The following is a 57,223-nucleotide window of genomic DNA, read 5'->3' as shown; positions in this document are numbered from 1 at the left end:
CGCGGCCTTTAGGGCCATTGTCCGAGTCTTGCAAGCCACGTTGGAGGCATTTTTCGTAGAACCCCGGGGTAGGCCAGGGTAGTTTGGTCGCGCTCACGCGAAAGTTGCCGCCCACCCTTGAACATGTTAGGCGCGCGCCTTTCATATGGGGCTGTTCGTCGCAGACCTATCCATCGAAGACAGGTATTTCCGTCCATGCTCATCACACCCGCTTACGCCCAGGCCGCTGGCAGCGCCGCATCCGGCGGAGGCGCCGCGTTCTTCATGCAGATCGCGCCGCTGCTCCTGATCTTCGTGATCTTCTGGTTCCTGCTGATCCGCCCGCAACAGAAGCGGATGAAGGAGCATCAGGCCAAGATCAACGCGGTGGCCAAGAACGACCAGGTCGTCACCGGTGGCGGGCTCGTCGGCAAGGTCACCAAGGTCGACGAGCAGTTCGTCGATGTCGAGATCGCCAGCGGCGTCAAGGTTAAGGTCGTGAAGTCCACGCTGTCCGACGTCACCCCCGCGGCCGGCTCGCGCCCCGCTAACGACTGAGTCCACACATGCTCGATTTCCCGCGCTGGAAGGTCTGGCTCGTCTGGATCACGCTGATCGTCTGCGTCGCCTATTCGATTCCGAGCTTCTTTCCCAAGGAGCAGGTGGCCAGATGGCCGGCCTTTGCGCAGGCCCGGTTCAACCTGGGCCTCGACCTTGCGGGCGGCAGCCATATCCTGCTTGAAGCCGAAACCACCGATGTCGCCAAGCAGCGGCTCGAACAGATGGTCGAGACCGTCCGTACCGAGATGCGCCGCAACCAGCCGCGCATCGATATCGGCGACATCTCGCTTCAGGGCGGGCAGGTTTCGTTCATGGTCCGCGACACCAGCCAGGTCGACGCCGCGGTCGAGCGCCTGAGGGCGCAGACGCAGGGTGCGGGGATGACCGGCCAGCGCGACTGGGACGTGAGCGTGGTCGATTCGACGCGGATCGTGCTGAAGCCCACCCAGGCGGGCCTGGTTCGCGCGGTCGACGATGCGCTCGCGGTTGCGCGCGATGTCGTCGCCCGCCGCATCGACCCTGACGGCACCAAGGAAGTGACCGTCATCCGCCAGGGTTCGAACCGCATCGTCGTGCAGGTGCCGGGTCTGGAAGATCCCGAGGCGTTGAAGACGCTGCTCGGCAAGACCGCGAAGCTCGAGTTCAAGCTCGTCGACCTGAACGCCGACCCCGCGGCGGTGGCGCAGGGCCGCGCGCCCGTGGGCAGCGAAGTGCTGCGCATGGCCGACGGGACGGGCGCGATCGCGGTCAAGCGGCAGGCGATCATCAGCGGCGATCAACTCGTCGATGCGACGCAGGGCTATGACCAGCGCGACAATACGCCTGTCGTCAACATCCGCTTCGACGGGCAGGGCAGCCGCCGTTTCGCACGCGTGACGCAGGAGAATACGGGCAAGCCCTTTGCGATCATCCTCGACAATCAGGTGCTCTCCGCGCCCAACATCAACGAGCCGATCCTGGGTGGCCAGGCGCAGATCTCGGGCGGTTTCACCGTCGAGAGCGCCAACCAGCTCGCGGTCCAGCTCCGCTCGGGCAAGCTGCCCGTGGCGCTCAAGGTGGTGCAGGAAAGCACGGTCGGCCCCGATCTTGGCGCCGATTCGATCCAGAAGGGAATCATCGCGGGCATCGTCGCGACGCTCGCGGTGATCCTGTTCATGGTCATCACCTATATGCGCTTCGGCGTCTACACGACGCTCGCGCTGATCGTGAACGCGTTCATGATCCTGGGCATCATGGCGATCTTCAACGCGACGCTGACGCTTCCGGGCATTGCGGGCTTCGTGCTCACCATCGGCGCTGCGGTCGACGCCAACGTGCTGATCAACGAGCGTATCCGCGAAGAACAGCGGCGTGGGCGCGGAACGCTTCAGGCGGTCGAATTCGGCTATAAGGAAGCCAGCCGCGCGATCTTCGACGCCAACATCACCAACGTGATTTCGGCCGCGATCATGTTCACCTTCGGCTCGGGCCCCGTGCGCGGCTTTGCGGTGGTGCTCGCGATCGGGATCATCACCTCGGTGTTCACGGGCGTGACCTTCACGCGTCTGCTGGTTGCGGACTATCTCAAGCGCAACCGTCCCAAAGAAATCGTGATTTAAGGACCGATCGAAATGCGTCCGCTCAAGCTCGTCCCCGACAACACCAACATCCCCTTCCTCAAATATCGCACCTGGGCGATGGGGTTCTCGATCCTGCTGATCGTCGCCTCGCTCGCGCTGGTTGCGGTGAGGGGCTTCAACCTGGGCGTCGATTTCGTCGGCGGCCAGATGATCCGCGTGACCTTCGAAAAGCCCGTTCAGCTGGACGATTTGCGGCAGACGATCGACGGCCTCAATCTCGGCGAACCGACCATCCAGCACATGGGATCCTCGAACGAGGTCTCGATCCGGATGCCGTTGCCTGAGGGCGGCGAGGACAGCGCCAACCGCGCCGCGACCGAGATTCGTCGCGCCGTCACCGCCGAACATCCCGATGCGAAGTTCACCGCGGTCGAGACCGTCTCGGGCAAGGTGTCGGAGGAGCTGTTCAGCGCGGGCGCATGGGCGCTAGGGCTCGCGATGCTCGCCATCGCGCTCTATATATGGTTCCGCTTCGAATGGCAGTTCGGCGTGGGCGCGCTGTTCGCGCTGTTCCACGACGTTGCGCTGACGCTCGGCTTCTTTGCGCTGACCCAGCTCGAATTCGACCTCAATGTCGTCGCGGCGATCCTGACGATCATCGGCTATTCATTGAACGATACGATCGTCGTCTATGACCGTATCCGCGAGAATATGCGCAAATACCGCAAGATGGACATTGCGGCGCAGCTCGACCTGTCGGTCAACGAGACGCTGTCGCGTACCGTCGTCACCTCGCTGTCGCTGATCATCGCGCTCACCATCCTGCTCGTGCTCGGACCCGATGTGATCTTCGGCTTCACCGCGGCGATGCTGCTTGGCATCGGCATCGGCACCTTCTCGTCGGTCTATGTGTCGGCGGCGATCCTTCTGTGGCTCAACGTCAAGCCCGACAGCTTCCTGCCCCAGGGCGAAGCCAAGGGTGGCAAGGCCGAACGCGTCGTCAAAGACGACGGCGCGGTGGTCTGATGCCGCCCAGCCTCGTCTCCGAGGCGAAGGGGCCGGGGCCGCAGATCGCGGGCTTTGCCGAGGGCGGTTTCAGGATCGACGGTGATGTTTATCGCTCAGCGCTGCTGACGCCCATCGGCGTGGCGCAGTGGGACGCGCCCGTCCTCGCTGCACTGGTCGAGGCGGATGTCGCGGCGCTGCTCGCGATCGATCCGCAGCCCGAATTCCTGCTGCTCGGCACCGGTGGCGAGGTGGCGCGGCCTTCGCGCGCCTTTGTCGACGCGCTCGAGGCGCGCGGGATCGGCGTCGAGGTGATGGACAGCCGCGCGGCGGCGCGGGCCTGGGGCGTGCTCAGGGCCGAGCAGCGCTGGATCGTGGCGGCGCTGCTACCGCTTCAGCGCTGAGAGGTGCGCGAACAGCGCGTCGCTGTTCGCCTCCCATGTAAAGCGTTCCGCGGTCTTGCGGACCTGCGCCGCGTCGGGGGGATTTGAGAGCGTTTCGGCGATAGCGGAAGCGATTTCGCCGGACTCGCGTGCCACGATCCGGCCCGCTTCGGGGCGATCGAGCAATTCGCGTGCGCCGCCGCAATCGCTGATGACGATCGGCGTGCCACAGGCGAGCGCTTCCACCCAGGCATTGGCGAGCCCTTCGGATGAGGAGGGCAGCGCCATCACGTCGGCGGCCGCCAGCCAGCCCGGCAGCGCCTCATGCGCGATGCTGCCGAGGAAACGGACGCGCTCGCTCACTCCGAGCCGCGCCGCCTGTGCTTCGAGCTTAGCGCGGTCGGAACCTTCGCCTGCGAGCGCGAGCGTGACGCCCGGGAGCAGCGTGAGTGCATCTATGAGCAGCGCTTGTCCCTTGCGCGGTATCAGCGCGCCGACGCTGATGACCAGCGGGCCTTGAATGTCGCGTTCGGCCTTGAGCGCCCCGCGGTCGCCCGGGCGGAAGCGATCGAGATCGACGCCGGTATAATGGACGCGCGTCCTATTCGATGGGATTCCGAGCGTGGCCATGTCGTCGCGCAGCGCGGCGCTGACCGCGAGCAGGCCGTCGGCGCTGCCCCCGGCGTCACGGATCGCTTTGCGACTGCCGCGCTGCCTGCCCCAATAGTGGATGTCGGCGCCGCGCGCCTTGATCGAGAAGGGAAGGTCGAGCGCGCGGGCGATGCGCCGGGCGGCGGGGCCGTCGGGGAAGAAGAATTGTGCGTCGATCAGGTCAAAGCGGTGTTGGGCATGAAGCCTGCGTGCGACGGGGAGCACTGCGCGCGCCATCAGCGCGGCCGACGCGAAGCCGTTTCCACCCGGAATGACGGGAAAGCGCGGCCGATGGACCGCGAGTCCTTTCCAGTGCTCGCGTTCGGGAACGACATCGAAACCGCGATAGCGCGCATGACGCGACAGCGGCCAGGGTGGGACGCCGATCGGGGCGATCACCTCAAGCGCGATGTCGCAGCGTGCTGCGAGGCTCAGTGTCTGCCTTTCGACGAAGACGCCGAAATTGGGACGGGTCGCGTCCGGAAACAGCGAGGACAGGGTGAGCACGCGGAGCATCGCGTGATGCTAGGGCGTTCTCGTTAAGGAAATTGCTGTCAGCCCCCGATAATCGTGTTGAGCCGCCTGGGTGTCGGATAGGCGAACAGGATATCGCTACCCGCTTCGGCGGTGAGTTGGACGCTGTCCTCGACCAGCCAGGTTTCACCCGCCTTCCAGCCGGCACCGTCGATCGTGCCAGCGCCCGTCACGGGCACGAACCAGCCGGGCACGCCTTGTGGCAGCATGATCGTGCGCGCGTCGTCGGGCCGCCAGCGTTCTAGCACGAATTTGGGACCTTCGGCGAGGATCGAACGGCCGGGTGCTAAGTCCTGCGGCGTGAAATTGGGCACAAAGGGCCGCGCGTCGGAGACGGTGACCCCCTCGTCCAGATGCAGCTCGCGGGGGCGGCCATAATCGTAGAGGCGGTAGGTGAGGTCGACATTCTGCTGAACCTCGACCAGCGTGATCCCCGCGCCGATCGCATGCACCGTGCCCGCGGGCGAATAGAAGACGTCGCCTGCCTTGACCGGCTTCCAGTCGACGAGCTGCTCGATGCTGCCGCCAAGCGCTGCGGCGCGCAGTGTTTCATGATCGACGGGTTCCTTCGTACCGATGGCGATCGTCGATTGCGGCTCGGCGGCAAGGATCACCCATGCCTCGTCCTTGCCTCGCGCATGGCCTGATGCGCGTGCGGCCGCATCGTCGGGATGGACCTGGATCGAGAGCTTCTCGGCGGTGAAGAGATATTTGACGAGCAGTTCGGGGCTGTCGTCGGATTCGTCCTGGAACCAGATCTCGCCCACCGGCTCGCTGCCGGGCGCGGGATCGGGGAATCCCGGCCACAGATGATGGCGGCCCCAGGGCTTTTCCACACGATGGGTCTTCAGGCGTTTCGCGCTCATTACCGGCTCCTCGCCCCCGGTTAGGACCAATGCCCGAGGCCGTGCAAGCGTTCCCGCGCAAGGCTCGGAAATTCGCGCCGGATAAGGGCACATCTCGGCGCTTGGCGAAGCCCGATTGCTTCGCTAGAACCCCGCCTCATGCGTAACTCTGCCCTGAAGCCGATCGCCCTTCTCATCGGCGTCGCCCTGATCGCCCCGCTCGCCGGTTGTGCCCGTACATCGGCCAGCACCAAGGCCGACACCAACTATGTGGCGAGCGACGTCAACACGCTCTACACCGCGGCGAAGGACCGGCTCGACCGTGGGCAGTACAAGCTTGCGGCGGCGCTCTTCGACGAGGTGGAGCGCCAGCATCCCTATTCGCCCTGGGCGCGCCGCGCGCAGCTCATGAGCGCCTTCAGCTATTATGCCGCCAAGCAGTACAACGAATCGATCCAGTCGGCGCAGCGCTTCCTGGCGATACATCCGGGCAACAAGGACGCGCCCTACGCCTATTATCTGATCGCGCTCGATTATTACGAACAGATCGCGGATGTGACGCGCGATCAGAAGATCACGCAACAGGCGCTCAGTTCGCTGGGTGAGCTGATCCGCCGCTATCCCGACACACGCTACGCCGCCGATGCGCGGTTGAAGATCGATCTCGTCAACGATCACCTGGCGGGCAAGGAAATGGAGATCGGGCGCTTCTATCAGCGGCGTTCGCAATGGCTCGCCTCGGTCGTGCGTTTCCGCAGCGTGGTCGACGAATATGAGACCACCACCCACGCACCCGAAGCGCTGATGCGCCTGACCGAAAGCTATCTGGCGCTCGGCATGCGCGATGAGGCCAAAAAATCGGCGGCAGTGCTTGGGACCAACTATCCGGGCACCAAATGGTACGAACGCGCCTATGAGCTGATGGAGCGCAATCCCGCCTGACGGATATGGGCGTGGCACTCTTCCATACCCCGCCCACACTGTTCTACTAACGCTGCATGCTGTCTGCGCTCGCCATACGTGACGTCGTGCTCATCGAAGCGCTCGACCTCGAGTTCGGGCGCGGGCTGGGCGTGCTGACCGGCGAAACCGGTGCAGGCAAATCGATCCTGCTCGATGCGCTGGGGCTTGCGCTGGGCGCGCGTGCGGACAGCGGCCTTGTCCGCCATGGACAGGCGCAGGCGAGCGTTACCGCGAGCTTCGACCTCAACGGCCACGATCATCCTGCGTTCGCGATGCTCGCCGAGAACGGGCTCGATGCGGATGAGGGCGAGCCGTTGATCGTGCGTCGCGTGGTCAAGGCCGATGGCGGCAGCCGCGCCTTCATCAACGACCAGCCGGTTTCGGCGGGATTGCTGCGCGAGCTCGGCGCGATACTTGTCGAGATTCACGGCCAGCATGACGATCGCGGGCTGCTCAATCCGAGGGGACATCGTGCGCTGCTCGACAGTTTCGCGCGCGCCGAGACCGCCGCGGTCGAGACGGCGCATGGTGCGTGGCGTGCCGCCGAGGCCGCGCTCGAACAGGCACGGATGGACATCGCGACCGCCAAGCAGGATCGCGAATGGCTCGAACATGCGATCGATGAGCTTCGGCGCTTCGACCCCCGGGACGGCGAGGAGGAAAATCTCGCCGCCGAACGCGCCGACATGCAGAAGGGCGCGCGCATTTCAGACGATCTGATCGCGGTGATGGCGGCCTTTGACGGATCGGAGGGCGGGCTGGCCCAGCTGCGTCAGGCGGCACGGCGTCTCGACCGGATGGCGGGCGAACACGCGTTGCTCGCGGAGGCGCTGGCGGCGCTCGACCGCGCGGTGATCGAAGCCTGCGAAGCCGAGGAGAAGCTCGAGGCCGCTTCCGAGGCGCTGCGTCACGACCCCGAGAGCCTCGAGGCGATCGAGACGCGGCTGTTCGAACTGCGCGCACTCGCGCGCAAGCACCGCGTCGGACACGACGAGCTTTCTGCCTTGCTCCGCGAGCTTGAGGAAAGACTGTCGCGGATCGAGGCGGGGACGGAAGGGTTGGCCAGGCTCGAAGCCGACTGCGCCGCGAAAGGGGCGCTTTACCGCGAAACAGCCGATGTGCTGAGCGAAGCGCGCCGCGCCGCCGCCGCGCGGCTCGACGCGGCGGTGAAGGCCGAACTCGCGCCGCTGAAGCTCGATGCCGCGCGCTTTCGCACCGCGGTCGAGTCGCTGCCCGAGAGCCAGTGGGGACCGCACGGCAAGGACCGCGTCGAGTTCGAGATCTCGACCAATCCCGGCGCGCCCTTCGCTCCATTGATCAAGATCGCGAGCGGCGGCGAGCTTTCGCGCTTCATCCTCGCGCTCAAGGTTTCCCTCGCTGAAGAGGCCGGGGCCGCGACGATGATCTTCGACGAGATCGACCGCGGCGTCGGCGGCGCGGTGGCCAGCGCGATCGGGGAAAGGCTCGCGCGGCTGGCGGGCAAGACACAGTTGCTCGTCGTCACGCACAGCCCGCAGGTGGCGGCGCGCGGCGCGGCGCATATGCTGATCGCCAAGAGCCATGACGGCGTCGTGACTCGCACCGGCGTCATGCGACTGGCGGATGGCGAGCGCCGCGAGGAAATCGCGCGAATGCTCTCGGGCGCGAGCGTTACCGATGAGGCGCGCGCCCAGGCGTTGAGGCTGCTGGAGGCAGCTTAGCGCCGGATCGTTTGAGATGGCGGCCCTTTGCGCTTCCGCCGAAGCGTGAATCAGGGTCTATTCAATGCCTTCTCCAACGAAGCGCGGTGCCACGACCATGAAATTGTCGTCCATCCGATCCCGGGTCGGTCGCGCCGTGAGCACGGCGATGCTGAGCAGTGTCGCGCGATCGGTACGGCGCGACCACCTGACCTATCTTTCGCCCGTCAAGCTGCTTCGGATCGAGCGCGCGCTCGACACCGCGCTCCGCGCCGATGTGCCGGGCGACATTGTCGAATTCGGCGTCGCGCTCGGTGGTTCGTCGATCCTGCTTGCGCGGCGGGCGGTCTCGCCACGTCGCTTTTTCGGGCTCGACGTCTTTGCAATGATCCCCCCGCCGACATCCGACAAGGACGATAACCGGTCGAAGGCGCGCTATCAGGACATAGTGGAGGGCAGTTCGACGGGCATAGGCGGCGACCTCTATTATGGCTATCGCGACGATCTGTATGAGTATGTCGGTCGCCAGCTGGACCGCTATGGTTCGCCGGTGGACGGCTCGCGCGTCAACCTCGTCAAGGGATTGTTCGAGGAAAGCTGGCCGAGGCTCGGGATATCATCGCTGGCCTTCGCGCATATCGACTGCGACTGGTACGATCCGGTCAAATATTGCCTCGCCGAAGCGTCACGGGTCCTCAGCCGGGGCGGGCTGATCGTGATCGACGATTATCACGACTATGCGGGATGCAAGGCGGCGGTCGACGAATTCCTGATGGCCAACCCGGGCTTTGAAATGCTCGACGGCGTAAATCCGCTTCTGCGCCATCGGCGCTCTTGATCGCAGCGGCACTCTTCCCGTACCCGTCGACCATGTCTGTGCCACTGCCCCGTAATGACCAGGATGCCGCCGCCGAACTTGAGCGCCTCGCCGCCGAGATCGCCTATCACAACAGGCTGTATCACACCGACGATGCGCCCGAGATTTCGGACGCCGCCTATGATGCGCTCGTGCAGCGCAATGCCGCGATCGAGGCGGCGTTTCCGCATCTGATCCGCGCGGATTCGCCGAGCCGTCAGGTGGGTGCCGCACCGGCCGAGCATCTCGGCAAGGTCCCGCATGCGCGGCAGATGTTCAGCCTCGACAATGCGTTCGCGGAGTCGGATGTGCTCGAATTCGTCGTGCGCATACGGCGTTTCCTTGCGCTGGGCGCAGAGGACCGTGTCGCCTTTACCGCGGAACCCAAGATCGACGGGCTCTCCTGTTCGCTGCGCTATGAAAAGGGCGTGCTGGTGCTCGCGGCGACGCGTGGCGACGGTCAGGTGGGCGAGGACGTGACCGCCAATGTGCGGACGATCGCCGATATCCCGGAGCGACTGACGGGCGACGTTCCGCAAGTGTTCGAGGTGCGCGGCGAGGTCTATATGGCCAAGGACGATTTTGCCGCGCTCAATGCGCGGCTGCTTGCCGAGGCCGACGATCCCGCCAGGGCGCGGCAGTTCGCCAATCCGCGCAACGCTGCCGCCGGCTCGCTGCGCCAGAAGGATCCGACGGTCACCGCCTCGCGCCCGCTGCGTTTCTGGGCGCATGGCTGGGGCGAGACCTCGGCGCTGCCTGCCGACACGCAGCTTGGCGTCATGAAGGCAATCGAAAGCTGGGGCCTGCCCGTCAGCGACCTGCTGGTCCGTTGCGACCTGATCGAAGGGGCACTCGCGCATTACCACAAGATCGAAGGGCTGCGCGCTGAACTGCCCTATGACATCGACGGCGTCGTCTACAAGGTCGATCGGCTCGACTGGCAGCAGCGCCTTGGTTTCGTCGCCAAGGCGCCGCGCTGGGGGCTCGCGCACAAATTCCCCGCCGAACGGGCGCAGACGATCCTGCGCGCGATCGACATCCAGGTCGGGCGTACGGGCAAGCTGACTCCGGTGGCACGGCTCGAGCCCGTGGGCGTCGGCGGTGTGATCGTCACCAACGCCACGCTGCACAATGCCGACGAGATCGAGCGGCTGGGCGCGCGGCCGGGCGACCGCGTCGTCGTCCAGCGTGCGGGGGACGTGATCCCGCAGATTGTGGAGGTGCTGACGAAGGGCGAGGAACGCCCCGCCTTCGTCTTTCCCGACATCTGCCCCGAATGCGGTTCGGACGCCGTGCGCGAGGAGGGCGAGGTCGATATCCGCTGCACCGGCGGACTGATCTGTCCCGCGCAGCGCGTCGAAAGGCTCAGGCATTTCGTCAGCCGCCAGGCGCTCGACATCGAGGGGCTGGGAGAGACGAGCATCGTCGCCTTTTTCCAGGACGGGCTGATCGAATCGCCCGCGGACATCTTTCGTCTGCACCTGAAGCGCGAAGACCTGATCGGACGCGAACGCTGGGCGGTGACCTCGGTCGACAATCTGATCGCCGCGATCGACCTGAAGCGCGCCTCGCCGCTCGACCGCGTCCTGTTCGCGCTCGGTATCCGCCATGTCGGGCAGGTGACCGCGCGCGATCTTGCGCGGCGCTATTCGACGATGTCGGCGCTGCAGGCGATGATCGACGCCGCCCTCGCGCGACGCGCCGAACTTGTTCCTGCGGTGGGCGAGAGCGACGACAAGTTCCGCCAGCGCGTCGGCAAGGAAATGGCGGCGATCGTCGAGACGCCGGGGGTCGGGCCCGAAGTGGCGATGGCGCTCACCGATTTCTTTGCCGAGGAGCATAACCGGCAGGTTCTCGCCGACCTGCTCGAGCAGATGGACATCCAGGCCGTGATCCATGAGACGCGCGCATCCGAGGTCAGCGGCAAGACGGTCGTGTTCACGGGCAGCCTCGAGACCATGAGCCGCGACGAGGCCAAGGCGCAGGCCGAATCGCTTGGCGCCAAGGTGTCGGGCTCGGTGTCGGCGAAGACCGATTTGGTGGTCGCGGGGCCGGGTGCGGGATCCAAGCTCAAAAAGGCGAGCGAACTGGGCGTCCGCGTGATTGACGAGGCGGGCTGGGCCGGGATCGTGAAGGCCGCCGCAGAATAGCCGGACTATCCTTCACGCCATTTTAACTGCCGCACGGCATGGTCGTTATGTGGGGACGAACGCTGTGATGCCGGGGGCGCATGGCGATCGGTTGTTCATTTCGGGTAAGGGACGGCCACAAACCCATGCGTAACGTAGACATTCTGGGCGAATCCGCGAACAACGAAAATGCCGCCGATCGGCGCGGCGCGCAGCGTTTCATGACGATCCTGCGTGTCGGCAAGCTGGTGACGGGCAAGACGCAGGAGCTCTGCCTGATCCGCAACATTTCGACGGGCGGGTTGATGGCGCATGTCTATGCGCAGCATCAGATGGGCGACCGGGTCGAGATCGAACTCAAATCCGACGAGCGGCTTTCGGGGGAGGTCGTCTGGGTCGAAGAGGGGCGCGTCGGCGTGCGCTTCGAGGGCGAAGTCGAGGTTAGCGACATCCTGACGCATCGCACGGCGCCCGATGGCCGCAAGTCGCGCCCTCCGCGCATCGAGGTGGAAGGGCGCGCGCGGATCAAGGTGGGTGACGTGCGTCATGAGGTCGCGGTGCGCGATCTCTCGCAGGGCGGCATCAAGGTCGAGCTCGACGAGCCTTTGAAGGTCGGCGAGGATGCCGTGATCACGATCGAGGGGATGCACCCCGTCAAGGGTATCGTGCGCTGGTCGCAGGGCGGCATGGCCGGGCTTTCGTTCATCAAGCCGATCGCGTTCGACGAACTGATCCGCTGGCTTGAGGCGCAGGGCGTCGAGGACGATCAGCTATAGGCGATCAACCGGCCCGCTGAGGCGATCCCGAGCCAGAGCATGAGCGAGGCAAGCGCCATCGCCCGCGCTGCTTGGGGCGCTGGCACGGTATCCCAGGCGCTCGCCGCACGATTCCATAGCAGCCGGAAGGCCAGCGCGTTGATGAGCGCGATGAGGATCAGCATGAGCTTCCATCGCAGCAACGGCGACCTTGCGAGCGATTCTGCGTCGGCTGCAAAGAGCACCGCGCCGCTCGCCATCATCAGCGCCAGCCCCGCCAAGGCGAGCGGGAGGACGGCCCGAGACAGCGCGGCGACGGGCAATGCGCGGAAAATCCCGATGATGCGCAGGTCGAGCAGTGCGGTGCCGCCGAGGATCAGGACAAGGCCGAGCAGATGGATGAGGTTCGCGGCGGGATAGGCCCATGCCGAACCGCGCGCCCAGCCGCCGAAATCCGATTGCTGGAGCCCGGTCGCCAGCTGGACGAGCGCTTCCACGGCGTCAGCGCAGCTCGACCGTCTTTCCGCCAGCCGTGATCCGTTCGATCCGCATCTCGGCCGTGCCGTCGCTGCGCGGATAGCCCTCGAGCGTCACCTTCTTGTTCGGAGCCAGCATCTCCTTGGTAAGGCCGCGCGCCTCCATGCGCGAAACCGGAGCGAGGATCACGTCCCAGGTGCGCTTCTGGTAGACCACCTTTGCGCTGCCATGCGGATTGCCCCAGTTGAGAGACTGCAGCGGTGCGGTGATCTTGATGACCTTCTTGTCGTCATAGGAACTCCAGCCATGATGCGCGAGCGCGGCGGCGGGAAGGGCGATGACGAAAGCGGCGGCGAGCAGCGGACGAAGCATCGGCAATCTCCTTGATCGCGCGATTATACGCGCCATCCCGCGCAAATATCCACCAACGCGCACAGCGATTTCGCCCTCGCGGCGCGCTGTGCTATTTTGTTGCAATGGAAACCGAATCTCATGTGCTCGAGCGGCCACCCGAAGGGGCCGGTGCCGATTGGACGATCCCGCAGGACTGGCAGGCCTATAGCGCCGCGGAACATGGCGTGTGGGACACGCTGTTTGCGCGACAGGCGAAACAATTGCCGGGGCGTGCATCGGAAGCGTGGTTGCGCGGGATTGACGTATTGCGACTGTCGAAGCCGGGCATCCCCGATTTCGAGGAACTGTCCGAACGGCTGATGAAGCTGACGGGCTGGCAGGTGGTCGCGGTGCCGGGACTGGTGCCTGACGACGTGTTTTTCGATCACCTCGCCAATCGCCGCTTTGTGGCCGGCAATTTCATCCGCCGCCCCGACCAGCTCGACTATATTCAGGAGCCTGACGTCTTTCACGACGTGTTCGGCCATGTGCCGATGCTCGCGGATCCGGTTTTCGCCGATTACATGGTCGCTTACGGCCAGGGGGGGCAGCGCGCGCTCGAGCATGGCTCGCTCAAGCAACTCGCGCGACTCTACTGGTACACCGTCGAATTCGGGCTGATCGAGGAGCCTGAAGGGCTGCGAATCTATGGCTCAGGCATCGTATCGAGCCATGGCGAGAGCATCTTCGCGCTGGACGATCCCAGCCCCAACCGGATCCGTTTCGATCTGAAGCGCGTCATGCGCACCGATTACCGGATCGATGATTATCAGCAGAACTACTTCGTCATTCCCGATTTCGAGACGCTGCTGCGCACGACGGTCGAGACCGATTTCGCGCCGCTCTATGCGGAACTGAGGGGGCTGCCCGATATCGCGATCGCCGACATCCTTCCCGAGGACGATGTGATCACCCACGGCACGCAGGATTATGCCCTGAGCCGCGCAGCGCGCTGAACGCCCTGTGACTCAGCCGAAGCGCCGGCGCTTTCTCAGCATCAGCGTCGGCCATTCGCCGCGGTCTATCCGGCCGGCTAGGCGCAGGCCCTGGCGGCGATAGGCGGTGGCGACGCGGTGCGCCTGGCTGTCGAGCAAGCCGGCGAGAATCAGCGTACCGCCTTCGTCGAGGCCGGCTGCGATCGACGGCGCCATCTCGATCAGCGGGCCCGCCAGAATATTCGCGATGATGAGATCATAGGGCGCCCGGCGCTGGATCGTGCGGTGATCCATGCCCGGCGCGACGACGAGCGCGAGATGTCCCTCGCGCGTCCCGAGCGCAATGTCGTTCACTTCGGCATTTTCGCGCGTCACGTCGATCGAAATCGGGTCTATGTCGGTCGCGGTCGCAAAGGCGCGCGGCCACAGGTGCATCGCCGCGAAGGCGAGCAGCCCGGTGCCCGTGCCGAGGTCGATCAGGTCGCGATAGACATTGCCCTCGCGCTTCAGGCGGTCGAGCATCATCAGGCAGCCCGTCGTGGTTTCATGCTGCCCGGTCCCGAAGGCGAGGCCCGCTTCGATCAGGAAAGGTTTGGAGCCTTCGGGGATATCATCCGCATTGGTCGAGGTGTGGACGAAGAACCGCCCCGCGCGGACCGGCTCCAGCCCCGCCTGGCTGAGCGTGACCCAATCCTGCTGCTCGACCTTCGCGATTATCGGGGCGGCATTGGCCGCACTCGGCACCAGCGCCCTTATCAGCGCGATCGTGATCTCGTCGGGCTCGTCTTCGAAATAGGCGTCGAGCTGCCATTTGTCCGGCTGTGTCGGATCGGGCTCGCTCGTCATCAGCACGGGCAGGGGATCGAGCTCGGCGAGCGGGCCGATGTCTTCCTCCAATATCCGGGCTTCCTGCGCAGTGCAGGGCAGCGTGAGTTTCCAGCTATCGGACATAGGAGGCTCCGTTGATGTCGAGCACCGCACCCGTCATCGAGGGCGGGGCATCGAGCGCAAGGAAGCGCGTTGCCTCGGCGATCTCCACGGGATCCGCGACGCGGCCCAGCGGAATGTCGGCGAGCAATGCGCCTCCGCCACGCGTTTCCAGATATTCCTCCGCCATGCCCGTCATCGTGAAGCCGGGGCAGACCGCAAAGGCGTAGATTCCCTCGGCGGCATAGCCGCGCGCGATCGACTTGGTCATGCCGATCATGCCTGCCTTCGACGCGGCATAGTGCCAGTGCGCGGGACTGTCGCCGCGATAGGCGGCGCGGCTGGCGATATTGACGATGCGGCCGCCGCCGTTCCCACGAAAATGCAATACTGCAAGACGGCAGAGTTCGGCGGCGGCGGTGAGATTGACCTGCATCGTGCGTTCCCAGGCCGAGACCCAGTCCTCATGATCGGCCTCGAGCGGCGACGCCTCGAAGATTCCGGCATTGTTGACGAGAACGTCAATGCGCCCGTCGAGGCGGTCAAGCGCGGCTTGCCAGAGATCGGGCGCGGTGTCGGGGACGGCAAGGTCGCAGGCGATCATCGCATCCGACGCGGTCGTGCTCGAATGGCCGACGACGCGCGTGGCGTCGCCCGTCAGCCGATCGACGATGGCAGCGCCGATGCCGCGGCTGCTGCCGGTGACGAGAATGTGAACTGGAAGGGTCATCCCCGCCCCTTAGAACAGGCGGGCGATGAATCCCAAATGAAGAAGGGTCAGGCCGCGATCTTGCGCAGGAATTCCGAAGCACCCTGGCGAAGATTGCCGAAACTGCTGTCCGCTTCGGAGAATCCCTGGCGGATGCTCTCCATTTCCGCCGCCACGTTTTCGGTATCGGCGCGGATGGCGGCGATGGTTGAGGACATGGAGTCCGCGGCGAGGGCGGTTTCGTCGACGGCGGCGGTGATCATGGTGACGGTCTGGGCCTGGACCTCCATGGCCTGGCGGATGCGCTGGGCGGAGGACTGGACCTCGGCGACGGTGTCACGGATCGAGGCGTTGGTGTCGACGGTGGTGCGCGTGGCGGACTGGATCGCCTCGATCTTGGCGGCGATGTCGTCGGTGGCGCGTGCGGTCTGCGAAGCGAGCGACTTCACTTCCTGTGCGACGACCGCGAAGCCGCGGCCGGCATCGCCCGCGCGCGCGGCCTCGATGGTGGCATTGAGCGCCAGCAGGTTGGTCTGGCCGGCAATGTCGCGGATGAGGCCGAGGATCGATTCGATCGACTGGGCATGCTGCGAGAGCATGGCGGAGATGGCGACGGCCTCGCCCGCCTGTTCGGAGGCGCGGGTGGCGACATCGGCGGCGATCTCGACTTCGGAGCGTGCGTCCTCGATCGCGCGGATCAGCCCGGCGGCGGTCTGCGCGGCTTCGCGCATCGCAACCGCCGACTGCTCGGCCGCAGCCGCGACCTCCGACGTCTTGCCGTGCATCCCGCGCGCGCCTTCGACCGCGCTGATGGCCTGCTCGCGAAGCCCTGCGCCACGCGCCGAGACTTCGGTGACCGCTGCCGCAATCTGCGAACTGAAAACTTCGGCGTCCTGCGAGCGCTGCCGGCTCGCCTCGAGCGTGCGACGTTCATGGACGTAGCATGACATGAGTTCGGCCTCGATCAGCGACATCTGCATGATCGCGCCGCTGAGCCGCGTCATGCGCGCGCAATCGTCCCCGACCGCGTCGGCGACCAGCGCGAGCGTATATTGATGCGAGGTCGCAAGCGCGGCGAGCACGGTCCTGAGAGGAACCTTCGCCTCTTGCGACGCCCAGGCGTTGTCGCGCGCCATATCCGCCCATTGCTGTGCCATCGGGCTGGAATATTTGGTGCGGACATAGGCCGTGCTGAATTCGAGCATCTTGGCGCGCTGCTGCGTCGACAGCCGGTCGACGACGGTGCTTGCAACGCCATAATGATCCCAGAAACAGTTCGCGATATCACGCTCACGCCCCTCGATCAGCGACCAGATCTCACGGCAATCGCGCGCGAGCGAGTGCTCGCGATCGAAATCCGGCAACCGGTCTGCCAATGCCACCTGGATTTCGATGGCTCGTTCGTAGCGAGGCTGGCTTTTGCCCTGGCCTTCCATACCCGTCTCTCCTGCTTACTATTATTGGCGGCGGGCTAGCGCCTTGCGCCTGCCACACTGGCGACGAAGCTGTTTGCGCTGGCCCGAAGCTGGCCAAGCTGCGCGTCGAGATTGCCGAAGCCGGTGCCCGCATGATCGATTTCGGACGCCACGTTTTCGGTATCGGCGCGGATGGCGGCGATGGTTGAGGACATGGAGTCGGCGGCGAGGGCGGTTTCGTCGACGGCGGCGGTGATCATGGTGACGGTCTGGGCCTGGACCTCCATTGCCTGGCGGATGCGCTGGGCGGAGGACTGGACCTCGGCGACGGTGTCACGGATCGAGGCGTTGGTGTCGACGGTGGTGCGCGTGGCGGACTGGATCGCCTCGATCTTGGCGGCGATGTCGTCGGTGGCGCGTGCGGTCTGCGAAGCGAGCGACTTCACTTCCTGTGCGACGACCGCGAAGCCGCGGCCGGCATCGCCCGCGCGCGCGGCCTCGATGGTGGCATTGAGCGCCAGCAGGTTGGTCTGGCCGGCAATGTCGCGGATGAGGCCGAGGATCGATTCGATCGACTGGGCATGCTGCGAGAGCATGGCGGAGATGGCGACGGCCTCGCCCGCCTGTTCGGAGGCGCGGGTGGCGACATCGGCGGCGATCTCGACTTCGGAGCGTGCGTCCTCGATCGCGCGGATCAGCCCGGCGGCGGTCTGTGCGGCTTCGCGCATCGCGACCGCCGACTGCTCGGCTGCAGCCGCGACTTCCGACGTCTTCCCGTGCATCCCCCGCGCGCTCGACGCGACCTTGCCCGTCTGGACGCGCAGGTCCTCGCTCCCGCGCGAAACGGTTTCGAGCGAGGCGCCGATCTTGGAACGGAACTCGTCGGCCATGCGCGCACGGTCGCGCTCATTGGCGGCTTCCATGTAACAGCTGAAGAGCGAGCCGGTGATGTCGCCCTCCAGCGCCGAAAGCCGAAGCAGCGCGTCGATCATGCTGAACAGGCGCGGATCGTCGTGCGGCAGCTTTCGGATCAGAATCTCGAGCGCAGCGCGATCGCTGGCGATGATCATCGCGCGCAAGGTGGTGGGCTGGATATTGGCCTTATACGCCTGGATGACCGATCGTTCGACCGACTCGATCCATGCCATCTGCTGCGTGTTGCAGAAACGATCGCGCAGGAAGGTACAGCCGATCTCGATCATCCGGTCAAAATCGGCAGCGGACCAGGTGCGTTCATTGGGGAAGCAGATGCGCCAGTGATCCCAATAGGCCTTTGAAATGGCGTAGGCGTCGTCCTCGAGGATCGCCCAGAGATCGCGTGAAACCGTGGCGAGCGTGCCGTCGACGTCGAAGATCGCGAGGCGTTGGGCAATGTCGATCGTCACCGAAAACGGTGTCGCATTGTCGGCCTGCGCTGCACTCCTGATATTGTCGGTCACGTGTTGCTCCGCTTCGATTCCTGGTCCCGCCCGTTCGAGCCAGTCAAATCCAGTAAGCGGAAATGGTTAAAAGCCTGTTTAGAGGCTGATCGGCCGAATTGGCCTGAAACGATCGAGGTCGAGGCCTGATCGCCCCGACGACAGCATTGCCTGTTTGCATCCGCGCGCGGTTGTCTTAAGGGGAGGCCCAAATTCATGAGGGGTGAGTATCATGACAAGCGAGAGGGCCCGCCCGCTTTCGCCGCATCTGACGATCTGGAAATGGGGCCCGGCCATGGCCGCCTCGATCTTCCACCGCGTCACCGGCAACGGCCTTGCCACCGTCGGCGCGATGGGGCTGGTGTGGTGGCTCGTTGCCGCCGCGAGCGGGCCGGAGGCCTACGCCAGCTTCATGGCGTGCGCGACGAGCTGGTTCGGCAAGCTGGTGGGCATCGGGCTGACCTGGTTCTTCTTTCAGCACCTCTTCGGCGGCTTGCGCCACCTCGTCCTCGATACGGGCGCGGGCTACGAGCTCAGAACGAACAAGACCTGGTCGCTCTTCATCTTCGCGGCCGCACCCGTTGCGACCGCCATTGTCTGGCTCCTCATCTTCTGGAAGGCGCTCTGATGGGTACGGGAACGGGAATCGGCCGCGTCCGCGGCCTCGGTTCGGCCAGACATGGTTCGCAGCACTGGCTGCGCCAGCGCCTCACCGCCGCCGGCAACCTCGTGCTCGTGCTTTGGCTGCTCTTCTCGCTCATCAGCCTTGGTTCGCTCGATCATGGCGCTGTCGTTGCCTGGCTTTCGCATCCGATCGTCGCCGTCCCGATGATGCTGATGGTCGTCAGCATCTTCTGGCACCTGAAGCTCGGCATGCAGGTGATGATGGAAGACTATGTCCATGATGAAGGGCTCAAGCTGCTGAGCCTCATCGCAATCAACTTCTACGCGGTCGGCGCCGCTGCGCTTGCGCTGTTCTCGATCGCAAAGATCGCCTTCACGGGAGCTGCCGGCTGATGGCTGACGCATCGTACAAGATCATCGACCACACCTATGACACCGTCGTCGTCGGCGCCGGCGGTTCGGGTCTGCGCGCGACGATGGGATCGGCCGAAGCCGGCCTGAAGACCGCATGCATCACCAAGGTGTTTCCCACGCGCAGCCACACCGTGGCGGCGCAGGGTGGTATCGCCGCCAGCCTTGGCAACAACAGCCCCGATCACTGGACCTGGCACATGTACGACACCGTCAAGGGGTCGGACTGGCTGGGCGACCAGGACGCGATCGAATATATGGTGCGCGAGGCGCCCGCCGCGGTCTACGAACTCGAGCACGCGGGCGTGCCGTTCAGCCGCAACCAGGACGGCACGATCTATCAGCGTCCCTTTGGCGGCCATATGCAGAACATGGGCGACGGCCCGCCGGTCCAGCGCACCTGCGCCGCCGCCGACCGTACCGGCCACGCGATGCTGCACGCGCTCTACCAGCAGAGCCTGAAATACGACGCCGACTTCTTCATCGAATATTTCGCGATCGATCTCATCATGGAGAATGGCGCGTGCCGGGGCGTTATCGCGCTGTGCATGGAGGATGGCACGCTCCATCGCTTCCGCAGCCACGCGGTCGTGCTCGCGACGGGCGGCTATGGCCGCGCCTATTTCTCGGCGACTTCGGCGCATACCTGCACGGGCGATGGAGGCGGCATGGTGCTGCGCGCGGGCCTTCCGCTGCAGGATCTGGAGTTCGTCCAGTTCCACCCGACCGGCATCTACGGTGCGGGCGTGCTCATCACCGAGGGCGCGCGCGGCGAGGGCGGCTATCTCACCAACTCCGAGGGTGAGCGCTTCATGGAGCGCTACGCGCCCTCGGCCAAGGACCTTGCCTCGCGCGACGTCGTCTCGCGCTCGATGGCGATGGAGATGCGCGAGGGGCGCGGCGTCGGTCCCAACAAGGACCATATCTACCTGCACCTCGATCATATCGATCCCAAGGTGCTGGCCGAGCGCCTGCCCGGCATCACCGAAAGCGGCAAGATCTTCGCGGGCGTCGACCTGACGCGCCAGCCGCTCCCCGTATGCCCGACGGTGCACTACAATATGGGCGGCATCCCCTGTAACTATCACGGCCAGGTCGTCACCAAGGTGGGCGACGATCCCGAAGTGATCGTGCCCGGCCTTTACGCGGTGGGCGAGGCGGCATGCGTGTCGGTCCACGGCGCGAACCGCCTCGGCTCCAACTCGCTCATCGACCTTGTCGTGTTCGGCCGCGCAACCGGCCTGCACCTCAAGGAATCGATCAAGCCCGGTACGGCCCACAAGGCGCTGCCCAAGGATTCGGCGGATCTCGCGGTCGCGCGCATCGACCATTTCCGCAACGCCAAAGGCGGCTCGCCAACCGCGCAGATCCGTCTCGAAATGCAGCAGACGATGCAGAAGCACGCCGCGGTGTTCCGCGACTCCGCTCTGCTCGCCGAAGGCGTCCAGCAGATGCAGTCGGTCAACAAGCGGCTGGCCGATGTCGGCGTCACCGACCGCTCGCTGATCTGGAATACCGACCTCGTGGAAACGCTCGAGCTCGACAACCTGATGTCGCAGGCGGTCTGCACGATGGAGAGCGCCAACAACCGCAAGGAAAGCCGCGGCGCGCACGCGCACGAGGATTTCCCCGAGCGCGACGACAAGAACTGGATGAAGCACACCGTCAGCTGGTTCGAAGGCTGGGGCGGCAAGGGCGGCAAGGTGTCGCTCGACTATCGTCCCGTGCACGATTTCACGCTGACCGATGAGGTCGACTACATCAAGCCGAAGGCGCGCGTGTATTGAGGTTGTTGCGGTTGGCGGCAGCGTGTCTTGCCCTGGCGGGCACCGCCGCCAATGCGCAAAAGTCTGAAAAGCAGATAGATGCACGTGCGCTGGCGGTGTTCGAGCGGACCAAGACGACAACCGCCACCTATGCGCTGTATAGCTGGAACTGGGTTCAGGATCCCGAGGGCAATATTCGCAGCGAATGGGCGGCGGAGTTCCATGATGGCGCCCTGCACCGGGTTGAGACCCCGGCTGCAAGATTGGTGGCGAACTGCCTCACGGGAGATGGTACCATCTATGATGTCGCCAGCGGGGATCGCTGGAGCGAGGAATGGGTCGCCAAGGCCGCCTGCGGTATCAATTCAAATATCGAACTGCGGGCGCTTGAGTGGGTTGGTCAGGCAGACAGCCGTTTCGGCCCTCTCGAAACCATCCGGCTGATCGATGCCGTCAATACGCGATATTATGTGGTCGATACAAAGGGAGTCCTGATCGCTTCGGAGTATTTCTCGCGGCACGACCATGTGGCCAATTGCCTGCAGTCGGAGCCGTTGGCTGTCGAGAGCAGGCTTCCGCGCGATGATCTCTTCACCGAAGCGTCGCTCGAACACAGTGCGGTGCCTGAGAAGTTCCGGCAGGCCCCGGTCGCACCGAGCGGCGGCTACTGGCACAGCGCACGGCGTTGCCCTTAGTTCGACGAATTCATCGCCAACGCAGGTTGCCCCGCGACAGTTCTGATGCCGACCGGACTCCCATCAGTTTCATGTCGCGCTCGATCTCGTCCTTCAGGCGCCCCAGCGCGCGTTCGACGCCGGGTTGGCCAGCGGCGGCGAGTGCGTAGAGATAGAGCCTGCCCCCCGAGCAAGCTTTTGCCCCAACGCTCAGCGCCTTCAGCACATGCGATCCTCGCCGGATGCCGCCGTCGCAGATGACATCGAGCCGGTCGCCGACCGCGTCGACAATCTCGGCGAGCTGGTCAAAGGGCGCGCGGCTGCCGTCGAGCTGGCGCCCGCCATGGTTTGAAACCATGATCGCGGTCGCGCCGATGTCCGCGGCGCGCTTCGCGTCTTCCACCGACATGATGCCCTTCAGGCAGAATTCGCCGCCCCATTCTGCGCGGATGCTCTCGGCCATCTTCCAGTCCATCGACTGGTCGAGCATGGTGTTGAAATAGTCGGCGACCGAAAGCGCGACATTGGTGCCCTCGGTCACATGATCCTTGAGGTTGGAGAGTTCGAACTTCTCGCGGAAGAGATAGTCGAGCGTCCAGCGCGGATGCGTCGCGAAACTCAGCGCAGAATGCGGGGTAAGGCGCGGCGGCGAGGTGAACCCCGTACGCAGGCAGCGCTCGCGATTACCGCCCACAATGGTGTCGACGGTCAGCGTCAGCGCGTCGAACTTCGCGTCCTTGGCTCTCGCGATCATTGCATGGTTCAGCCCCTTGTCCTTGTGGACATAGAGCTGGAGCATCCTGGGCGTGGAGATGGTCCGTCCGATCTCCTCGATGCTCACCGTGGCGAGCGAGGAAATGCCGAAGTAGGTGCCGAACTTCTCGGCGGCGCGGCCGACCGCGCGCTCGCCCTGCCAGTGGAATAGCCGCTGCAGCGCCGTCGGCGAGAGGAAGAGCGGCATCGCGATCCTGCGGCCCATGACGGTGGTCGACATGTCCACGGTCTCGACGCCCGCGAGCACGTTTGGGACGAGGTCGCAGCTTGCATAGGCTTGGGTGTTGCGGCGGTACGTCACCTCATCGTCGGCGGCGCCGTCGATATAGTGGAAGACGGGGCCGGGCAGCCGGCGTTTCGCGAGGCGGCGGAAGTCGTCGATATTGTGGCAATCCTTGAGCCGCATGCGATCTCCTCTCAGGTCAGGCGCAGCTTGCGTCCGGTCTTGCCGAGCGCGGCGCGGTCGGCATGGGGCAGCGCGAAGCGGCAAACCGCCCAGATCGACGCGACAGCGATCAGCACGACCAGCGGGAGCTGCACGATATCGGGCTGAAGCTTGGCCGCGGGGATGGCTAGCACCAGCCCCGGAAGCGAGATCAGCACCGTCAGCGTCGCCATGCGCGCAAAGGGCTGGGCGAAGGGGTGTACGTCGTCATAGCGGTGGAGCTGGAAAAGCGGGATGATCGCGGCGATGATGAAGCCCGTGCTGGTCGCGAGCGCCATCCCCGTCAGGCCGTAGCGCTCGACCAGCGACGCGCCGACCAGCGCGGCGGCGCTGAGCCCGATCGCGCTGGCGACCACCTGCTGGCGATAGCCGCCGATCACCTGCTGGACGGGGACGGCCGAACCGAACACCGCCTCGGCCATGCGCGCGAGGATGAGCACGACGAGCGCGATGTGCGCGGCATCGGCACCGCGCCCGAACACTCCGAGGATTGCTTCGCCGCCCGCCGCCAGCACGAAGCCGAGCGGCACCACGATCGCGAAGGCAAGGCGCGTGGCAAAGGCATAAAGCGGCTGGACCTCCGCCTTGCCGCCGCGCGCCGCTGCCGAGGCGAGCGGCGCGAGGACATAGGCAAAGGCGGTGCGGACGAGCTGCACGACGCTCGAGACCTTGCGCGCGATCGTGTAGAGCGCCGCCGAAGTGGCGCCCGCAGTGCCGGGGATGAGCGCGTTGAGCAGGATCGCCGGAGCATCGCCGAACAGTCGCGCGACAGCGTTCGCGGGAAGGATGGCGAGCCCTGCGCGAAAGGTCTCGAAAAAGACCGGATCGATCAGCGGACCGTGCAGCAGCAGACGCAGATCGTACCGGCCCGCAAGCAGCCGGACACTGAGCAGGCAGATCAGCGCGAGCGAGATCAGGTGCGCGACGAAAAGCGCCATGATGCCGAGGCCCGCCGCATAGAATGATGCGGCAAGGATCAGGCGCATGATCTGTTCCCAGAAGACGCGAAGGCGGATTTCGGCCCCGAAGACGCGGCGCGCGCGGAGCCCCGAGGTAGCGATCTCGACAAAAGCCCAGAGCGGCAGCGCCCAGGCGAAGAGGCGCACGGCCTCGACGAGCATCGCCTGATCGCGCGGCGCGGCGTTGAACAGCGGTGCGACCTGTGGTGCCAGAAATGAAACCACGGCGGCGATGACAAGGCACGGCACCACGCCGATGAGCAGCGCCGAGCGCAATGCGGCGACGGCTTCACGTTCGTCCCTTGCCTGCGGCACGACCCTTTGCAGCGATGAGGTCATGCCCAGATCGGCGATGTTCTCTGTCAGGTTCACTGCCGCCCAGAGCACCGCATAGATGCCGTAACCCGCCAGCCCGAACAGCCAGACATAGACGGGCTGCGAAACGACATCGATCACGCCGCCGAGCCGCGCGAGGAGGGTGGTGCCGAGCCCGCGCGCGAAGTCGCGGCTGGTAACGGGTTCGGGAGTCGAAGCGGTCATCGCGTGGGAGCGGTGGAGGGCGGCATGGCGCGGTGATCGACGCGGACGCACCGCTTGTCAACGGATGCGGCGTTGCATTTGTCTACTGAATTACTATACAAAACAGAACTTCCCTCCCAAGGTGTCCCAATGCCCCATCCCAATACGCTTCGGATCGCGCCGGTCGACAAGGCGCGTCTCAAGGTCATGTTCCTCGCCAAGCACGCGCTTTCGGGCGGCGCGCCCGATGCGATCGACGGCACGCACGCGGTCTATCATCATGAAATGCTGACGACATTGCACGAGATCGGGCTGCATGTGACGCCCGCCAACGCCTATGAAGCCCTGTTCGACCGACCCGATGCCGATTTCGTGGTGACGCTGCTCAACCGCGGCGGTTTCGTGAACAGCGAGATGCTGGGGCCGCTGCTTCTGCAGCGCCACGGCCTGTCCTTCCTGGGCGCGGCGCCGATCCTGCGCGGGCTTTCCGACGACAAGCATCTGATGAAGATCGTCGCAGAGCGGCGTGGCGTGCCTGTGACGCCCTGGAGTATCGTGCGACAGGGGCAGGGAGCGGTGCCAGAACCCGATTTCGTCTGGAGGCGGCTTGTCGTGAAGCCCAATGCCAGCTCGGCGAGCTGGGGGGTGAAGATCATCGACGACTGGCCAGAGGCGCGCGCGCATGCCGAGGATATCCTTGCGTCCGGCCATGATGTGATTATCGAGCCCTATGCGCCGCTGATCGACATCGCGGTGCCCGTGGTCGGCGCCGACGGGCCATGGCTGCTTCCGCCATTCGGCTATTACCCCGTGGACCGCCCGGGCGACGTGCGCTCCTATGAGGAAAAGCGCAATCTGGTGGAAACGGGCGACGATCCGCTCGAACCGATCGGTGATCGCGCGCTTGTCGCGCGGCTGGAGATGTACGTGCGCGCGATGCTGCCCGAACTCTGGCCTTTCGACTATGGCCGCTTCGAATTTCGCCATGATCCGGCGACGGACGAGGTTCGCTTCATGGAAGTGAACCTGTCGTGCAACCTCTGGTCGAAGAAGACGATCAGCCGTTCGGCACGGTCGCTGGGCGTCAGCCATGCCGAGCTGGTCGAGACGATCGTCGCGCACAGCATGGAGCGCCAAGGGCTGATCCGCGCCGAGCGTGTGCGGCTGGCAGCCTAGGCGGTGACAACCTTCTCCAGAGCCTCGGCGACAGCGGTCATGTCGCGTTCGAACTGCGCCTCGAGCGCGGCGTCGTCGAGCGCGTCGAAGGCGGTCACCTGCGGCATCGAGAGGCCGACGCGCAGCGTGCCGCCCCAGCGGCCATCGGGGAGGCGGACGCATTTGACGGGCTGGCCGAGCCGGACGCCGTGATCGACGAGCGCGCGGTGAATGCGCCTGGCGTCATCGAAATCGGGCTGGCCGGGCATGCGCGAAATGTCGATCGTCGAGAGCGTACGCATCTCGATCGGGTGCGCGTCTCCTTCGGCGCGTTCGCCGGGAGCATAGGGCGCTATGCGCCGGCCGCCGAGGCGTTCGACCATCGCCTTGCGCACTGCGGCGTGGAAGGCGAGCACGACGCGTTCGACGCGTTCGATGCTCAGTGCCTGAAAGCGCTCGAGCTCGAAGACCGAGGCTTCGAGGCGGAGCAGCAGGCCGAGATTGGACTCGCGCGGGAGCAGGTCGACATCGGGCCAGTTGTCGGGCCATTCGCCGCGGCGGAAGATCTTGCAGAAGGCGATCGGCATCAGCGCCGCTGCTTCGACCGCGGCGCGCGGGACGAGCGCGAAGCCGCTGAAAGGCGGACCACCCATGAACTTGGAACCCGTCAGCAGCACGGTGCAGCCGCGCGCCAGATAATCGTGGATCGCCTGTGTCGTGATCCGCGCCTGGCAGGCATCGACGATGAAGCTGACGGCATCGCCATGCTTCGCCTTCAGCGCGTCGATATGCTCGAGCGAGGGGAGGACGAGCCCGGTCTTGGAGCCGTGCACGACATGGACGACGGTGTGTCGATCCGCGCCGCGCGCCTCGATCACCTGGCGGTCGACTTCCTCGGCCACCGACTCGGGGCGCCACGCCGCACCAAGATCGTCGCGCACGGGAACATTGGTCAGTTCGATCTTTTCGGGGATTCGCCCGCCGACCGGTTCACCCGGTGCGACCGCGATGTCGCGTGCGGTCTGCTTCGCGAAATACTGGCCGCGCGCCGAATAGATGCAGCCGCTGCCCACCTCGTCCGCGCCGAGCAGGATGTTGCGAATGCCGCCCGGCGCCTTTTCCTTGGCAAGCGCGAGGCCGACATATTCAAGATCGGTGCCCGAGGGCGAGAAAACGATCTCCACATCGTCGGCGAGACTGTATGAATCGCGAATGCGTCCGCGCAGGCCCTCAAGCGCCTCGGTATAGCCTGCGGGCGAAAGCGTCAGATCGGGTGCGATCTCGGCGATACGCCGGCAGACATGATCGAAGGCGGGCGCCGAGATGTCGTTGGCGGTCGACGAAGCATAGGCGATCACGCTCGATGGACGCGATTGCGAAAAATACTGGTTGAGGCCCGTTGCGGGTTCGCGAATGATGCGGGCGTCACCGCCCTGAGTGAGCAGTTCAGCGGCGGCGTCGGCGAAAGCCTGCGCGTCGATCGCGGTGGCTGTCAGTTTCATAAAATCGGTCAATCCTTGGGGGTCACGCGGATTTTGGGCGCATCTTGACGCCTCCATTGCGGCGAAAAAAAGGCTCGTTGGCGCTTCGATCGTTTATTCCCTATATGCGCCGCGCCGGACAGGGCAAGCCCAGCGCCGGATCGACATATTGCGAAGGTTCTCACGTGACTCAGCCCATCAAGCCGCTCCGCATTCCGCAGGAAGCCAAGGACCGCCTCAAGATCATGTTCATCGCCAAGCACGCGCTGGGCGATGGCACGCTGCATCCCGAGGACGGCAACCACGCCGTTTATCATCATGAGGTGCGGACGATCCTCGAGGGGCTGGGCATCAACCTCGTTCTCGCCAACAAATATGAGGCGCTGTTCGAGAATCCGGGCGTCGACTTCGTCTTTCCGCTGCTCAACCGCGGCGGCTTCCTCAATTCGGAGATGATGCTGCCGTTGCTCTGCACGCGGCTGGGCATTCCCTATCTGGGTGCATCGCCGATCCTGCGGGGCTTGTCCGACGACAAGCACCTCACCAAGCTCGAGGCGAAGTCGCGCGGCATCCCGACCGCGCCCTGGGCGATCTATCGTCGCGGTGCGCCCGTGCGCGAGGCCGATTGCCCGATGGCCGAGCGCATGGTGATCAAGCCCAATGCGTCCTCGGCGAGCTGGGGCGTGGGCGACGCGGGCGACTGGGCCGGGGTAAAGGCTGCGGTCGAGGGAATCCACGATCAGGGTCATGACGCGATCGTCGAGCCCTTCCTCAATGGCAGCGATGTCGAGGTGCCCGTCATCACCGTGAACGGCGAGCCCGTCGTCATGCCGATGATGATGTTCCGCCAGGCCGATCCCACGCATCTGCGCACCTATTGGGAAAAGCGCGATCTCGTGGACCGCACGCAGAAATATGAGCTGTTCGCGTTCGAGGACAAGGAGTGGGCGCCGAAGATCGACGCGCTGACGCGCAAGATGGTCGAGGTGTTCCGTCCCTTCGACTATGGCCGCTATGAATTCCGCCTCGACGAGGAAAAGGGCGAGGTGCAGATGCTCGAGGTCAACCTCAACTGCAACCTCTGGTCGCAGAAGGTCTATGGCCGTTCGGCGGTGCTCGCGGGGCTGACGCAGGAGCAGCTGATCGAGACGATCCTGTGCGAAAGCCTGGCGCGCCACGGCCTGATCGATCGGGACGCGATCGCTTGAGCTACGGCGCGTTCACCGTCCTGATCCTCGCTGCACAGCGCGCGGGGCAGGAAAACCCGCTCGCCGTCGAGCATGGCGTCAGCCACAAATGCCTTGTCCCGATCTGCGGCAAGCCGCTGATCGCGCACGTGCTCGATACGCTGACGACGATGCCCGAACTGGAGCTGATCCGCATCTCGATCGAGCCCGACGCGATCGGGGCGCTGACGCCGCTGGTCGAGAGCTATGCGTCCTCGGGCGTGAAGATCGAGTTCGTGCCATCGGCGGAGAGCATTGCGGACAGCGTGCTGATCGCCGCCAGGGGCGTCGACGGGCCTTACGTCATCACGACCGCTGATAATGTGCTGCTGACGCACTTTGCGGTGAACGAGATGCGCCGCGCCTTTGCCGAGGGTGCGGATGTGACCGCTGCGCTCGCGACAAGGGGCGGGGTGCTCGCCGCGCATCCCGAAGGGCAGCGGCGCTTCTACGAGTTCAGCGACGACGGCTATTCCAATTGCAATCTTTACGGGATCGCCGGGGCGAAGGGTCTGAAGGCCGCCGAAATCTTCCGCGAGGGGGGGCAGTTCGCCAAGAATCCGAAGCGGCTGATCAATGCTTTCGGGCTCTTCAACATCCTGCTGATGAAGTACAAGCTGATCTCGCTAAAGGGCGCGATGAAGCGGGTTTCGCGGCGCTTCGGGCTGAAGTTCGATGGTGTCGTGCTCGCCGATGGCAGCCATGCGATCGACGTCGACAACGAGCGCACCTATCGCATCGCCGAAGGCTTGCTCGCAAAAAGGCTGGGACAGGCATAAGGGTCTTTCATCCTGTGCCCCGATTGACTATCGGCTGTCCGCAATTGTGACGCGAAGGACCTGAGCGAGATGGCCGAATTCACGCTGCCCAAGAACAGCAAGATCAAATCGAAGGGCAAGGTAAACAAGGCCCCGGCGGGCGCGACGAACGTCAAATCGTTCAAGGTCTATCGCTACGATCCCGACTCGGGCGAGAATCCGCGCTACGACACCTTCGAGGTCGATCTCGACACCTGCGGGCCGATGGTGCTCGACGCGCTCATCAAGATGAAGAATGAGCAGGATCCCTCGCTCACCTTCCGCCGCTCGTGCCGCGAGGGCATCTGCGGCTCCTGCTCGATGAACATCGACGGGCGCAACACGCTCGCCTGCACGCACGCGATCGAGGATTGCAACAAGGACGTCCAGATCACGCCGCTGCCGCATATGGAAGTCATCAAGGACCTCGTTCCCGACTTCACGCATTTCTATGCGCAATACGCGTCGATCAAGCCCTGGCTGCAGACGGTCACGCCGCCGCCGTCGGGAAAGGAACGACTTCAGAGCCCCGATGACCGCGCCAAGCTCGACGGTCTCTACGAGTGCATTCTGTGCGCCTGCTGCTCGACCTCGTGCCCGAGCTATTGGTGGAACAGCGACAAGTTCCTCGGCCCGGCGATCCTGCTTCAGGCCTATCGCTGGCTCGCCGACAGTCGCGACGAGATGACGGGCGAGCGCCTCGACGAGCTGGAAGACCCGTTCCGCCTCTATCGCTGCCACACGATCATGAACTGCTCCAATGTCTGCCCCAAGGGGCTGTCGCCTGCGCGCGCGATCGCCGAGGTGAAGAAGATGGTGGTCGAACGGCAGCTTTGAGCGCGAACGAGCCTGCACCCGCATTCATTCACCAGCCGGATCCCGACAATCCGGACTGGCTGATCTGGCAGCTGAGCGATCCGACGCGCTTCAACGCCACGCTTGGCAAGCTGGTCGTGCGACTGGAACCCGATGGGCAGGCGCGCGTGCGGATGTTTCCGCGGCACCAGCATTCCAATCTGGCCAACAATGTCCATGGCGGTGTCACGCTCGCGTTTATCGACGTGGCGCTCTTCGCGGCGTCGCGCATGTTCGGGCTGATCGAGGCAGCAAGCGCGGTGACGCTCGACCTCTCGACCCAGTTCATCGGTGCCGGGCGGGTCGACGAACCCCTCGACGCGACCGTCGAACTCTTGCGCGAGACCGGGCGGCTGCTCTTCCTGCGTGGCCTCGTTGTGCAGGGCGATGACCGCATCGCCAGCTTTTCCGGCACGCTCCGCAAGTCGGTCCGGCGATGATCACGGTCCTTCAGAAATATGAAGCGCTCCTGCGCGCGGGCGAACTTCGCGAGGACGTCGAGCAGCGCGCGGTCGCAGAAAGGCTCAACCGGCTTCAACAGGATCTGCAAGCCGCGCCGCGCAAGGGGTCGATCCTGTGGCGGCTTGCCCGCGCCAGGCCCGAAGTGCCCAAGGGGCTCTATATTTGGGGCGGCGTGGGGCGCGGCAAGTCCATGCTGATGGACCTGTTCTTTTCGTGCCTCGACATCAAGCGCAAGCGCCGCGTCCATTTCCACGAGTTCATGATGGAAGTGCACGATCGGCTGCGCGTCGAGCGGCAGAAGGAGGCGGGGGATCCTATCCCGCCCGTGGCCGAGGCGATTGCGGGCGATGCGCGGCTGCTCGCATTCGACGAAATGGTGGTCAACAACAGTGCGGACGCGATGATCCTGTCGCGGCTGTTCACTGCGTTGCTTGAACATGGCGTGACGGTGGTCACCACCTCCAACCGGCCGCCCGCGGATCTCTACAAGGACGGGCTCAACCGCGAGCATTTCCTGCCCTTTATCGACCTGATCGAGCAGCGGCTCGACGTGCTGACGCTGAACGGCCCGGTCGATTACCGGCTCGAGCGGCTCGGCGGCTGCGATACCTGGTACGTCCCCGCAGATCCCGTGGCGACGGTCGCGCTCAGAAGCGCCTTCTTCCGGCTGACCGACTATCCGCCCGAGGACGCCGCGCATGTGCCGAGCGAGGACATTGCGGTGCCCGGCGGCCGCACGATGCATGTCCCCAAGAGCTTGAAGGGCGTTGCCGTCTTCTCCTTCAAGCGGCTTTGCGCGGAGGCGCGCGGCGCGGCCGACTATCTGGCGATCGCGCGGCGCTTCCACACGGTATTCGTCGTCGCCATCCCGCGGCTTGGCCCGGAGAACCGCAACGAGGCAGCGCGCTTCGTCACGCTGATCGACGCGCTCTACGAATACAAGGTCAAGCTCATCGCGAGCGCTGCGGCCGAGCCCGACGCGCTGTATCCGGAAGGCGATGGCAGGTTCGAGTTCGAGCGCACCGTCAGCCGGCTGATGGAGATGCAGTCCGACGAATATCTCGCGCTCGGGCACGGGGAAAGTGCATCGGCGCTCAATATCATCCGCGCATCCTGAGAGGGGCGATGAGCAAGCTTGCGATCAACCGCGATACCAGATTGTGCATGTCGCTTTCCGCGCGGCCGGGCAATTTCGGGACACGCTTCCAGAATCATCTCTATGAGGCGCTGGGGCTCAATTTCGTATACAAGGCGTTCACGACGACCGATCTTCCCGCCGCAATCGCGGGCATCCGGGCGCTCGGTATTCGCGGTTGCGCGATCTCGATGCCCTTCAAGGAGGCGGTGATCGCGCATCTCGACGCGCTCGACAATTCGGCCGAGGCGATCGGCTCGGTCAACACCATCGTCAACGACGACGGGCGGCTCACGGGCTACAATACCGATTATATCGCGGCGGCGGCGCTGGTCGAACGCCATGCCGTGTCGTGCGATATCCGCTTCGCGCTGAAGGGCAGCGGGGGGATGGGCAAGGCAGTTGCCGCGGCGCTGGCGGACAAGGGCTTCGCCAACGGCGTGATCGTGGCGCGCAACGAGGCGGCCGGGACCGCGATTGCGGAGCGTTGCGGCTGGGAATGGAGCACAGAGGTGCCCGCTGACGCGCAGATGCTGGTCAATGTTACTCCGCTCGGCATGGCGGGCGGGGCGGAGGCCGAGACGCTCGCTTTTGACGAAGCTGCGATCGCGCGCGCCCGGCTGGTTTTCGACTGCGTCGCCATCCCCGTCGAGACGCCGCTGATCCGCCGGGCCCGCGCTCTCGGCAAGCCCGTGATTACCGGCGGAGAAGTGCTCGTGCTGCAGGGCGTGGAACAATTTACGCTCTATACGGGTATTGTGCCCACGGACGCGCAGCTTTCCGCGGCCGCGACATTCGCCTTGTCCTGATCTTTATTGCAATTCATTCGCAATCGCAAAGATTTCCGGATATACGGGCTTTTCTGCGGTTGCCCTCTTAACTTTATGGGCCTAAGCGGTCGGCCAATCTTGAATGGCTGCGGCCCGAGTCCTGTGGTCGCCTGGCCCTGATAAGGGAGAATGACTGCATGGCCCGGAAGAAGATCGCGCTGATCGGCGCTGGCAATATCGGCGGAACGCTCGCGCATCTCGCTGCAATCAAGGAACTGGGCGACATCGTTCTGTTCGACGTCGTCGAGGGCGTGCCGCAGGGCAAGGCGCTCGACCTGAGCCAGTGCGGCCCGATCGAAGGCTTCGACGCCAAAATCACGGGCTCGAACGACTATGCCGACATTGCGGGCGCGGACGTCATCATCGTCACCGCCGGCGTCGCGCGCAAGCCGGGCATGAGCCGCGACGACCTGCTCGGCATCAACCTCAAGGTCATGAAGGCCGTGGGCGAGGGCATCAAAAACAATGCCCCCGACGCGTTCGTCATCTGCATCACCAACCCGCTCGACGCGATGGTCTGGGCGCTGCGCGAATTCTCAGGCCTGCCGCACAACAAGGTCGTCGGCATGGCGGGCGTGCTGGATTCGGCGCGCTTCAGCCACTTCCTCGCCGACGAATTCGAGGTTTCGGTGCGCGACGTGAATACTTTTGTGCTCGGCGGCCACGGCGACACGATGGTCCCCGTCGTCCAGTATTCGACCGTCGCGGGCATCCCCGTGCCCGACCTTATCAAGCAGGGTCGCTCGACCAAGGAGCGCATCGACGCGATCGTCCAGCGCACGCGTTCGGGCGGCGGCGAGATCGTCGCGCTGCTCAAGACCGGTTCGGCTTATTACGCGCCTGCCACCAGCGGAATCGCGATGGCCGAGGCCTATCTCAACGACCAGAAGCGCCTGCTGCCCTGCGCGGCCTATGTCGAGGGCAAGTATGGCCTCGATGGCCTTTATGTCGGCGTCCCCGTGATCATCGGCAAGGACGGCGTCGAGCAGATCGTCGAGATCGAGCTGGACGACGAGGCCAAGGGCAACCTCCAGGTCTCGGTCGACGCGGTCAAGGAACTGCTCGATGCATGCAAGGGCATCGACGAAAGCCTGAAGTAATCATCCCGGTCCCCGCGTTCGCGCGGGGATTTGTGCGATGGCAAGTCACTGCCTGATCCCCGCAGTCGCGGGCATGGCGAAAAGGGAAATGACGGAATGTCCATCCTCGTAAACGCAAATACCAAGGTGATCACGCAGGGCTTTACCGGCGCGCAGGGCACCTTCCACTCCGAACAGGCGATCGCCTATGGCACCAAGGTCGTCGGCGGGGTCACGCCGGGCAAGGGCGGCACGACGCATATCGGCCTGCCCGTGTTCGACACGGTCGAGGAAGCCGTGAAGAAGACCGGCGCCGATGCGTCGGTGGTCTATGTTCCGCCCGCATTCGCCGCGGACTCGATCCTCGAGGCGATCGACGCAGAAGTGCCGCTGATCGTGTGCATCACCGAGGGCATTCCGGTGCTCGACATGGTCAAGGTGAAGCGCGCGCTGTCGGGCTCAAAGTCGCGGCTGATCGGCCCCAACTGCCCGGGCGTGCTGACGCCGGGTGAGTGCAAGATCGGCATCATGCCCGGCGGCATCTTCAAGAAGGGTTCGGTGGGTGTTGTTTCGCGTTCGGGCACGCTTACCTATGAGGCCGTGTTCCAGACATCCAATGAGGGCCTGGGCCAGACCACCGCGGTCGGCATCGGCGGCGATCCGGTCAACGGCACCAACTTCATCGACGTCCTCGAGCTGTTCCTGGCTGACGATGCGACCGAGTCGATCATCATGATCGGCGAGATCGGCGGCTCGGCCGAAGAGGAAGCCGCGCAGTTCCTGCGTGATGAGGCCAAGCGCGGCCGCAAGAAGCCGATGGTCGGCTTCATCGCGGGCCGCACCGCGCCTCCGGGGCGCCGCATGGGCCATGCCGGCGCGATCGTCTCGGGCGGCCAGGGTGGCGCCGAGGACAAGATCGCTGCGATGGAAGCCGCGGGCATCCGCGTCTCCCCCAGCCCGTCCGAACTCGGCACGACGCTGGTTCAGGTTTTGAAGGGCTAAACTTAGTGCCGGCCTCCCGCGCGTCTATGATGGGGAGGCCGGTAAAAAGGACAGTGAAATGGGTTACGAAGGCCAGGATTTCGACGACATCGCGGGCGTGAGCCCGGGCTTTGTCGAGGGGCTTTACCGCGTCTATCAGACGCAGCCGGACAAGGTGGAGCCGCAATGGCGCACCTTTTTCGAGGGGCTCGACACCGCAGTTGCGGGGCCGAGCTGGGCAAAGACCAACTGGCCGCCCAAGGACACTGATGCGCTGACCGCCGCGCTCGACCCGATGCAGATGCAGGTCGAGCCCAGGGCCGACGCGAAGAAGCCGGCGGCGCCTGCTCCGACAACGCTGGCAGGCGACGTCGCTTCCGCTGCCGCCGACGCTATCCGCGCGCAGATGCTGATCCGCACCTATCGTGTGCGCGGGCATCTCGCGGCCAACCTTGATCCGCTTGGTCTGTCCAAGCGCGAAATCCCCGCCGACCTGACCCCCGAATATCACGGCTTTTCTGCCGCCGACCTCGATCGTCCGGTCTATCTTGGCGGCACGCTCGGCCTCGAAAAGGCGACGGTACGCGAGATCGTCGACATTCTGCGCGCCAATTATTGCGGCAATGTCGGCCTCGAATACATGCACATCGCGGATGTGGAAGAACGCCGCTTCCTGCAGGACCGCATGGAGGGCAAGGACAAGGTCATCGTGTTCACGCCCGAGGGCAAGCGCGCGATCCTCGGGGCGGTCATGCGCGGCGAGCAGTACGAGAAGTTCCTCGGCAGGAAATATGTCGGCACCAAGCGCTTCGGCCTTGATGGCGGCGAGTCGATGATCCCCGCGCTCGAGGCGGTGATCAAATATGGCGGCCAGATGGGCGTGCGCGAGATCGTCTACGGCATGGCGCATCGCGGCCGCCTGAACGTCCTCGCCAATGTGATGTCCAAGCCTTACCGCGTGATCTTTCACGAATTCTCGGGGGGGTCGGCCAATCCCGACGATGTCGGCGGCTCGGGCGACGTGAAGTATCACCTCGGCACCTCAACCGACCGTGAGTTCGACGGCATCAACGTCCACATGTCGCTGGTCCCCAATCCCTCGCACCTCGAGGCGGTCGACCCAGTGGTCCTCGGCAAGGTCCGTGCGCAGCAGACCTTTTATGACGATCTCGTGGAGCACGATCAGGTGCTCCCCGTGCTCATCCACGGCGACGCCGCGTTCGCGGGGCAGGGCATCGTCTGGGAGACGCTCGGCTTCCAGGGTATCCGCGGCTATTCGACGGGCGGCTGCATCCACTTCATCATCAACAACCAGATCGGCTTCACGACGAGCCCGCAATTCGCGCGCAACTCGCCCTATCCGTCGGACGTGGCCAAGGGCGTTCAGGCGCCGATCTTCCACGTCAATGGCGACGACCCCGAGGCGGTGACCTTCGCCTGCAAGATGGCGATCGAGTTCCGCCAGAAGTTCGACAAGGACATCGTGATCGACATGTGGTGCTATCGCCGCTTCGGTCACAATGAGGGTGACGAGCCGAGCTTTACGCAGCCGCTGATGTATGCCGCGATCAGGCAGCATCCCGCGGTCAGCAAGATCTATGGCGATCGACTGATCGGGGAAAAGATGGTCGACCAGCAATGGATCGACGATACCACCCGGACCTATGTCGACCTGCTCGAGGAAGAGTTCGGCGCGGCCAAGGGCTACAAGCCCAACAAGGCCGACTGGTTCGCCGGCCGCTGGTCGGGGCTCAACCTGCCCGCCGACAAGGACATCACCAACCGCGCCATCGAGACGGGCGTCGAGAAAAAGTTGTTCGACAGCATCGGCCGCACGCTCACCGAGGTTCCCGAGGGGCTGAACATCCACAAGACGCTCGGCCGCGTGATCGACGCCAAGCGCGAGATGTTCAAATCGGGTGCAGGCTTTGACTGGGCCACCGGCGAAGCGCTCGCTTTCGGTACGTTGCTGTCGGAAGGCTTCAGCGTTCGCCTGTCAGGCCAGGACTCGGGGCGCGGCACTTTCAGCCAGCGTCATGCGGTCTGGGTCGATCAGACGACCGAGACACGCTATGTGCCGCTCTCGCAGGTTCCGCACGGGCGCTTCGACGTGCTCGACAGCCCGCTCTCAGAGTTCGGCGTGCTTGGCTTCGAATATGGCTATGCCATGGCCGACCCCAAGTCGCTCGTGCTGTGGGAGGGCCAGTTCGGCGACTTCGCCAATGGCGCACAGGTGATGATCGACCAGTTCATCGCCGCGGGCGAGGCGAAGTGGCTGCGCGCCAACGGCCTCGTGATGCTGCTGCCGCACGGCTATGAGGGGCAGGGCCCCGAGCACAGCTCGGCGCGCCTCGAGCGCTACCTCCAGCTTTGCGCCGGCGACAATATGCAGGTGTGCAACATCACCACCCCGGCCAATTATTATCATGTGCTGCGCCGGCAGATGCACCGCACCTTCCGCAAGCCGCTCATCATCATGACGCCCAAGTCGCTGCTCCGCCACAAGCTGGCGGTGTCGAAGACCGAGGATTTCCTGGGTGACAGCCACTTCAACCGCATCCTTTCGGACACCAATCCGGCGGCCGACAAGGATACGAAGCGGCTGGTGCTGTGCTCGGGCAAGGTCGCCTATGACCTGATCGAAGCGCGCGACGCCGCGGGCGACAAGAACACGCAGATCGTCCGCGTCGAGCAGCTCTATCCGTTCCCGGGCGAACAGCTGACGATCCGCCTGAAGCGCATGACCAATCTGGAAGAGGTCGTGTGGTGTCAGGAAGAGCCGAAGAACAACGGCGCGTGGTTCCTTGTCGAACCCTATATCGAGGCATGCCTTGCCGATGCGGGGCTCGCACCGATGCGCGCGCGCTATGCGGGCCGTGCGGCCTCGGCATCGCCCGCAACGGGATTCGCCTCGCGCCACCTGCTCGAACAGGGCGCGCTCATTGCAGACGCACTCGGACATAATGTCCGCGAAGAAGTTCGCCGCCAGAAGAAGGGTTGAAAACAATCATGGCAACCGAAGTCAAAGTCCCCGTACTGGGCGAATCGATCACCGAAGCCACCATTGGCGAATGGCTCAAAAAGCCGGGTGACGCCGTTGCGGTCGACGAACCCATCGCCAGCCTCGAGACCGACAAGGTTGCGGTCGAGGTGCCTTCGCCCGTCGCGGGCGTGATGGGCGAGCAGGTGGCGAAGCCCGGCGATACCGTCCAGGTCGGCGCGGTCATCGCGATCATCGAGGACGGCGCGGCCGCAGCCCCCGTTCCCGCAAAGGCAGAAGCTGCTGCCCCGGCGCCTGCTGCGATCGCTCCGGCACCCGCCGCTGCGGGCGACGATCATGTCATGACGTTGTCGCCCGCGGTGCGCCGCCTTGTGCTCGAGCATGGCCTCGACCCGTCGGCGATCAAGGGCACGGGCCGCGATGGCCGGCTGACCAAGGAAGACGTGCTCGCCGCAGCAGCGGGTCACAAGCCCGAGGTCTCCGCGGCCGCCCCGGCTGCTGCTGCGCCCGTTTCGGCCCCCTCGGGTGGTCGCAGGGAAGAGCGCGTCCGCATGACGCGCCTGCGCCAGACCATCGCGACGCGCCTCAAGGACGCGCAGAACACCGCGGCGATCCTGACCACCTTCAACGATGTCGACATGACCGCGGTCATGGAAGCGCGCGCGAAGTATAAGGATCTGTTCGAGAAGAAGCACGGCGTGCGTCTGGGCTTCATGGGCTTCTTCGTGAAGGCCGCCGTCATGGCATTGAAGGACATGCCCGCGGTCAACGCCTCGATCGAGGGCGACGAGATCGTCTATCACGACTATGTCGACATCTCGGTCGCGGTCTCGGCGCCCAACGGGCTCGTCGTTCCCGTGATCCGCGATGCGCAGGACATGAGCGTCGCGACCGTGGAGAAGACGATCGGCGATTTCGGCAAGCGCGCCAAGGACGGCACGCTCAAGATGGAAGAGATGAAGGGCGGCACCTTCACCATCTCCAATGGCGGCGTGTTCGGCTCGCTGCTGTCGACCCCGATCATCAACCCGCCGCAGTCGGCGGTGCTTGGCCTCCACCGCATCGACCAGCGCCCCGTCGTGGTCGATGGGCAGATCGTCATTCGTCCGATGATGTACCTCGCATTGAGCTACGATCACCGCCTGATCGACGGCCGTGAGGCCGTGACCTTCCTTGTCGCCTTGAAGAACGCGATCGAGGATCCCACAAGGTTGCTGATCGACCTGTAAGGTGCGCCAAGTACCCCGGCGGCGAAGGCCGGGGTCCAGCCGCGCCGCATTCTGGACCCCGGCCTTCGCCGGGGTACTTTGAGGAAAGAAGACATGGCAGAGTTTGATTTCGACGTCCTCGTGATCGGTTCAGGACCGGGCGGTTATGTCGCGGCGATCCGCGCGGCACAGCTTGGCCTCAGGACCGCGTGCGTCGAGAGCCGCGAAGCACTGGGCGGCACCTGCCTAAATGTCGGATGCATCCCCTCCAAGGCGCTGCTCCACGCGTCCGAGCTCTTCGAGGAGGCGCATAACGGCACGCTCGCCAAATTCGGCGTCAAGACCGAGGGCGTCAGCCTCGATCTCTCCAGCATGCTCGCGCAGAAGGACGAGGCGGTGAAGGGCCTGACGGGCGGCATCGCCTTCCTGTTCAAGAAGAACAAGGTCGAATGGCTCAAGGGCCATGGCAGGTTTACAGGCGCCAACACCGTCGACGTCGACGGCAAGTCCGTGACCGCGAAGAACATCGTCATCGCGACCGGCTCGAGCGTCACTCCGCTTCCGGGCGTCGAGATCGACCAGAAGGTTGTCGTTGATTCGACCGGCGCGCTCTCGCTGCCCAAGGTTCCCGAACACATGGTCGTGATCGGCGGCGGCGTGATCGGCCTCGAACTGGGGTCGGTGTGGCGTCGTCTGGGCGCCAAAGTGACCGTCGTCGAGTTTCTCGACCAGATCCTCCCCGGCTTTGACGGGGAGGTCCGCAAGGAAACCGCCAAGCTGTTCAAGAAGCAGGGCTTCGACATCAAGACCTCGACCAAGGTGACGGGCGTCGCCGTCAAGGGCGCGAAGGCGACCGTGACGATCGAGCCCGCTGCGGGCGGCGCCGCCGAAACGATCGAGGCTGATGCAGTGCTCGTGTCGATCGGTCGCCGGCCCAATACCGAAGGGCTTGGCCTCGAAGCCATCGGACTGCAGACCAACAATCGCGGTCAGATCGAAATCGGCCATGATTTCCAGACTGCCGTAAAGGGCGTCTATGCGATCGGCGACGTGGTGCCCGGCCCCATGCTTGCCCACAAGGCCGAAGACGAAGGCGTTGCGGTTGCCGAATTCATCGCGGGCATGACGGGCATCGTGAACCACGACGTGATCCCGAGCGTGGTCTATACGCATCCCGAGATCGCGGGCGTCGGCCTGACCGAAGAGCAGGCCAGGGAAAAGGGCGCCGTCAAGACGGGCAAGTTCCCGATGATGGCGAACAGCCGCGCCAAGGCGATCAGCGATACCGAAGGTTTCGTGAAGGTGGTCGCGGATGCCGAGACCGATCGCGTGCTCGGCGTGTGGATGGTCAGCTCGGTCGCGGGCACGATGATCGCACAGGCGGCGCAGGCGATGGAGTTCGGCGCGACGTCCGAGGACATCGCCTATACCTGCCACGCGCACCCGACGCATTCGGAAGCCTTCAAGGAAGCCGCAATGGCGGTTCAGGGCAAGCCGATCCATATGTGAAACACGCCCTGGCCGGGGAACCAAAACCCCGGCCGGGCGCTCAACTCCCATGAAGAACATATGGGAGAATTGCGTGAACAAGGCCGCATTGGTGCTGGTGCCCGGCTTTCTGGCAGTGAGCGCCTGCGAAAAGCCTTTGGCCCTTTCCGCCGATCCGATAGAGCGCGCGGCAACCTGCGGCGTTGTCGCGGCTGCCGAGGCGCGCCAGGGCCAGGCCGATTTTAGGGCGCCGCTCAGCATCGAGGCGCAGGGCAAGATCCTCCACCCGGCGCTGGCCATCGGGAGCGAAACCCCCGAATTCTCGCAGGACAAGGCCTCGGCGGTGGTCAAGCAGATGTCCGAGCGTGTCGACGCGGTGACCGACAGCGATTGGGAAAAGCTGGTCGAACCTTGTGCCACCGCCTTTCCGTTGCCGGCACAGGCGGCTGCCTTGCCGTCCGAGCCGCTGACAGCGGCTCTCGGTTGCGACGCGCTTGGCCGCTTCATGCGCGCAGCGCTGGCGAGCGACGGGCGCTATGAGAAGGTGCTTGCGGGGTACAACAAGCTGGAAAGCAGCCTCGACAGCAAGGTCGCACCCTTGCTGGCCAAACGGGGCGCCACGAGCACCGAGGCCACGCAGCTTGAAAAGCGCAAGGCACTCAGCGTCTTCGCAAAGCTGGGCAGGCCCGATCAGGTGATGGACGCCTGCGTGGACCGTTACACCTGACGCCGACCTTCCGCTTAATCGTCATTGCGAACCCTGAAAGGGTGCGGCAATCCATCTGCGCAAGACTGGATGGCAGTGGCGAGCCGAAGGGGGGACAGAGTGCAAGACGTTCATATCGGCACGTTGCTCGCGATGCTCGATCTGCTCGGCATCGCGGTGTTTGCAGCATCGGGCGCGCTGGCCGCGGCGCACAAGCAGCAGACGCTCGTCACATTCGCCTTTTTCGCGCTGGTGACAGGCGTGGGCGGCGGCACCGTCCGCGACCTGCTGATCGGGGCACCCGTATTCTGGGTGCATGACTGGCGCTACCCGGCCGCCAGCCTTGCGACCGCGATGCTCGTCTGGTTCACGCCGCGCCACTGGTGGCGGCCCAAGGCGCTTGACTGGTTCGACGCGGTGGGGCTTGCCGCCTATGCGGTGTTCGGCGCCGCCAAGTCGCTCGCTTTCGGCATCGCGCCATTGCCCGCGGTGATGATGGGCGTCATCACCGCCTGTGTGGGCGGCATCATTCGCGACGTCCTCGCCAACGAACCCTCGATCCTGTTGCGTCCCGAACTCTACGTGACCGCGGCGGCGCTGGCTTCGGCGCTCTTCATGGGACTGGTCGTGCTCGGCGCGCCAAACCCCGTCGCCGCGGTAATCGCGGCGCTGGCGGGGTTCGGCTTGCGGGGGCTGGCGATCTGGAAGCAGCTCGCGCTTCCCGCCTATCGCGGCTAGCTCGGGCCGACGACGCCGACATCCTTGAAGGGCTTGGGGTCGAGCGGCGGGTTGGACGCCTCGTTCAGCTCGCGCTGCCACATGCCGATGTCGTACCACTGGCCGTTCTTGAAGCCCATTTCGCGGCATACGCCCGCGCGGCGGAAGCCCAGCGATTCATGCAGACCGATGCTGTATTCGTTGGGCAGCGAGAGCACCGCGATCGCCTGCGTGAAATCCTGCGCGGTCAGCGTCTCGATCAGCGCCGAATAGAGCAGGCGGCCAAAGCCCTGGCCGCGCTGCACATTGCCGCCCAGATAGATCGAGGTCTCGACGGTATAGCGATAGGCGGGGCGCTCGCGGAACTTGCCCGCATAGGCATAGCCCATGATCGCATCGTCATCCTCGGTCGTCGCGACGAGCCAGGGATAGTAGCCGCCGCAATGCGTCATGCGGTGCTCCATCTCCTCGGGCGTCGGCGGCGAGGTTTCGAAGGAGATCGCCGTCGTCGTGACATAGGGCATGTATATCGCCGCAATCTGTGCGGCGTCCCTGGGCTCGGCTGCGCGGATCTTGATCATCGGGCGAGCCATCCCAGCATGCGGGCAACGATCGAGCTATCGACTACGGGCATTTTTCCCCCTTCAACCGGACATTCGAGGCACTGGGCGCGGACGACGGGCCCGTCGGTCAATCGTTCAGCATCGCTGACCGCGCGGAACAATGTCATCATGCGCGCCTGTGCGAGACGTGCGAGCAGATCCGCCTGCTTCCTGCTGTCATCCTCATCCTGTGTCCAGCCCTGAAACAGCATCGCGGCGAAGCCCGGCTCGTGTTCCAGATACTCGGCATGGACCTTGGCAGGGTCAAGCTTGGCGCGGCGCGCTGCCTCGGCGATCGCGTCCTCGATACCGCCGAACTGATCGACCAGGCCGAGCTGACGCGCGGTGCCGCCGTCCCAGACGCGACCCTGCGCGATGCCATCGACCTTCTGGACGGGCATGCCCCGCGCCTTGCTCACCAGTCCGAGGAAACGCGCATAGGTGTTCTCGATGCTCGACTGGATCACCGCGTCGAAGGTCGCGTTGGTCCCGCCGATGATGTCGGGCTGGCCCGAAAGCGGGGTGGTGGTCACGCCGTCGCTGGTGACGCCGACCTTGGCGAGCGCGTTCTCGAAGGTCGGGATGATCCCGAACACGCCGATTGAGCCTGTGATCGTCGAGGGTTCGGCGAAGATGCGGTCGGCGGGGGTCGAGACCCAATAGCCGCCCGAGGCCGCAACCGATCCCATCGAGACGACGACGGGGAGCCCTTCGGCCTTGGCCTGGAGGATCGCCTGCCGGATCTTCTCCGAGGCGAGCACCGATCCGCCGGGGGAATCGACGCGCACGACGAGCGCCTTCAGATCCTCTTCGGCCAGTCCCTTGAGGATCAGCTTTGAAATGCTGTCGCCACCCGCCGTGCCGGGAAGCGCTTCGCCGTCGACGATCTCGCCCGCGACGGTGATGACCCCGATCGCGTCGCCCGAGGATGGCGCGGGATTGGCGGCGATCCAGTTGGTGAGCCTGGTGTGCTTGAACGCGCCTTCGCCCTTGTCGTCGTCCGCGCCGGCGATCTCCGCAACGCGCTTGCCGAAGGCGATGCGGTCGCCGAGCTTGTCGACCAGACCGGCGCGCAGCGCCGCCTGGGCAAGGTCGCCGCCAGCGGCCGCGATCTGCTGCTGGGGCTGCGCGATGAATGCCGCGAGCTGCGCCTTTGGACGCGCTTTGGCGACATCGTCCTGCCAGTTCTGCCACAATGCGCCCGCAAGCGCCTGATCGGCCTGCTTCGCTTCGGGCGACTGGTCGGCGCGCGTATAGGGCTCGATCGCGGACTTGTAGGTGCCGACGCGGTAGACCTTGGTGGTGACGCCCAGCCGGTCGATCAGCCCCTTGTAATAGAGGCGCGAACCGCCGGGTCCGGTGAACAGCGTCAGCCCCATCGGATCGAGCCACACTTCAGAGGCATGTGCGGCGAGCTGGTAGCTGTCGTCGCTATAGCCCGTGGCATAGGCCAGCACGGGCTTCTTCGCCTTGCGGATCGTGTCGATCGCCTCAGCGGCGCGCGCGATGGCCGCCTGGCCGCCGCCGACAAAGCTGTCGAGATCGAGCACCACCACCTTTATCCGGTCATCGGTGGCCGCGGTCTCGAGCGCGCGCACGACGTCGCGCAGCCTGTGCTGCCGGACCGCGTCGGTCGCGCCCGCGAGCAGGCTCAGCGGATCGACCTCCTCGGGTTGCTCGACGAGCGTTCCGGAAAGGTCGACAAGCAGCGCGCCCGTCGTGACGTTCGCGGGATTGGGGCGCGCCGACAGCGCCGCCCAAAGCGCCACGAAAAAGAGCAGCATGAAGAGAAGCACGAGCGCGTCCTTCACGCCCACCAGCAATTTCCAGGCACCGCGCACGAACGACACGAACTCGCCTCCCGATCAGAATTGAGACTTTGGGGCTATAGGACCGGGCGCGCGCTGTAAACGCCGGCGTTGCCCGGCCGCTGATCGAGCCTTACGACCAGCTTGCCGATTCCTGACGCGCGATTGCAAAAAATCGTTGCTATCACCCTTGACCACCCGCAAGGGCAGACACATATCCCCGCCGTTAGCACTCGCCATGAGTGAGTGCTAATTCTGATTCACAACCGTTGGACTAGGGGGTTTTGAGCAATGGTTGCCGCATCTCCCGCGTCCACACAGATAAAGAAGGTGACGCGCATGAAGTTCCGTCCGTTGCACGATCGCGTCCTCGTCCGCCGCGTCGAGGCCGAAGAAAAGACCGCAGGCGGGATCATCATTCCCGATACGGCCAAGGAAAAGCCGCAGGAAGGCGAAGTCGTCGCCGCCGGTGCCGGCCTCAAGGCCGAAGACGGCAAGGTGACGCCGCTCGACGTCAAGGCGGGCGACAAGATTCTGTTCGGCAAATGGTCGGGCACCGAGGTCAAGATCGACGGCGAAGACCTGCTGATCATGAAGGAATCGGACATTCTGGGTATTGTTGGCTGAACGCCAACGGGGCTCGGCATCATCGGCTGAACCCCACGCCTTTTCCCATCCATTCGAAATTAATCAGAAAGTAGAGGTTGAAGATCATGGCAGCGAAAGACGTCAAATTTTCGCGCGACGCGCGCGAGCGCATCCTCCGGGGCGTTGATATCCTCGCCGACGCGGTGAAGGTGACCCTGGGCCCCAAGGGCCGCAACGTCGTCATCGACAAGAGCTTCGGCGCTCCGCGCATCACCAAGGACGGCGTGACCGTCGCCAAGGAAATCGAGCTCAAGGACAAGTTCGAGAACATGGGCGCCCAGATGGTGCGCGAAGTGGCCTCGAAGACCAACGACATCGCGGGTGACGGCACCACCACCGCCACCGTGCTTGCGCAGGCGATCGTCCGCGAAGGCATGAAGTCGGTTGCCGCCGGCATGAACCCGATGGACCTGAAGCGCGGCGTCGATCTGGCGGTTGCCAAGGTCGTCGAGGATCTCAAGGCGCGTTCGAAGCCCGTTTCGGGTTCGAGCGAGATTGCGCAGGTCGGCATCATCTCGGCCAATGGCGACAAGGAAGTCGGCGAGAAGATCGCTGAAGCCATGGAAAAGGTCGGCAAGGAAGGCGTGATCACCGTCGAGGAAGCGAAGGGTCTCGATTTCGAGCTCGACGTCGTCGAGGGCATGCAGTTCGACCGTGGCTACCTCTCGCCCTATTTCATCACCAACCCCGAGAAGATGCAGGTCGAACTCAACGACCCCTACATCCTCATCCATGAGAAGAAGCTCTCCAACCTCCAGGCGATGCTTCCGATCCTCGAGGCCGTGGTGCAGTCGGGCCGTCCGCTGCTCATCATCGCAGAGGACATCGAGGGCGAGGCGCTTGCCACGCTCGTCGTCAACAAGCTGCGTGGCGGCCTGAAGGTTGCTGCGGTCAAGGCTCCGGGCTTCGGCGATCGCCGCAAGGCGATGCTCGAGGACATCGCGATCCTGACCAAGGGCGAGATGATCTCGGAAGATCTCGGCATCAAGCTCGAGACCGTCACGCTCGGCATGCTCGGCCAGGCCAAGCGCGTCACGATCGACAAGGACAACACCACCATCGTCGATGGCGCGGGTGAGTCCGACGCGATCAAGGCTCGCACCGAGGCAATCCGCCAGCAGATCGAGAACACCACCAGCGACTATGACCGCGAGAAGCTCCAGGAGCGTCTGGCGAAGCTCGCGGGCGGCGTTGCGGTGATCAAGGTCGGCGGCGCCACCGAGGTCGAGGTCAAGGAGCGCAAGGACCGCGTCGATGACGCGCTGCACGCCACGCGCGCTGCGGTCGAGGAAGGCATCGTCCCCGGCGGCGGTACCGCTCTCCTCTATGCCACCAAGGCTCTCGAAGGCCTGAAGGGCGCGAACGACGACCAGACCCGCGGCATCGACATCATCCGCAAGGCGATCACCGCCCCCGTCAAGCAGATCGCGCAGAATGCCGGTCATGACGGCGCCGTGATCTCGGGCAACCTGCTGCGCGAGAATGACGAGACCAAGGGCTTCAACGCCGCGACCGACGTCTATGAGAACCTGGTCCAGGCCGGCGTGATCGACCCCACCAAGGTCGTGCGCACCGCGCTTCAGGATGCGGCTTCGGTTGCAGGGCTCCTCATCACGACCGAAGCGTCGATCGCTGAGCTGCCCGACGACAAACCGGCGATGCCGGCGATGCCGGGCGGCGGCATGGGCGGCATGGACTTCTAAGTCCCGCTATCCAAAAGGCAAAAGAAAGGGCCGGGGGGAAACCTCCGGCCCTTTTCCTTGTCGTGCTTCGGCCACGGTGAGGCACACACGCCGTTCCGAAGGCGCCAATGAAAAAGGCCGCGCTTCCGTGATGGAAGCGCGGCCCCGTTCAGCTGTCGGACGAAGCGATCAGTTCTTCACTTCTGCCGCGCCTTCCTTGAGCGCGTTGCCGGCGGCGTCGAGCGTGTTCGCGGTCGCATTGGCGGTCGCGGCAGCAGCGTTGTCAGCCACGTTCTCCGCGGCGCCGATCGCTTCCTCGCCGACATTGGCGACATCTGCGGCTGCGTTGTCGGCTGTGGCGGCGGCATCACCCGCCAGCGCGTTTGCGGCCTCCGCGGTTTCGTCCTGTGCCTTCTCGCTGCAGGCGGCAAGGCCGAGCGCTGCGGCGAGGACGAGCGATGCGGTGATCGACTTTTTCATGATTTTCCCTCCTGTTGAGACCCTGTGACCATGTTCGCGCATGCGGCCTGGCCATGGCCGACCCTCTTGCCCATGCCCGTATTGTCTACCCCTTTGGTTTCAGGCGTGCAACACGGCGCGCGGCGCGGGCAAGCGACTGCTCCACGGCGGGACAGTGTAGCGCGGCTTTCAACAGGCGATAGAAGTGCTTCGTTGACCACATATAAAGATTTCTTTATATCACGGATCCATGAACCCTTCGCTTGACATCTTTCGTGCTCTTGCCGACCCGACGCGGCTGCGCATCTTTGCGCTGCTGCGTCAGATGGAGCTGTCCGTCGGCGAACTTGCACAGACGCTCGGCCAAAGCCAGCCGCGCGTTTCGCGGCACGTGAAGATCCTGGCGGATGCCGGGCTCACCGCACGTCGTCGCGAGGGCAGCTGGGTTTTCCTGACGCTCGGCGGCGACGATATTGTCGCGCCGCTGGTGGCAGCGCTCGATGCATGGGGCGAGGGCAAACCTGATCCCTGGGCGGCCGCCGATGCCGCGCGCCTGACCGCGGTCCGCGCCGATCGGGCAGCGGCTGCGGAACGCTATTTCGATGCCCATGCCGAGCAATGGGACGCGATCCGGGGGCTTTACGTGGCCGAGAGCGAGGTCGAGGCCGCGATGCAGGCGCTGCTCGGCGGCGAGGCGATCGGCCGGCTGGTCGATATCGGCACGGGCACCGGGCGGATGCTGGCACTGTTCGGTCATGACGCGACGAGCGTGCTCGGCGTCGATCGCAGCCCGCAGATGCTGCGCCTCGCGCGCGCCAAGCTCGCCGAGGCGGGGCTGCACAGCGCGGATCTGCGCCAGGGCGATATGTATGCGCTGCCACTCGCCGATGGATCGGCGGATACCGTAGTGCTGCACCAGCTGCTTCACTTCGCGCAGATACCCGAGACGGTCATTGCCGAGGCGGGCCGGTTGCTCACCCCCGGCGGGCGCCTGTTGATCGCGGACTTCGCCTCGCACGAGCGCGAGGAGCTGCGCAGCGACGATGCGCATGCGCGATTGGGCTTCGCCGACGATCAGATCCGGCACTGGTTTGCGGATGCGGGACTTTCGGTCGAGGCAATCGAGGAATTGAAGGGCGGCGAGCTGACCGTGAAGCTCTGGCTCGGCCGCCGCAAGGAACAGAAGATGACACAAAGGAAAGCGGCATGACCTTCACACTGAGCCAGCTGGAGGAGGCGCGCCGCGCGCTCGATGCTCCGCTGTTCGCCGATCTGGCGGGCGACGCGCAGGTATCGTTCGAATTCTTCCCGCCCAAGACCGAGAAGATGGAGCAGACGCTGTGGGAAGCGATCCAGGCGCTGGTGCCGCTTGGGCCGCGTTTCGTTTCGGTTACCTATGGTGCAGGCGGTTCGACGCGCGAGCGCACCCACGCCACCGTCGCGCGCATCCAGAAGGAAACCCCGATCCCCGCCGCCGCGCACCTCACCTGTGTCGAGGCGAGCAAGGCCGATATCCGCGAGATCGCCGAGGCCTATTGGGAGGCGGGCGTGCGCCATATCGTCGCGCTGCGCGGCGATCCGCCGGTGATGGGCAGCACGTTCGCGCCGCATCCGCAAGGCTTTGCGGGCGCGGCCGATCTCGTCGCCGGCCTCAGGGAAATCGCACCGTTCGAAATCTCGGTCGCGGCCTATCCCGAAACGCATCCCGAGGCGCAGAGCGGGCAGGCCGATCTCGACAATCTCAAGCGCAAGCTCGATGCGGGCGCCAATCGCGCGATCAGCCAGTTCTTCTTCTCGCCCGACTGTTTCTTCCGCTTCCGCGACCGTGCGGCGGCGGCGGGGATCGATGCCGAGATCGTGCCGGGCATCCTGCCCGTTTCCAACGTCGCGCAGACGCGCAAGTTCGCTGCGATGTGCGGCGCGGCGATCCCGCCCTGGATGGACCGGCTGTTCGAAGGGCTCGACGACATGCCCGCGGCGCGCCAGCTCGTCGCCGCGACGATTTCGGCCGAGCTGTGCCGCAAGCTCTATGCCGGCGGCGTGCGCAATTTCCACTTCTACACGCTCAACCGTGCCGAGCTGAGCTACGCGATCTGCCACCTGCTTGGCCTGCGTCCCAAATCCAATATCGAGGAGAAGGCCGCATGAGCGCGCGCCAGAAACTGATCGAAGCCGCCTCGCAGCGCATCCTGCTGACCGATGGCGCCTTCGGCACCGAGATCCAGAACTACAAGCTCGACGAGGCCGCCTATCGCGGCCATCTCGATCTTGCGCGCGACCAGAAGGGCAATAACGACATCCTCGCGCTAACGCGGCCCGAGATCGTCGAGGCGATCACGCGCGCCTATCTGGAAGCCGGGTCGGACATCGTCTCGACCAACACCTTCTCGGCCAACGTCATCAGCCAGGCCGACTATGCCGCCGAACATCTGGTGAAGGACATCAACATCGCTTCCGCGCAGATCGCGCGGCGCGAGGCCGATGCCATGGAAACGCGCGACGGCCGCCCGCGCTTCGTGGCCGGCGCGATCGGACCAACCAACAAGACGCTGTCGCTCTCGCCCGACGTCAATGATCCCGGTTTTCGCGAGATCGATTTCGACTATCTGAAGGCCGTCTACCGCGAACAGATCGACGCGCTGCTCGAAGGCGGGGTCGACTTCATCCTGATCGAAACGGTGTTTGACACGCTCAATGCCAAGGCGGGGATCATGGCCGCGATCGAGGCGGGCGAGGCGCTTGGCCGCGACGTGCCGATCATGGTGTCGATGACGCTCACCGACCTGTCGGGACGCAATCTTTCGGGCCACACCGTCGAAGCCTTCTGGCACGCGGTGCGGCACGCCAGGCCCGTGACGATCGGGCTCAACTGCTCCTTCGGCGCCGAACAGCTCCGCCCGCATGTGCAGGTGCTCTCGGGTCTCGCCGACACGCTCATCATGGTCTACCCCAATGCGGGGCTGCCCAACGAGCTCGGCCAGTATGACGAACTCCCCGAGCAGACCGCGAAGCTGGTCGGCGAATGGGCGGGCAAGGGGCAGGTCAACATCCTCGGCGGCTGCTGCGGATCGACCCCTGCGCATATCGCGGCGATGGCGAATACGGTGGCGGGCCTCGAGCCGCGCCGGCTGCCAACGCCACCGGTGGTGACGCGCCTGGCCGGGCTCGAACCGATGACAATGGCGGCCTAACGAACATACAAAACACAAAGCCGTTCGGGCTGAGCCTGTCGAAGCCCATCCCTGCTTCAGCATCGTCAGGGAAGGAAAGGGCTTCGACAGGCTCAGCCCGAACGGATCAGAAAGACAAAGCAGATCAATGACCCAATCGACCGCCTCTTTCGTCAATATCGGTGAGCGCACCAACGTCACGGGTTCCGCGGCGTTCAAGAAGCTCATCATGGCGGGCGACTATGCGAAGGCCGTCGAGGTCGCGCGCCAGCAGGTCGAGAACGGCGCGCAGGTCGTCGACGTCAACATGGACGAGGGCCTGCTCGACGCCGAGTACGCGATGACCACCTTCCTGAAGCTCATCGCCGCCGAGCCCGATATCGCGCGCGTGCCGATCATGATCGACAGCTCCAAATGGAGCGTGATCGAGGCCGGCCTGAAATGCGTCTCGGGCAAGCCGATCGTCAACTCGATCAGCATGAAGGAAGGCGAGGAGGAATTTCTCAAGCACGCGCGCAAGTGCATGGCTTATGGCGCCGCGGTCGTCGTCATGGCGTTCGACGAAACGGGACAGGCCGATACGAAAGAGCGCAAGATCGAGATCTGCGAGCGCGCCTACAAGCTGCTCATGGGTATCGGATTTCCGCCCGAGGACATCATCTTCGATCCCAATGTCTTCGCGGTGGCGACGGGGATCGAGGAGCACAATAATTACGGCGTCGACTTCATTGAGGCGACGCGCGAGATCAAGCGTCGCTGCCCGCACGTCCATATCTCTGGCGGGCTTTCCAACCTGAGCTTCTCGTTCCGTGGCAACGAGCCGGTGCGCCGCGCGATGCACTCGGTGTTCCTCTATTACGCGATCCCCGCGGGCATGGACATGGCGATCGTCAATGCCGGCCAGCTCGACGTCTATGACACGATCGATCCCGAGCTGCGCCAGGCGTGCGAGGACGTGATCCTCAACCGCGATCCCGAAGCCACCGACCGGCTCATCGCGCTCGCCGAGAAGTTCAAGGGTACCGATGCCGTCGCCGAAAAGGCCGCCGAGGAATGGCGCGGCTGGGATGTTGCCAAGCGGCTGGAGCACGCGCTGGTCAAGGGCATCGACGCGCATGTCGTTGATGACACCGAGGAAGCACGCCAGCTTTTCGCGCGCCCGATCGAGGTGATCGAAGGCCCGCTGATGGACGGTATGAACGTCGTCGGCGACCTGTTCGGGTCGGGCAAGATGTTCCTGCCGCAGGTCGTGAAATCGGCGCGCGTCATGAAGAAGGCGGTGGCGCACCTGCTCCCCTTTATCGAGGCGCAGAAGGAAGCCGGCGCCAAGGCCAAGGGCTGCGTCGTCATGGCGACGGTCAAGGGCGACGTCCACGATATCGGCAAGAACATCGTCGGCGTCGTGCTCCAGTGCAACGGCTTCGAGGTTGTCGACCTCGGCGTGATGGTGGCGTGGACCGATATCCTGAAAGCCGCCAACGAGAATGACGCTGACATGATCGGGCTGTCGGGCCTCATCACCCCTTCGCTCGACGAAATGGTGACCGTGGCCGAGGAGATGCAGCGCGCCGAGATGGCGATCCCGTTGCTGATTGGTGGCGCCACGACCTCGCGCGTGCATACCGCGCTGCGCATCGATCCCGCGTACAAGGGCCCTGTCGTCCATGTGCTCGACGCCAGCCGCGCGGTCGGCGTCGCCTCGACGCTGGTCAGCGATACGCAACGCGATCCCTTCGTAGCGAAAACCGCCGCCGACTATCAGGCGGTGCGGGAGGCGCGCGAGGGCAAGGGACAGAATGCGCTGGTACCGATCGTGGCCGCACGCGCCAACGCCTTCCCGACCGATTATGCGCAGAAGCCCGGCGCCCCCAGACAACCCGGCGTGCACCGTTTCGACGACTGGTCGCTCGAGGACTTGCGCCAATATATCGACTGGACGCCCTTCTTCCGTTCCTGGGAGCTTGCGGGCAATTATCCCGCGATCCTCGAGGACGAGATCGTGGGGGAAAGCGCGAGCAGCCTGTTCGCCGATGCGCAGGCGATGCTCGACAGGATCATCGCGGAAAAGTGGCTGACCGCCAAGGGTGTGGCTGCGCTCTGGCAATGCCGCCGCGAGGGCGATGATGTGCTCATCGCCGCCAATGGCGAAGAGGTCCGCATGCCCTTCCTGCGCCAGCAGATCCAGAAGCGCGAGGGGCGCGCGAACATGTGTCTCGCCGATTTCATCGATCCCGCGGGCGACTGGATCGGCGGCTTCGCGGTCACAGCAGGGCATGGCATCGAGCCGCATCTCGCGCGTTTCAAGGCGGATAATGACGATTATTCGGATATTCTTCTGAAGGCGCTGGCCGATCGTCTTGCCGAGGCCTTTGCCGAGCGGATGCACCACCATGTCCGTACCGAGCTCTGGGGCTATGCCGAGGGTGAGCAACTGACCAACGAGGCGTTGATCAAGGAGCAATATCGCGGCATCCGTCCGGCGCCGGGCTATCCCGCATGCCCCGATCACAGCCAGAAGCCGATCCTGTTCGCCATGCTGCAGGGCGGTGAGAGTGGCGACCCGGCGGGCATCACGCTCACCGACAGTTTCGCCATGCTGCCGACAGCTGCGGTCTCGGGCTTCTACTTCGGCCATCCCGACGCCGAATATTTCGGCGTGGCGCGCATCGACCGCGACCAGCTCGAGGAATATGCGGTGCGCCGCGGCGTCGATCTGGCGACCGCCGAACGCTGGCTCAGGCCCAATCTGGACTGATCGCAAAAAATGGTTAGCGCGTCGAATTAACCGACAATCGTCATCGACTCGCACGCAGTTGCGAGTCACGCGGGGCAGATGATGCGTAAGGCGCTGCTCATGATTGCGATCCCGCTGCTGGCGAGCCCCACGCTCGCGCAGGAGGATGGCGCGCCCGCGCCCTTCACGATCGTCGAGACCGGGCAGCGGTTCGAAAATCTCTTCGAGGCGGTCGACGCGATCGGCGATGCGCAGGCGACGATCCGAATCGCGCCCGGCACCTATCGCCAGTGCGCGGTGCAGGAGCGGGGTGAGATCACCTATCGCGCCGCGATCCCGGGACAGGTGATCTTCGAGCGCACCACATGCGAGGGCAAGGCCGCGCTCGTCCTGCGCGGGCGCGCGGCGACGGTGGACGGCATCGTCTTTCGCAACCTGCGCGTCGCCGATGACAATGGCGCGGGCATCAGGCTGGAAAAGGGCGACCTCGACGTCTTCAAGGCGATGTTCCTCGACTCACAGCAGGGAATATTGAGCGCCAACGATCCCGCGGGATCGATCCGCGTGGAAGACTCGACCTTTTCGGGGCTCGGCTATTGTCCCGACGGCGGCTCGTGCGCGCACAGTATCTATATCGGGCGCTACGGCGCGCTCAGCGTCGTCAATTCGCGCTTCGAGCGCGGGACCGGCGGTCATTATGTCAAAAGCCGCGCGGCGCGCGTCGAGATTGCGGGATCGAGCTTCGACGACACGCGGGGCCACCAGACCAACTACATGATCGACCTGCCCTCGGGTGCGGTCGGCTCTATTCGCGGAAACACCTTCGTTCAGGGACGCGACAAGGAAAATTACAGCGCGCTTGTCGCGGTTGCCGCCGAGGAACGCGACAATCCGTCCGACGGACTGGTCGTCGCGGACAATCGCGCGTCGATTGCGCCCGGCGTCGACCGCGCGACCACCTTCGTCGTCGACTGGAGCGGCGAGCGCATCGTGCTCGCCACCAACCGGCTCGGTACCGGGCTGACCGCCTTCAAGCGCCAGTGACGATCAGGGGCAGGTCGAGCCCGCCCCCGCGTCGAGATCAAGGCAGCGCCCGTCGATCTCCTCGGCGGGGATTTTGAGGCTGATCAACGCGGCGAGCGTGGGCAGGATGTCCACGGTCTCGACGCCCAGCGGCTGCTCGAATCCCGTCGTGCCGGGACGATAGAAGAGGATCGGCACGCGGCGGTCATAGCTCCAGGGCGAGCCGTGCGTCGCGACATAACCGGGACCCGGCTTCGAGATCGGCGTGACGTTGGGCTTCAACAGCACGATCAGGTCGCCCGAGCGCTCGGGATCGAACGAGGCGCGCGCGCGCTGCGCCAGATCCCATTCCTCCACGGGCGGCTGGGGATCGGCGACGCGGCGCAGCTCTTCCTTGGTCAGCGCCGCTGCGACCTGCGGATGCGCCAGCAGCTTCGCTCTGGCGATCGCGAGCACGCGATCGCGCTGCGCATCGGGCACTGCCTTGGAGAGATACCAGTCGCCAAAGGGGCCGTCGCCATAGAAGAGCGGACCGTCGAGCTTCAGTGCCAGCTCGCCCACGAGCGCCTTGCCGAAATTACCGGGCAGCAGCGCGACATCGGCGCGCACTGCATCGGCGAAGCCGCGCTGGCGGTTGCGTTCGGGCAGGTCATGGCCGCCATGATCGGCGGTCAGCACGACCGCATAGGGCACGCCGCTGGCGTCAAGCGCCGAGAGGATGCGGCCGACATTGGCGTCGAGCCCCACCATCTGCGCGCACATCTCCGCGCCCTCGGTGCCAAAGCCATGGCCGACATAGTCGGTGGCCGAAAGCCCGATGGCCAGCACGTCGGGCGACGCGCCCTGACCCAGCTTCATTTCCTTCATCAGCCCGATGGCCAGATCCGCGGTCGCCGCATCGAATTCGATCGCGGCACGGAAGCTCCTGAAATCCTCGGCCTTGCGATCGGCAAGCACGCCGACCTGCTGCTCGGCGCTGACCGGCACCGCCACCGAGCGCGACCGGCATTGCGCGGGAAGCACGGTCTTGCCCGGCTTCGCCACGATCTCCGCGACGCGGGCATTGATCCGGGTCACTGTCGCGGGGGGTGTCGCGGTGCGGTCGGCAAGCGTCACATAGGATTTGCCACCCCAGAACCACATCTGGTCGGTCTCATGGCCGCCCATCATCACCGCCGCGCGGTCCTTGCCCGCAACCGCCACGACGCGCGCGCCGGGGTCCGCGGCCTTCAGCCGATCGCCGAGCGTCGGGACCTTCAACAGCCTGGTCGAGACGACATATTTGTCCGAATTGCTGCCGGGCGCGTCGGTATCCTCCGAGCAATAAACCTTCTTGTCCTCGCGGCCGAGGCTGAGGTCGAACCAGTTGTTGGCGATGATACCCGTGCGCGCGGGGTGCGATCCGGTGAGGATCGTCGAATGGCCCGGACAGGTCTCGGTCGCGGCATGGCTCTGATAACCCGAGGGGTAGACCACGCCGTCCTGCAGCCGTTTCATCCCGTCTTTGAACAGCGGTCGATATTCGGCGAAGACATTGGCAGAGAACTGGTCCACCGAGATGGCGACGATGAGCCTGGGTTTCTGCGCGGGCTGCGCCGCGAGCGCCGCGGGGATGGCGAGGGCTGTCAGAAGGGTGGTAACGCGCGCGCGTGTCTTCACGAATAACTCCTTGTCGCCAACGGGTGCAGTTGGGCTAGTATAGGGTGAACCCCGATGGATAAAGTGTGCGGATGAATATGTTGCGTTTCGCGATGATGACATTGCTCAGCCTGTTGCTGGGCACCCAGGCCTATGGGCAGGCGCAGCCGACGCATATCAAGCCGACGCTGGTCGCCGAAACCACGGTGCCGGCGGCGGGCCGGACCGTGACGCTGGCGCTCGCGATGAAGCCCGACAAGGGCTGGCACGGCTATTGGAAGAACCCCGGTGACGCGGGAATCACTCCCGAGTTCAACTGGTCGCTGCCTGCGGGAATCACCGCCGCCGACGCACAATATCCCGTGCCGCACCGGCTGCTGCTCGCGGGGCTGATGAACTATGTCTATGAGGCTGACTATGCGCACCTCATCACGCTGACGCTGCCCGCGGGGCTGGCGCCCGGCACGAAACTCCCGATCCGACTGGCCGCCGACTGGCTCGCCTGCACCGATCAGGTCTGCGTTCCCGAAAGCGGGACGATGGCGATCGACCTCGTCGTCGGCGATGGCGCGATCGACCCCGCGCGCAAGGGCCAGTTCGACCGCTGGCGCGCCTTGCTCCCCAAGCCTCTGGGCAGCGAAGGGCACTTTCAGGTTACTGGTGGCAACTTCCGGCTCGGCGTCCCGTTGCCCGCCTCTGCGGCGCTTGGCGACGTCTATTTCTTTCCGCTGACCGATGGCGCGATCGACTATGCCGCGCCGCAGACGGTGCGCCGCGACGGCGACATGCTGACGATCGAGGTCAAGGCCGGCGGTCAGGCGACCGAGCTCAAGACGATCGAGGGCGTGCTGGCGCTCGACAAAAATATGGGGCTCGCGCTCAAGGCGGTGCCCGGCAGCGTCGCGGCCGGCGGCGCAATCGTCTCCTCCGGCGACAAAGGGGGTGTCGAGGGCGCAGGCGGGTTCGCGGGGACGCTGCTCGTCTCCTTCGGCGCCGCACTGCTCGGCGGGCTGCTCCTCAACATCATGCCCTGTGTCTTTCCGATACTGAGCCTGAAGGCGCTGAGCCTTGCGCGCGCGGGCGGGCATGAGGCCGAGGCGCGGCGCGAGGCGCTCGCCTATACCGCGGGGATCGTGCTCGTCTGCGTCGCACTGGGCACGGCGCTGCTCGCGCTGCGTGCGGGCGGCAGCGCCGCGGGCTGGGCGTTCCAGCTTCAGGATCCGCGCGTCATCCTCTTCCTGCTGCTGCTGGTGAGCGCGGTTGCGCTCAACCTCGCCGGACTGTTCGACTTCGCATCGCTGGGATTCGGCAACAGGCTTGCGGGGCAGGGCGGCACCGCGGGCGCATTCTGGACCGGCGCGCTGGCCGCGTTCGTTGCGACCCCGTGCACCGGTCCGTTCATGGGCGTGGCACTGGGTGCGGCACTCGTGCTGCCGCCGCTTGCCGCGATCATGATCTTCGCGGGCCTCGGGCTTGGGCTCGCGCTGCCCTTCCTCGCGCTCGGCTTCATTCCCGGGCTGCGTAACCGCCTGCCCAGGCCCGGTGCCTGGATGGAACGCTTCCAGCGCATCCTCTCGATCCCGATGTTCGCCACCGCACTCGGTCTGGCCTGGATCCTCGGCCGTCAGGCGGGAGTCGACGGCATGGCGATGGGGCTTGCAGCCGCCTTGGTACTCGGGCTCGCGCTCTGGTGGATCGGGCGACGTCAGGCCCATGGCGACGGCAGGAACTGGCTCGCGCTCGCCCCCGCGGCGGCCGTGGCGGTCGCTATGATCCTCACGGTATCCCCCGCACCCCAGGCCGCCGCGGGCGCTTCGCGCGACGGCGTGCTGGCATCCGAGCCGTTCAGCGAGGCGCGTCTCGCCGCGCTTCAGCAGGAGGGGCGGCCGGTCTTCGTCTATTTTACCGCCGACTGGTGCCTGAGCTGCAAGGTCAACGAAAAGGCGGCGATCCAGCGGCAGGAAGTGGCCGACGCATTCGCTGCAAAGAAGGT

51 protein-coding genes are annotated in these 57,223 nt (G+C 65.0%); 36 read left to right on the top strand and 15 right to left on the bottom strand.

Translation table 11 applies throughout. The annotated features are described in order from the left end of the window. The first annotated feature begins 195 nt into the window (after positions 1 to 195). From yajC to MKI88_RS12360, 4 genes are read left to right on the top strand one after another with little or no spacing between them, the layout of a single operon-like run. A complete protein-coding gene (gene yajC / locus MKI88_RS12375; RefSeq protein ID WP_241631693.1) occupies positions 196 to 537 on the top strand; it encodes a preprotein translocase subunit YajC in 342 nt (113 codons plus the stop codon). Between the two features lie 8 nt (positions 538 to 545). Beyond that, complete coding sequence (gene secD / locus MKI88_RS12370) at positions 546 to 2,138, top strand: protein translocase subunit SecD (protein WP_241631692.1); 1,593 nt, start codon at positions 546 to 548, stop codon at positions 2,136 to 2,138. A 12-nt stretch (positions 2,139 to 2,150) separates the two neighbouring features. After that, on the top strand, positions 2,151 to 3,125 hold the full coding sequence (gene secF, locus MKI88_RS12365; protein ID WP_241631691.1) for a protein translocase subunit SecF: 975 nt from the start codon (positions 2,151 to 2,153) through the stop codon (positions 3,123 to 3,125). Continuing rightward, positions 3,125 to 3,508, top strand: a complete 384-nt coding sequence (locus tag MKI88_RS12360; protein ID WP_241631690.1) for an Mth938-like domain-containing protein — start codon at positions 3,125 to 3,127, stop codon at positions 3,506 to 3,508. The genes secF and MKI88_RS12360 overlap by 1 nt, the downstream gene beginning before the upstream one ends. Here the strand turns inward: MKI88_RS12360 and MKI88_RS12355 are convergent. Both MKI88_RS12355 and MKI88_RS12350 read right to left on the bottom strand, forming a co-directional pair. Next, positions 3,491 to 4,654 carry a glycosyltransferase gene (locus MKI88_RS12355; RefSeq protein ID WP_241631689.1) on the bottom strand — a complete coding sequence of 388 codons (1,164 nt, stop codon included), beginning with the start codon at positions 4,652 to 4,654 and terminating at the stop codon, positions 3,491 to 3,493. The genes MKI88_RS12360 and MKI88_RS12355 overlap by 18 nt on opposite strands. Positions 4,655 to 4,692: 38 nt before the next feature. Beyond that, entirely contained in the window at positions 4,693 to 5,538 is an 846-nt protein-coding gene (locus tag MKI88_RS12350) for a class I mannose-6-phosphate isomerase (protein WP_241631688.1), read from the bottom strand. A gap of 138 nt (positions 5,539 to 5,676) precedes the next feature. Between MKI88_RS12350 and MKI88_RS12345 the strand changes: the two genes are divergently transcribed. The 5 genes from MKI88_RS12345 (at position 5,677) to MKI88_RS12325 (ending at position 11,920) form a co-directional block, all read left to right on the top strand. Continuing rightward, a complete protein-coding gene (locus tag MKI88_RS12345; protein ID WP_241631687.1) occupies positions 5,677 to 6,459 on the top strand; it encodes an outer membrane protein assembly factor BamD in 783 nt (260 codons plus the stop codon). A 56-nt stretch (positions 6,460 to 6,515) separates the two neighbouring features. Next, complete coding sequence (recN, locus tag MKI88_RS12340) at positions 6,516 to 8,180, top strand: DNA repair protein RecN (RefSeq protein ID WP_241631686.1); 1,665 nt, start codon at positions 6,516 to 6,518, stop codon at positions 8,178 to 8,180. A 148-nt stretch (positions 8,181 to 8,328) separates the two neighbouring features. Further along, the gene (locus MKI88_RS12335) at positions 8,329 to 8,997 is read left to right on the top strand and encodes a TylF/MycF/NovP-related O-methyltransferase (RefSeq protein WP_241631685.1); all 669 of its coding nucleotides are present in this window, start codon (positions 8,329 to 8,331) and stop codon (positions 8,995 to 8,997) included. A 32-nt stretch (positions 8,998 to 9,029) separates the two neighbouring features. Then, on the top strand, positions 9,030 to 11,165 hold the full coding sequence (gene ligA, locus MKI88_RS12330; RefSeq protein ID WP_241631684.1) for an NAD-dependent DNA ligase LigA: 2,136 nt from the start codon (positions 9,030 to 9,032) through the stop codon (positions 11,163 to 11,165). Between the two features lie 125 nt (positions 11,166 to 11,290). Continuing rightward, positions 11,291 to 11,920 carry a PilZ domain-containing protein gene (locus tag MKI88_RS12325; RefSeq protein WP_241631683.1) on the top strand — a complete coding sequence of 210 codons (630 nt, stop codon included), beginning with the start codon at positions 11,291 to 11,293 and terminating at the stop codon, positions 11,918 to 11,920. Here MKI88_RS12325 and MKI88_RS12320 read toward each other — a convergent pair. Next, complete coding sequence (locus tag MKI88_RS12320; RefSeq protein ID WP_241631682.1) at positions 11,911 to 12,396, bottom strand: hypothetical protein; 486 nt, start codon at positions 12,394 to 12,396, stop codon at positions 11,911 to 11,913. The genes MKI88_RS12325 and MKI88_RS12320 overlap by 10 nt on opposite strands. Before the next feature lie 4 nt (positions 12,397 to 12,400). Beyond that, entirely contained in the window at positions 12,401 to 12,748 is a 348-nt protein-coding gene (locus MKI88_RS12315; protein ID WP_241631681.1) for a DUF6152 family protein, read from the bottom strand. 104 nt (positions 12,749 to 12,852) lie between these two features. On the opposite strand from MKI88_RS12315, the gene phhA reads away from it, so the two are divergent. Beyond that, the gene (gene phhA / locus MKI88_RS12310; RefSeq protein ID WP_241631680.1) at positions 12,853 to 13,725 is read left to right on the top strand and encodes a phenylalanine 4-monooxygenase; all 873 of its coding nucleotides are present in this window, start codon (positions 12,853 to 12,855) and stop codon (positions 13,723 to 13,725) included. Between the two features lie 12 nt (positions 13,726 to 13,737). Here phhA and MKI88_RS12305 read toward each other — a convergent pair whose 3' ends face one another. The 4 genes from MKI88_RS12305 to MKI88_RS12290 are packed head-to-tail and all read right to left on the bottom strand — an operon-like array spanning position 13,738 to position 18,194. Then, a complete protein-coding gene (locus MKI88_RS12305; RefSeq protein ID WP_241631679.1) occupies positions 13,738 to 14,655 on the bottom strand; it encodes a 50S ribosomal protein L11 methyltransferase in 918 nt (305 codons plus the stop codon). Beyond that, the gene (locus MKI88_RS12300; RefSeq protein ID WP_241631678.1) at positions 14,645 to 15,361 is read right to left on the bottom strand and encodes an SDR family NAD(P)-dependent oxidoreductase; all 717 of its coding nucleotides are present in this window, start codon (positions 15,359 to 15,361) and stop codon (positions 14,645 to 14,647) included. The genes MKI88_RS12305 and MKI88_RS12300 overlap by 11 nt, the downstream gene beginning before the upstream one ends. 47 nt (positions 15,362 to 15,408) lie before the next feature. Next, positions 15,409 to 16,776, bottom strand: coding sequence for a methyl-accepting chemotaxis protein (locus MKI88_RS12295; RefSeq protein WP_241631677.1), 1,368 nt, complete (start codon positions 16,774 to 16,776; stop codon positions 15,409 to 15,411). 35 nt (positions 16,777 to 16,811) lie between these two features. Beyond that, complete coding sequence (locus tag MKI88_RS12290; protein ID WP_241631676.1) at positions 16,812 to 18,194, bottom strand: methyl-accepting chemotaxis protein; 1,383 nt, start codon at positions 18,192 to 18,194, stop codon at positions 16,812 to 16,814. A 211-nt stretch (positions 18,195 to 18,405) separates the two neighbouring features. On the opposite strand from MKI88_RS12290, the gene sdhC reads away from it, so the two are divergent. The 4 genes from sdhC to MKI88_RS12270 are packed head-to-tail and all read left to right on the top strand — an operon-like array spanning position 18,406 to position 21,669. Continuing rightward, entirely contained in the window at positions 18,406 to 18,801 is a 396-nt protein-coding gene (gene sdhC, locus MKI88_RS12285; protein ID WP_281063739.1) for a succinate dehydrogenase, cytochrome b556 subunit, read from the top strand. Beyond that, positions 18,801 to 19,190, top strand: a complete 390-nt coding sequence (sdhD, locus tag MKI88_RS12280; protein ID WP_241631675.1) for a succinate dehydrogenase, hydrophobic membrane anchor protein — start codon at positions 18,801 to 18,803, stop codon at positions 19,188 to 19,190. The genes sdhC and sdhD overlap by 1 nt, the downstream gene beginning before the upstream one ends. Then, positions 19,190 to 20,995 carry a succinate dehydrogenase flavoprotein subunit gene (gene sdhA, locus MKI88_RS12275; protein WP_241631674.1) on the top strand — a complete coding sequence of 602 codons (1,806 nt, stop codon included), beginning with the start codon at positions 19,190 to 19,192 and terminating at the stop codon, positions 20,993 to 20,995. The genes sdhD and sdhA overlap by 1 nt, the downstream gene beginning before the upstream one ends. Next, positions 20,992 to 21,669 carry a hypothetical protein gene (locus MKI88_RS12270; RefSeq protein WP_241631673.1) on the top strand — a complete coding sequence of 226 codons (678 nt, stop codon included), beginning with the start codon at positions 20,992 to 20,994 and terminating at the stop codon, positions 21,667 to 21,669. The genes sdhA and MKI88_RS12270 overlap by 4 nt, the downstream gene beginning before the upstream one ends. 10 nt (positions 21,670 to 21,679) lie before the next feature. Here MKI88_RS12270 and MKI88_RS12265 read toward each other — a convergent pair whose 3' ends face one another. Together MKI88_RS12265 and MKI88_RS12260 are read right to left on the bottom strand one after the other, a co-directional pair. Then, positions 21,680 to 22,828 (bottom strand): alpha-hydroxy acid oxidase, encoded by a 1,149-nt coding sequence (locus MKI88_RS12265; protein WP_241631672.1) that lies wholly within the window; start codon positions 22,826 to 22,828, stop codon positions 21,680 to 21,682. An 11-nt stretch (positions 22,829 to 22,839) separates the two neighbouring features. Then, positions 22,840 to 24,366 (bottom strand): lipopolysaccharide biosynthesis protein, encoded by a 1,527-nt coding sequence (locus MKI88_RS12260; RefSeq protein ID WP_241631671.1) that lies wholly within the window; start codon positions 24,364 to 24,366, stop codon positions 22,840 to 22,842. Positions 24,367 to 24,495: 129 nt separating this feature from the next. On the opposite strand from MKI88_RS12260, the gene MKI88_RS12255 reads away from it, so the two are divergent. After that, on the top strand, positions 24,496 to 25,521 hold the full coding sequence (locus MKI88_RS12255; RefSeq protein ID WP_241631670.1) for a phosphoribosylglycinamide synthetase: 1,026 nt from the start codon (positions 24,496 to 24,498) through the stop codon (positions 25,519 to 25,521). On the opposite strand, the gene MKI88_RS12250 is transcribed toward MKI88_RS12255, so the two are convergent. Next, on the bottom strand, positions 25,518 to 27,002 hold the full coding sequence (locus MKI88_RS12250; RefSeq protein WP_241631669.1) for a hypothetical protein: 1,485 nt from the start codon (positions 27,000 to 27,002) through the stop codon (positions 25,518 to 25,520). The two genes, MKI88_RS12255 and MKI88_RS12250, sit on opposite strands and share 4 nt — an antisense overlap. Before the next feature lie 164 nt (positions 27,003 to 27,166). On the opposite strand from MKI88_RS12250, the gene MKI88_RS12245 reads away from it, so the two are divergent. From MKI88_RS12245 to MKI88_RS12185, 13 genes are all read left to right on the top strand, one after another. Beyond that, complete coding sequence (locus tag MKI88_RS12245; protein ID WP_241631668.1) at positions 27,167 to 28,189, top strand: phosphoribosylglycinamide synthetase; 1,023 nt, start codon at positions 27,167 to 27,169, stop codon at positions 28,187 to 28,189. After that, entirely contained in the window at positions 28,186 to 28,986 is an 801-nt protein-coding gene (locus MKI88_RS12240) for an NTP transferase domain-containing protein (RefSeq protein WP_241631667.1), read from the top strand. The genes MKI88_RS12245 and MKI88_RS12240 overlap by 4 nt, the downstream gene beginning before the upstream one ends. Before the next feature lie 69 nt (positions 28,987 to 29,055). Then, positions 29,056 to 29,841: a succinate dehydrogenase iron-sulfur subunit gene (locus MKI88_RS12235; RefSeq protein ID WP_241631666.1), complete on the top strand. Its 786-nt coding sequence runs from the start codon at positions 29,056 to 29,058 to the stop codon at positions 29,839 to 29,841. Further along, positions 29,838 to 30,299, top strand: coding sequence for a PaaI family thioesterase (locus tag MKI88_RS12230; protein ID WP_241631665.1), 462 nt, complete (start codon positions 29,838 to 29,840; stop codon positions 30,297 to 30,299). Before MKI88_RS12235 ends, MKI88_RS12230 begins: the two co-directional genes overlap by 4 nt. Further along, positions 30,296 to 31,438, top strand: a complete 1,143-nt coding sequence (gene zapE / locus MKI88_RS12225; protein WP_241631664.1) for a cell division protein ZapE — start codon at positions 30,296 to 30,298, stop codon at positions 31,436 to 31,438. The genes MKI88_RS12230 and zapE overlap by 4 nt, the downstream gene beginning before the upstream one ends. 8 nt (positions 31,439 to 31,446) lie before the next feature. After that, positions 31,447 to 32,265 carry a shikimate 5-dehydrogenase gene (locus tag MKI88_RS12220; protein ID WP_241631663.1) on the top strand — a complete coding sequence of 273 codons (819 nt, stop codon included), beginning with the start codon at positions 31,447 to 31,449 and terminating at the stop codon, positions 32,263 to 32,265. 158 nt (positions 32,266 to 32,423) lie between these two features. Continuing rightward, positions 32,424 to 33,386: a malate dehydrogenase gene (gene mdh / locus MKI88_RS12215; RefSeq protein WP_241631662.1), complete on the top strand. Its 963-nt coding sequence runs from the start codon at positions 32,424 to 32,426 to the stop codon at positions 33,384 to 33,386. Between the two features lie 96 nt (positions 33,387 to 33,482). Beyond that, the gene (gene sucD / locus MKI88_RS12210) at positions 33,483 to 34,367 is read left to right on the top strand and encodes a succinate--CoA ligase subunit alpha (RefSeq protein ID WP_241631661.1); all 885 of its coding nucleotides are present in this window, start codon (positions 33,483 to 33,485) and stop codon (positions 34,365 to 34,367) included. Positions 34,368 to 34,425: 58 nt separating this feature from the next. Beyond that, positions 34,426 to 37,347: a 2-oxoglutarate dehydrogenase E1 component gene (locus MKI88_RS12205; protein WP_241631660.1), complete on the top strand. Its 2,922-nt coding sequence runs from the start codon at positions 34,426 to 34,428 to the stop codon at positions 37,345 to 37,347. Between the two features lie 8 nt (positions 37,348 to 37,355). Beyond that, positions 37,356 to 38,576 carry a 2-oxoglutarate dehydrogenase complex dihydrolipoyllysine-residue succinyltransferase gene (odhB, locus tag MKI88_RS12200; RefSeq protein WP_241631659.1) on the top strand — a complete coding sequence of 407 codons (1,221 nt, stop codon included), beginning with the start codon at positions 37,356 to 37,358 and terminating at the stop codon, positions 38,574 to 38,576. A 93-nt stretch (positions 38,577 to 38,669) separates the two neighbouring features. Continuing rightward, the gene (lpdA, locus tag MKI88_RS12195; RefSeq protein WP_241631658.1) at positions 38,670 to 40,064 is read left to right on the top strand and encodes a dihydrolipoyl dehydrogenase; all 1,395 of its coding nucleotides are present in this window, start codon (positions 38,670 to 38,672) and stop codon (positions 40,062 to 40,064) included. A gap of 73 nt (positions 40,065 to 40,137) precedes the next feature. After that, positions 40,138 to 40,770, top strand: a complete 633-nt coding sequence (locus MKI88_RS12190) for a hypothetical protein (RefSeq protein WP_241631657.1) — start codon at positions 40,138 to 40,140, stop codon at positions 40,768 to 40,770. 132 nt (positions 40,771 to 40,902) lie between these two features. Beyond that, on the top strand, positions 40,903 to 41,487 hold the full coding sequence (locus tag MKI88_RS12185) for a trimeric intracellular cation channel family protein (RefSeq protein WP_241631710.1): 585 nt from the start codon (positions 40,903 to 40,905) through the stop codon (positions 41,485 to 41,487). Here the strand turns inward: MKI88_RS12185 and MKI88_RS12180 are convergent. Both MKI88_RS12180 and sppA read right to left on the bottom strand, forming a co-directional pair. Next, positions 41,484 to 42,047, bottom strand: coding sequence for a GNAT family N-acetyltransferase (locus tag MKI88_RS12180; protein WP_241631656.1), 564 nt, complete (start codon positions 42,045 to 42,047; stop codon positions 41,484 to 41,486). The two genes, MKI88_RS12185 and MKI88_RS12180, sit on opposite strands and share 4 nt — an antisense overlap. After that, the gene (gene sppA, locus MKI88_RS12175) at positions 42,044 to 43,918 is read right to left on the bottom strand and encodes a signal peptide peptidase SppA (RefSeq protein ID WP_241631655.1); all 1,875 of its coding nucleotides are present in this window, start codon (positions 43,916 to 43,918) and stop codon (positions 42,044 to 42,046) included. The genes MKI88_RS12180 and sppA overlap by 4 nt, the downstream gene beginning before the upstream one ends. Positions 43,919 to 44,215: 297 nt before the next feature. Between sppA and groES the strand changes: the two genes are divergently transcribed. Further along, positions 44,216 to 44,503 carry a co-chaperone GroES gene (gene groES / locus MKI88_RS12170; protein WP_119763663.1) on the top strand — a complete coding sequence of 96 codons (288 nt, stop codon included), beginning with the start codon at positions 44,216 to 44,218 and terminating at the stop codon, positions 44,501 to 44,503. Between the two features lie 86 nt (positions 44,504 to 44,589). After that, entirely contained in the window at positions 44,590 to 46,227 is a 1,638-nt protein-coding gene (gene groL / locus MKI88_RS12165; protein ID WP_241631654.1) for a chaperonin GroEL, read from the top strand. A gap of 168 nt (positions 46,228 to 46,395) precedes the next feature. On the opposite strand, the gene MKI88_RS12160 is transcribed toward groL, so the two are convergent. Continuing rightward, positions 46,396 to 46,686 (bottom strand): hypothetical protein, encoded by a 291-nt coding sequence (locus MKI88_RS12160; protein WP_241631653.1) that lies wholly within the window; start codon positions 46,684 to 46,686, stop codon positions 46,396 to 46,398. 229 nt (positions 46,687 to 46,915) lie between these two features. Between MKI88_RS12160 and MKI88_RS12155 the strand changes: the two genes are divergently transcribed. From MKI88_RS12155 to MKI88_RS12135, 5 genes are all read left to right on the top strand, one after another. After that, complete coding sequence (locus MKI88_RS12155) at positions 46,916 to 47,875, top strand: metalloregulator ArsR/SmtB family transcription factor (RefSeq protein ID WP_241631652.1); 960 nt, start codon at positions 46,916 to 46,918, stop codon at positions 47,873 to 47,875. After that, positions 47,872 to 48,813, top strand: a complete 942-nt coding sequence (metF, locus tag MKI88_RS12150) for a methylenetetrahydrofolate reductase (RefSeq protein ID WP_241631651.1) — start codon at positions 47,872 to 47,874, stop codon at positions 48,811 to 48,813. The genes MKI88_RS12155 and metF overlap by 4 nt, the downstream gene beginning before the upstream one ends. Then, entirely contained in the window at positions 48,810 to 49,856 is a 1,047-nt protein-coding gene (locus MKI88_RS12145; protein WP_241631650.1) for a homocysteine S-methyltransferase family protein, read from the top strand. Before metF ends, MKI88_RS12145 begins: the two co-directional genes overlap by 4 nt. Before the next feature lie 127 nt (positions 49,857 to 49,983). Beyond that, positions 49,984 to 52,590 carry a methionine synthase gene (gene metH, locus MKI88_RS12140; protein ID WP_241631649.1) on the top strand — a complete coding sequence of 869 codons (2,607 nt, stop codon included), beginning with the start codon at positions 49,984 to 49,986 and terminating at the stop codon, positions 52,588 to 52,590. Between the two features lie 78 nt (positions 52,591 to 52,668). After that, entirely contained in the window at positions 52,669 to 53,613 is a 945-nt protein-coding gene (locus MKI88_RS12135) for a right-handed parallel beta-helix repeat-containing protein (protein WP_241631648.1), read from the top strand. 3 nt (positions 53,614 to 53,616) lie between these two features. On the opposite strand, the gene MKI88_RS12130 is transcribed toward MKI88_RS12135, so the two are convergent. Beyond that, positions 53,617 to 55,251 carry an alkaline phosphatase family protein gene (locus tag MKI88_RS12130; RefSeq protein WP_241631647.1) on the bottom strand — a complete coding sequence of 545 codons (1,635 nt, stop codon included), beginning with the start codon at positions 55,249 to 55,251 and terminating at the stop codon, positions 53,617 to 53,619. A 71-nt stretch (positions 55,252 to 55,322) separates the two neighbouring features. Here MKI88_RS12130 and MKI88_RS12125 point away from each other — a divergent pair. Then, positions 55,323 to 57,223, top strand: a 1,901-nt coding sequence (locus tag MKI88_RS12125) for a protein-disulfide reductase DsbD (protein WP_281063738.1), incomplete at its 3' end; no start/stop codon positions are given.

The organism is Sphingomonas sp. LaA6.9, assembly GCF_022601895.1.
In the GTDB taxonomy this organism is placed as follows: Bacteria; Pseudomonadota; Alphaproteobacteria; order Sphingomonadales; family Sphingomonadaceae; genus Sphingobium_A.
The sequence above is the reverse complement of the archived record's forward strand: the minus strand, read 5'-3'. Positions and strand labels throughout refer to the sequence as shown.

Excerpts from the sequence above, each read along its gene's own strand:
- yajC (WP_241631693.1), top strand. The coding sequence starts at position 196 with ATGCTCATCACACCCGCTTACGCCCAGGCCGCTGGCAGCGCCGCATCC.
- secD (WP_241631692.1), top strand. The coding sequence starts at position 546 with ATGCTCGATTTCCCGCGCTGGAAGGTCTGGCTCGTCTGGATCACGCTG.
- secF (WP_241631691.1), top strand. The coding sequence starts at position 2,151 with ATGCGTCCGCTCAAGCTCGTCCCCGACAACACCAACATCCCCTTCCTC.
- MKI88_RS12360 (WP_241631690.1), top strand. The coding sequence starts at position 3,125 with ATGCCGCCCAGCCTCGTCTCCGAGGCGAAGGGGCCGGGGCCGCAGATC.
- MKI88_RS12355 (WP_241631689.1), bottom strand. The coding sequence starts at position 4,654 with ATGCTCCGCGTGCTCACCCTGTCCTCGCTGTTTCCGGACGCGACCCGT.
- MKI88_RS12350 (WP_241631688.1), bottom strand. The coding sequence starts at position 5,538 with ATGAGCGCGAAACGCCTGAAGACCCATCGTGTGGAAAAGCCCTGGGGC.
- MKI88_RS12345 (WP_241631687.1), top strand. The coding sequence starts at position 5,677 with ATGCGTAACTCTGCCCTGAAGCCGATCGCCCTTCTCATCGGCGTCGCC.
- recN (WP_241631686.1), top strand. The coding sequence starts at position 6,516 with ATGCTGTCTGCGCTCGCCATACGTGACGTCGTGCTCATCGAAGCGCTC.
- MKI88_RS12335 (WP_241631685.1), top strand. The coding sequence starts at position 8,329 with ATGCTGAGCAGTGTCGCGCGATCGGTACGGCGCGACCACCTGACCTAT.
- ligA (WP_241631684.1), top strand. The coding sequence starts at position 9,030 with ATGTCTGTGCCACTGCCCCGTAATGACCAGGATGCCGCCGCCGAACTT.
- MKI88_RS12325 (WP_241631683.1), top strand. The coding sequence starts at position 11,291 with ATGCGTAACGTAGACATTCTGGGCGAATCCGCGAACAACGAAAATGCC.
- MKI88_RS12315 (WP_241631681.1), bottom strand. The coding sequence starts at position 12,748 with ATGCTTCGTCCGCTGCTCGCCGCCGCTTTCGTCATCGCCCTTCCCGCC.
- phhA (WP_241631680.1), top strand. The coding sequence starts at position 12,853 with ATGGAAACCGAATCTCATGTGCTCGAGCGGCCACCCGAAGGGGCCGGT.
- MKI88_RS12305 (WP_241631679.1), bottom strand. The coding sequence starts at position 14,655 with ATGTCCGATAGCTGGAAACTCACGCTGCCCTGCACTGCGCAGGAAGCC.
- MKI88_RS12300 (WP_241631678.1), bottom strand. The coding sequence starts at position 15,361 with ATGACCCTTCCAGTTCACATTCTCGTCACCGGCAGCAGCCGCGGCATC.
- MKI88_RS12295 (WP_241631677.1), bottom strand. The coding sequence starts at position 16,776 with ATGGAAGGCCAGGGCAAAAGCCAGCCTCGCTACGAACGAGCCATCGAA.
- sdhC (WP_281063739.1), top strand. The coding sequence starts at position 18,406 with ATGACAAGCGAGAGGGCCCGCCCGCTTTCGCCGCATCTGACGATCTGG.
- sdhD (WP_241631675.1), top strand. The coding sequence starts at position 18,801 with ATGGGTACGGGAACGGGAATCGGCCGCGTCCGCGGCCTCGGTTCGGCC.
- sdhA (WP_241631674.1), top strand. The coding sequence starts at position 19,190 with ATGGCTGACGCATCGTACAAGATCATCGACCACACCTATGACACCGTC.
- MKI88_RS12265 (WP_241631672.1), bottom strand. The coding sequence starts at position 22,828 with ATGCGGCTCAAGGATTGCCACAATATCGACGACTTCCGCCGCCTCGCG.
- MKI88_RS12260 (WP_241631671.1), bottom strand. The coding sequence starts at position 24,366 with ATGACCGCTTCGACTCCCGAACCCGTTACCAGCCGCGACTTCGCGCGC.
- MKI88_RS12255 (WP_241631670.1), top strand. The coding sequence starts at position 24,496 with ATGCCCCATCCCAATACGCTTCGGATCGCGCCGGTCGACAAGGCGCGT.
- MKI88_RS12250 (WP_241631669.1), bottom strand. The coding sequence starts at position 27,002 with ATGAAACTGACAGCCACCGCGATCGACGCGCAGGCTTTCGCCGACGCC.
- MKI88_RS12235 (WP_241631666.1), top strand. The coding sequence starts at position 29,056 with ATGGCCGAATTCACGCTGCCCAAGAACAGCAAGATCAAATCGAAGGGC.
- zapE (WP_241631664.1), top strand. The coding sequence starts at position 30,296 with ATGATCACGGTCCTTCAGAAATATGAAGCGCTCCTGCGCGCGGGCGAA.
- MKI88_RS12220 (WP_241631663.1), top strand. The coding sequence starts at position 31,447 with ATGAGCAAGCTTGCGATCAACCGCGATACCAGATTGTGCATGTCGCTT.
- mdh (WP_241631662.1), top strand. The coding sequence starts at position 32,424 with ATGGCCCGGAAGAAGATCGCGCTGATCGGCGCTGGCAATATCGGCGGA.
- sucD (WP_241631661.1), top strand. The coding sequence starts at position 33,483 with ATGTCCATCCTCGTAAACGCAAATACCAAGGTGATCACGCAGGGCTTT.
- MKI88_RS12205 (WP_241631660.1), top strand. The coding sequence starts at position 34,426 with ATGGGTTACGAAGGCCAGGATTTCGACGACATCGCGGGCGTGAGCCCG.
- odhB (WP_241631659.1), top strand. The coding sequence starts at position 37,356 with ATGGCAACCGAAGTCAAAGTCCCCGTACTGGGCGAATCGATCACCGAA.
- lpdA (WP_241631658.1), top strand. The coding sequence starts at position 38,670 with ATGGCAGAGTTTGATTTCGACGTCCTCGTGATCGGTTCAGGACCGGGC.
- MKI88_RS12185 (WP_241631710.1), top strand. The coding sequence starts at position 40,903 with ATGCTCGATCTGCTCGGCATCGCGGTGTTTGCAGCATCGGGCGCGCTG.
- MKI88_RS12180 (WP_241631656.1), bottom strand. The coding sequence starts at position 42,047 with ATGATCAAGATCCGCGCAGCCGAGCCCAGGGACGCCGCACAGATTGCG.
- groES (WP_119763663.1), top strand. The coding sequence starts at position 44,216 with ATGAAGTTCCGTCCGTTGCACGATCGCGTCCTCGTCCGCCGCGTCGAG.
- groL (WP_241631654.1), top strand. The coding sequence starts at position 44,590 with ATGGCAGCGAAAGACGTCAAATTTTCGCGCGACGCGCGCGAGCGCATC.
- MKI88_RS12160 (WP_241631653.1), bottom strand. The coding sequence starts at position 46,686 with ATGAAAAAGTCGATCACCGCATCGCTCGTCCTCGCCGCAGCGCTCGGC.
- MKI88_RS12155 (WP_241631652.1), top strand. The coding sequence starts at position 46,916 with ATGAACCCTTCGCTTGACATCTTTCGTGCTCTTGCCGACCCGACGCGG.
- metF (WP_241631651.1), top strand. The coding sequence starts at position 47,872 with ATGACCTTCACACTGAGCCAGCTGGAGGAGGCGCGCCGCGCGCTCGAT.
- MKI88_RS12145 (WP_241631650.1), top strand. The coding sequence starts at position 48,810 with ATGAGCGCGCGCCAGAAACTGATCGAAGCCGCCTCGCAGCGCATCCTG.
- metH (WP_241631649.1), top strand. The coding sequence starts at position 49,984 with ATGACCCAATCGACCGCCTCTTTCGTCAATATCGGTGAGCGCACCAAC.
- MKI88_RS12135 (WP_241631648.1), top strand. The coding sequence starts at position 52,669 with ATGATGCGTAAGGCGCTGCTCATGATTGCGATCCCGCTGCTGGCGAGC.